The organism is Acinetobacter soli (assembly GCF_000760595.1).
In the GTDB taxonomy this organism is placed as follows: domain Bacteria; phylum Pseudomonadota; class Gammaproteobacteria; order Pseudomonadales; family Moraxellaceae; genus Acinetobacter; species Acinetobacter soli.
On the sequence record NZ_BBNM01000001.1, the window covers coordinates 345,621 to 403,291 of the forward strand.

General features: G+C 44.0%; 51 protein-coding genes (2 of these 51 cut by a window edge). 16 read left to right on the forward strand and 35 right to left on the reverse strand.

Annotated features, from left to right (window positions below; translation table 11 throughout):
- Together hda and cxpE are read right to left on the reverse strand one after the other, a co-directional pair.
- Positions 1-375: the 5' portion of a DnaA regulatory inactivator Hda gene (gene hda, locus Aso01_RS01670; RefSeq protein WP_004939397.1), read on the reverse strand. It extends 333 nt beyond the left edge of the window; 375 of the gene's 708 nt are visible here — the first part of the coding sequence; the start codon lies at positions 373-375; its stop codon lies off the left edge, out of view.
- 20 nt (positions 376-395) lie between these two features.
- The gene (gene cxpE, locus Aso01_RS01675; protein WP_004939400.1) at positions 396-1,586 is read right to left on the reverse strand and encodes a chloramphenicol efflux transporter CxpE; all 1,191 of its coding nucleotides are present in this window, start codon (positions 1,584-1,586) and stop codon (positions 396-398) included.
- A 134-nt stretch (positions 1,587-1,720) separates the two neighbouring features.
- Here cxpE and purM point away from each other — a divergent pair, with 134 nt between their 5' ends.
- Entirely contained in the window at positions 1,721-2,791 is a 1,071-nt protein-coding gene (purM, locus tag Aso01_RS01680) for a phosphoribosylformylglycinamidine cyclo-ligase (protein WP_004939407.1), read from the forward strand.
- Complete coding sequence (purN, locus tag Aso01_RS01685; RefSeq protein ID WP_004939410.1) at positions 2,788-3,420, forward strand: phosphoribosylglycinamide formyltransferase; 633 nt, start codon at positions 2,788-2,790, stop codon at positions 3,418-3,420. Before purM ends, purN begins: the two co-directional genes overlap by 4 nt.
- Before the next feature lie 59 nt (positions 3,421-3,479).
- Here purN and Aso01_RS01690 read toward each other — a convergent pair whose 3' ends face one another.
- The gene (locus Aso01_RS01690) at positions 3,480-4,283 is read right to left on the reverse strand and encodes an alpha/beta fold hydrolase (protein WP_004939412.1); all 804 of its coding nucleotides are present in this window, start codon (positions 4,281-4,283) and stop codon (positions 3,480-3,482) included.
- 14 nt (positions 4,284-4,297) lie between these two features.
- Complete coding sequence (sppA, locus tag Aso01_RS01695; RefSeq protein WP_004939415.1) at positions 4,298-5,314, reverse strand: signal peptide peptidase SppA; 1,017 nt, start codon at positions 5,312-5,314, stop codon at positions 4,298-4,300.
- A 133-nt stretch (positions 5,315-5,447) separates the two neighbouring features.
- On the opposite strand from sppA, the gene Aso01_RS01700 reads away from it, so the two are divergent.
- A complete protein-coding gene (locus Aso01_RS01700; protein ID WP_004939417.1) occupies positions 5,448-6,464 on the forward strand; it encodes a lysophospholipid acyltransferase family protein in 1,017 nt (338 codons plus the stop codon).
- On the opposite strand, the gene Aso01_RS01705 is transcribed toward Aso01_RS01700, so the two are convergent.
- The 5 genes from Aso01_RS01705 to Aso01_RS01725 all read right to left on the reverse strand — a co-directional run bounded on the left by Aso01_RS01705 (position 6,397) and on the right by Aso01_RS01725 (position 12,538).
- Entirely contained in the window at positions 6,397-8,823 is a 2,427-nt protein-coding gene (locus tag Aso01_RS01705) for a DNA internalization-related competence protein ComEC/Rec2 (RefSeq protein WP_051061523.1), read from the reverse strand. The two genes, Aso01_RS01700 and Aso01_RS01705, sit on opposite strands and share 68 nt — an antisense overlap.
- A 77-nt stretch (positions 8,824-8,900) precedes the next feature.
- The gene (gene lolD, locus Aso01_RS01710) at positions 8,901-9,587 is read right to left on the reverse strand and encodes a lipoprotein-releasing ABC transporter ATP-binding protein LolD (protein ID WP_004939423.1); all 687 of its coding nucleotides are present in this window, start codon (positions 9,585-9,587) and stop codon (positions 8,901-8,903) included.
- Positions 9,580-10,815 carry a lipoprotein-releasing ABC transporter permease subunit gene (locus Aso01_RS01715; RefSeq protein ID WP_004939428.1) on the reverse strand — a complete coding sequence of 412 codons (1,236 nt, stop codon included), beginning with the start codon at positions 10,813-10,815 and terminating at the stop codon, positions 9,580-9,582. The genes lolD and Aso01_RS01715 overlap by 8 nt, the downstream gene beginning before the upstream one ends.
- A 341-nt stretch (positions 10,816-11,156) precedes the next feature.
- Positions 11,157-12,062, reverse strand: coding sequence for a DMT family transporter (locus Aso01_RS01720; RefSeq protein ID WP_004939432.1), 906 nt, complete (start codon positions 12,060-12,062; stop codon positions 11,157-11,159).
- Between the two features lie 8 nt (positions 12,063-12,070).
- The gene (locus Aso01_RS01725) at positions 12,071-12,538 is read right to left on the reverse strand and encodes a YaiI/YqxD family protein (RefSeq protein WP_004939433.1); all 468 of its coding nucleotides are present in this window, start codon (positions 12,536-12,538) and stop codon (positions 12,071-12,073) included.
- A 221-nt stretch (positions 12,539-12,759) separates the two neighbouring features.
- On the opposite strand from Aso01_RS01725, the gene Aso01_RS01730 reads away from it, so the two are divergent.
- Entirely contained in the window at positions 12,760-13,698 is a 939-nt protein-coding gene (locus Aso01_RS01730) for a hypothetical protein (RefSeq protein WP_004939437.1), read from the forward strand.
- 38 nt (positions 13,699-13,736) lie between these two features.
- The gene (locus tag Aso01_RS15855) at positions 13,737-13,883 is read left to right on the forward strand and encodes a hypothetical protein (protein WP_004939440.1); all 147 of its coding nucleotides are present in this window, start codon (positions 13,737-13,739) and stop codon (positions 13,881-13,883) included.
- Between the two features lie 56 nt (positions 13,884-13,939).
- Here Aso01_RS15855 and serC read toward each other — a convergent pair whose 3' ends face one another.
- Positions 13,940-15,019: a 3-phosphoserine/phosphohydroxythreonine transaminase gene (gene serC, locus Aso01_RS01735; protein ID WP_004939443.1), complete on the reverse strand. Its 1,080-nt coding sequence runs from the start codon at positions 15,017-15,019 to the stop codon at positions 13,940-13,942.
- Positions 15,020-15,390: 371 nt separating this feature from the next.
- On the opposite strand from serC, the gene Aso01_RS01740 reads away from it, so the two are divergent.
- Genes Aso01_RS01740 through Aso01_RS01755 form a run of 4 tightly spaced genes read left to right on the forward strand, consistent with a single transcriptional unit; the run spans position 15,391 to position 20,152 of the window.
- Positions 15,391-16,815, forward strand: a complete 1,425-nt coding sequence (locus Aso01_RS01740; RefSeq protein WP_004939446.1) for a TolC family protein — start codon at positions 15,391-15,393, stop codon at positions 16,813-16,815.
- Positions 16,816-16,828: 13 nt separating this feature from the next.
- Positions 16,829-17,917, forward strand: coding sequence for an HlyD family secretion protein (locus Aso01_RS01745; RefSeq protein WP_004939448.1), 1,089 nt, complete (start codon positions 16,829-16,831; stop codon positions 17,915-17,917).
- Position 17,918: 1 nt separating this feature from the next.
- On the forward strand, positions 17,919-19,049 hold the full coding sequence (locus Aso01_RS01750; RefSeq protein WP_004939450.1) for an ABC transporter permease: 1,131 nt from the start codon (positions 17,919-17,921) through the stop codon (positions 19,047-19,049).
- Complete coding sequence (locus Aso01_RS01755; protein WP_004939454.1) at positions 19,046-20,152, forward strand: ABC transporter permease; 1,107 nt, start codon at positions 19,046-19,048, stop codon at positions 20,150-20,152. Before Aso01_RS01750 ends, Aso01_RS01755 begins: the two co-directional genes overlap by 4 nt.
- Positions 20,153-20,194: 42 nt before the next feature.
- On the opposite strand, the gene gyrA is transcribed toward Aso01_RS01755, so the two are convergent.
- The 4 genes from gyrA to Aso01_RS01775 form a co-directional block, all read right to left on the reverse strand.
- A complete protein-coding gene (gene gyrA / locus Aso01_RS01760; RefSeq protein ID WP_004939457.1) occupies positions 20,195-22,939 on the reverse strand; it encodes a DNA gyrase subunit A in 2,745 nt (914 codons plus the stop codon).
- 368 nt (positions 22,940-23,307) lie between these two features.
- Positions 23,308-24,243, reverse strand: coding sequence for an FAD-binding protein (locus Aso01_RS01765; RefSeq protein WP_004939462.1), 936 nt, complete (start codon positions 24,241-24,243; stop codon positions 23,308-23,310).
- Positions 24,244-24,260: 17 nt separating this feature from the next.
- A complete protein-coding gene (locus Aso01_RS01770; RefSeq protein WP_004939466.1) occupies positions 24,261-25,010 on the reverse strand; it encodes an electron transfer flavoprotein subunit beta/FixA family protein in 750 nt (249 codons plus the stop codon).
- Positions 25,011-25,425: 415 nt separating this feature from the next.
- On the reverse strand, positions 25,426-26,325 hold the full coding sequence (locus tag Aso01_RS01775) for a tyrosine recombinase XerC (RefSeq protein ID WP_042065105.1): 900 nt from the start codon (positions 26,323-26,325) through the stop codon (positions 25,426-25,428).
- A gap of 176 nt (positions 26,326-26,501) precedes the next feature.
- Here Aso01_RS01775 and Aso01_RS01780 point away from each other — a divergent pair, with 176 nt between their 5' ends.
- Positions 26,502-27,128 carry a LysE family translocator gene (locus Aso01_RS01780; RefSeq protein ID WP_039909998.1) on the forward strand — a complete coding sequence of 209 codons (627 nt, stop codon included), beginning with the start codon at positions 26,502-26,504 and terminating at the stop codon, positions 27,126-27,128.
- Here the strand turns inward: Aso01_RS01780 and Aso01_RS01785 are convergent.
- The 6 genes from Aso01_RS01785 to Aso01_RS01810 all read right to left on the reverse strand — a co-directional run bounded on the left by Aso01_RS01785 (position 27,125) and on the right by Aso01_RS01810 (position 33,502).
- Positions 27,125-27,733 carry an alpha/beta fold hydrolase gene (locus tag Aso01_RS01785; protein WP_004939477.1) on the reverse strand — a complete coding sequence of 203 codons (609 nt, stop codon included), beginning with the start codon at positions 27,731-27,733 and terminating at the stop codon, positions 27,125-27,127. The genes Aso01_RS01780 and Aso01_RS01785 overlap by 4 nt on opposite strands.
- A 99-nt stretch (positions 27,734-27,832) precedes the next feature.
- A complete protein-coding gene (gene dapF / locus Aso01_RS01790; protein ID WP_004939480.1) occupies positions 27,833-28,678 on the reverse strand; it encodes a diaminopimelate epimerase in 846 nt (281 codons plus the stop codon).
- 3 nt (positions 28,679-28,681) lie between these two features.
- Complete coding sequence (gene lysA / locus Aso01_RS01795) at positions 28,682-29,932, reverse strand: diaminopimelate decarboxylase (RefSeq protein WP_004939484.1); 1,251 nt, start codon at positions 29,930-29,932, stop codon at positions 28,682-28,684.
- Between the two features lie 23 nt (positions 29,933-29,955).
- Positions 29,956-30,174, reverse strand: coding sequence for an LPS translocon maturation chaperone LptM (gene lptM / locus Aso01_RS01800; protein ID WP_004939487.1), 219 nt, complete (start codon positions 30,172-30,174; stop codon positions 29,956-29,958).
- Between the two features lie 123 nt (positions 30,175-30,297).
- Positions 30,298-31,710 (reverse strand): amino acid permease, encoded by a 1,413-nt coding sequence (locus Aso01_RS01805; RefSeq protein WP_004939488.1) that lies wholly within the window; start codon positions 31,708-31,710, stop codon positions 30,298-30,300.
- 253 nt (positions 31,711-31,963) lie between these two features.
- A complete protein-coding gene (locus Aso01_RS01810) occupies positions 31,964-33,502 on the reverse strand; it encodes an alanine/glycine:cation symporter family protein (protein WP_004939491.1) in 1,539 nt (512 codons plus the stop codon).
- A 359-nt stretch (positions 33,503-33,861) separates the two neighbouring features.
- On the opposite strand from Aso01_RS01810, the gene radA reads away from it, so the two are divergent.
- On the forward strand, positions 33,862-35,241 hold the full coding sequence (radA, locus tag Aso01_RS01815) for a DNA repair protein RadA (RefSeq protein WP_004939495.1): 1,380 nt from the start codon (positions 33,862-33,864) through the stop codon (positions 35,239-35,241).
- Positions 35,242-35,384: 143 nt separating this feature from the next.
- Positions 35,385-36,383 (forward strand): Tim44 domain-containing protein, encoded by a 999-nt coding sequence (locus Aso01_RS01820; protein WP_004939497.1) that lies wholly within the window; start codon positions 35,385-35,387, stop codon positions 36,381-36,383.
- 41 nt (positions 36,384-36,424) lie between these two features.
- Here the strand turns inward: Aso01_RS01820 and epmA are convergent, their stop codons facing one another.
- From epmA to Aso01_RS01835, 3 genes are all read right to left on the reverse strand, one after another.
- Positions 36,425-37,414, reverse strand: coding sequence for an EF-P lysine aminoacylase EpmA (gene epmA, locus Aso01_RS01825; protein ID WP_004939499.1), 990 nt, complete (start codon positions 37,412-37,414; stop codon positions 36,425-36,427).
- Entirely contained in the window at positions 37,411-38,478 is a 1,068-nt protein-coding gene (locus tag Aso01_RS01830) for a 4-phosphoerythronate dehydrogenase (RefSeq protein WP_004939501.1), read from the reverse strand. The genes epmA and Aso01_RS01830 overlap by 4 nt, the downstream gene beginning before the upstream one ends.
- A gap of 108 nt (positions 38,479-38,586) precedes the next feature.
- Positions 38,587-38,919, reverse strand: a complete 333-nt coding sequence (locus Aso01_RS01835; protein ID WP_004939503.1) for a hypothetical protein — start codon at positions 38,917-38,919, stop codon at positions 38,587-38,589.
- Positions 38,920-39,199: 280 nt separating this feature from the next.
- Between Aso01_RS01835 and antA the strand changes: the two genes are divergently transcribed.
- The 4 genes from antA (at position 39,200) to Aso01_RS01855 (ending at position 43,669) form a co-directional block, all read left to right on the forward strand.
- The gene (gene antA / locus Aso01_RS01840) at positions 39,200-40,615 is read left to right on the forward strand and encodes an anthranilate 1,2-dioxygenase large subunit (protein ID WP_004939504.1); all 1,416 of its coding nucleotides are present in this window, start codon (positions 39,200-39,202) and stop codon (positions 40,613-40,615) included.
- Positions 40,616-40,617: 2 nt separating this feature from the next.
- Positions 40,618-41,109, forward strand: a complete 492-nt coding sequence (gene antB, locus Aso01_RS01845; protein ID WP_004939507.1) for an anthranilate 1,2-dioxygenase small subunit — start codon at positions 40,618-40,620, stop codon at positions 41,107-41,109.
- 10 nt (positions 41,110-41,119) lie between these two features.
- A complete protein-coding gene (gene antC, locus Aso01_RS01850) occupies positions 41,120-42,151 on the forward strand; it encodes an anthranilate 1,2-dioxygenase electron transfer component AntC (protein ID WP_004939508.1) in 1,032 nt (343 codons plus the stop codon).
- A 459-nt stretch (positions 42,152-42,610) separates the two neighbouring features.
- Positions 42,611-43,669: an AraC family transcriptional regulator gene (locus Aso01_RS01855; protein WP_004939511.1), complete on the forward strand. Its 1,059-nt coding sequence runs from the start codon at positions 42,611-42,613 to the stop codon at positions 43,667-43,669.
- An 87-nt stretch (positions 43,670-43,756) separates the two neighbouring features.
- On the opposite strand, the gene Aso01_RS01860 is transcribed toward Aso01_RS01855, so the two are convergent.
- The 12 genes from Aso01_RS01860 to Aso01_RS01915 all read right to left on the reverse strand — a co-directional run.
- Positions 43,757-44,704: a SphA family protein gene (locus tag Aso01_RS01860; protein ID WP_004939512.1), complete on the reverse strand. Its 948-nt coding sequence runs from the start codon at positions 44,702-44,704 to the stop codon at positions 43,757-43,759.
- 48 nt (positions 44,705-44,752) lie between these two features.
- Complete coding sequence (locus Aso01_RS01865) at positions 44,753-45,283, reverse strand: flavin reductase family protein (protein ID WP_004939516.1); 531 nt, start codon at positions 45,281-45,283, stop codon at positions 44,753-44,755.
- Positions 45,284-45,306: 23 nt separating this feature from the next.
- Positions 45,307-46,545 carry a styrene monooxygenase/indole monooxygenase family protein gene (locus tag Aso01_RS01870; RefSeq protein WP_004939518.1) on the reverse strand — a complete coding sequence of 413 codons (1,239 nt, stop codon included), beginning with the start codon at positions 46,543-46,545 and terminating at the stop codon, positions 45,307-45,309.
- Positions 46,546-46,593: 48 nt separating this feature from the next.
- Positions 46,594-47,385 (reverse strand): SDR family oxidoreductase, encoded by a 792-nt coding sequence (locus tag Aso01_RS01875; protein WP_004939520.1) that lies wholly within the window; start codon positions 47,383-47,385, stop codon positions 46,594-46,596.
- Positions 47,386-47,403: 18 nt separating this feature from the next.
- Entirely contained in the window at positions 47,404-48,651 is a 1,248-nt protein-coding gene (locus tag Aso01_RS01880; RefSeq protein WP_004939524.1) for a dienelactone hydrolase family protein, read from the reverse strand.
- A gap of 259 nt (positions 48,652-48,910) precedes the next feature.
- Positions 48,911-49,888, reverse strand: coding sequence for an AraC family transcriptional regulator (locus Aso01_RS01885; RefSeq protein WP_004939529.1), 978 nt, complete (start codon positions 49,886-49,888; stop codon positions 48,911-48,913).
- A 225-nt stretch (positions 49,889-50,113) separates the two neighbouring features.
- A complete protein-coding gene (locus tag Aso01_RS01890; protein ID WP_171063767.1) occupies positions 50,114-51,388 on the reverse strand; it encodes a Glu/Leu/Phe/Val family dehydrogenase in 1,275 nt (424 codons plus the stop codon).
- Between the two features lie 137 nt (positions 51,389-51,525).
- Entirely contained in the window at positions 51,526-51,792 is a 267-nt protein-coding gene (locus tag Aso01_RS01895; protein ID WP_004939535.1) for a PAAR domain-containing protein, read from the reverse strand.
- A gap of 23 nt (positions 51,793-51,815) precedes the next feature.
- Positions 51,816-52,580 carry an OmpA family protein gene (locus Aso01_RS01900; RefSeq protein WP_004939537.1) on the reverse strand — a complete coding sequence of 255 codons (765 nt, stop codon included), beginning with the start codon at positions 52,578-52,580 and terminating at the stop codon, positions 51,816-51,818.
- A gap of 2 nt (positions 52,581-52,582) precedes the next feature.
- On the reverse strand, positions 52,583-53,542 hold the full coding sequence (tagF, locus tag Aso01_RS01905) for a type VI secretion system-associated protein TagF (protein ID WP_004939539.1): 960 nt from the start codon (positions 53,540-53,542) through the stop codon (positions 52,583-52,585).
- Positions 53,543-53,576: 34 nt separating this feature from the next.
- Positions 53,577-57,398, reverse strand: a complete 3,822-nt coding sequence (gene tssM / locus Aso01_RS01910) for a type VI secretion system membrane subunit TssM (RefSeq protein ID WP_004939555.1) — start codon at positions 57,396-57,398, stop codon at positions 53,577-53,579.
- 40 nt (positions 57,399-57,438) lie between these two features.
- Positions 57,439-57,671: the final stretch of a hypothetical protein gene (locus Aso01_RS01915; protein WP_004939556.1), read on the reverse strand. It continues 1,171 nt past the right edge of the window; the window shows 233 of its 1,404 coding nt (coding positions 1,172-1,404); the start codon falls outside the window, past its right edge — the gene reads right to left on this strand; its stop codon occupies positions 57,439-57,441.

The window sequence follows — 57,671 nt, forward strand, 5'->3', positions numbered from 1 at the left end:
TCCGCCCACTTCGTTATTGTAATTAATTAAGTGAAACACAGCTTTTTGCCAATGCGGAACACCACTGATCGATTCGATATCATCTAATGCCACAAGATCGTATCGTTCAAGCGAGGTGATGGCTTCAATAGGCGCATCTAAAAGCTCTAACAAAGAGACTTTAATGGCCGACTTTCCAATTTCGAGGTAGGAATCACAGATAGCCGAGAGTAAATGGCTTTTACCGGAACCCGCCCCTCCATAAATATAAAAGCGGTTCATTAATCCGGCATGTAACTGGCGTACGGCGTCAACCACATGTCCCCATCCCGGCCCGGAAAAATCGCTAATGCGGGCATCGAGCTGAGGTTCTATATCCAACTGTAGTTGACGCATAAATCCAATAGACCTTCGTGTTACTTCCGATCAACATCAATCGATGTATCAGTATCTTGCGGCTTTTTGACCTCAATATCAAGATCAACCGATTCAGTTTCTACACTGATACGCTCGCTGTCTCCAGTAGAAACGACCACTGCTGATCCACCATATAAAGCAGTATGTTCATAGGCTTCGCGAATGTGCCTGAGCAGAACCACAATGACTGCTGCCACAGGCAAAGCAATCAACATGCCTAGAAAACCAGCTAACTGTGCACCAGCCAATACGGCAAACACCACTGCAACAGGTGATAGGCCAATTTTATCACCTAACAAGAACGGCTGAAGAATATAACCTTCGACAGCTTGCCCAATCATAAAGACCACACCCACAAGCGCCAGTTGCATCCAGTCGACGCCAAACTGAAAGAGGGTCGCAATCACGGCCGCAATAATTCCGACTGCAAAACCTAAATACGGAATGATACTCGCCAGTCCGGCCACCATTCCGATAATCAGACCGACCTCTAAACCGATAAGTTGTAAGCCAACAGCATAGACAATCCCCAAAAGTAGCATGACCAAAAACTGACCTTTGACAAAAGCACCTAAAACACTGTGACACTCACGCACAATTTTTAACGTGCTGTGTTCATATGGACGAGGAATTAATCGACGCAAACTATTCAGCATTCGTTCCCAATCGAGCAAGAAATAAAACGAAATGATCGGGATCAATACAATGGTGCCGCCCACCTGAATAAAACTCAAACCAGATTGTGCCAAACGTAGCGCCATGCTTTGAATACTGTCTGCGCTGTAGTTGGTCTGAATGTACTCCATAACCACAGTCGAAATCTGATCGGTATCAATTTCCATCCGCTCAACATTAAAGTTGTGCGAAAGCCACGGTAAGAAGGTGGCATTAATCCAATGAATTCCCGAAGGAATACTGTCTCGTGCATAAATGAGCTGACGCCAAACTAACGGCACCACATACCACATCGCCCAAGTAAGTAATACTCCAATGCCGACAAACACAATACTAATCGAGAGCCAACGAGGCAGATGCAGCTTGCAAAGTTTATCAACCAATGGACTAAACAAATAAGCGATTAAAAAAGCGCCAATAAAAGGCAATACGACAGGTTTAAGTAAGTACAGGAGCCACAATAAAAGTGCTATACCTGCCAAGATGAACACGCGTCTAAGCATACGATCTTGCATAAATTCTAGCCTTTTTTTAATGTATTCGTTATAGATGCAAAAATAATTCAGTAAAGATAGCATTTTCGATCATAAATACCATAAGAGTTTCGTATATTCAGGTTATAATCTGCCGCCAATGCGGAGACTTCACTATGAGCAACTCAACTTCTACCCCTAACACTGGTTTAAGCTATAAAGATGCGGGTGTCGACATCGAAGCGGGCGACGCATTAGTCGACCGAATCAAGTCGGTAGCTAAACGCACCACTCGTCCTGAAGTAATGGGCGGTCTTGGTGGCTTCGGCGCACTATGCAAAATTCCAAAAGGCTATGAAGAGCCAGTACTGGTTTCAGGTACAGATGGTGTAGGTACAAAGCTACGCTTGGCACTCAATCTTAATCGTCATGACACTATTGGCCAAGATTTGGTTGCCATGTGTGTAAACGACCTTTTGGTGTGTGGCGCTGAACCTCTATTTTTCCTTGATTACTATGCAACAGGTCATTTAAATGTAGACGTTGCAGCCGACGTTGTGACTGGAATTGGTAAAGGTTGTGAGCTTGCTGGTTGTGCACTCGTTGGTGGTGAAACAGCAGAAATGCCGGGTATGTATGAAGGTGAAGATTACGATCTTGCCGGATTTGCCGTGGGTGTGGTTGAACACAGTAAAATCATTGATGGCTCAAAAGTCAAAGCGGGTGACGTTTTAATCGGAGTAGCATCAAGTGGTGCACACTCTAACGGTTACTCCCTGCTCCGCAAAATTTTAGATGTTAAAAATGTTGATTTAAATCAACAAATCGATGGACGTTCACTTGCAGATGTTGCAATGGAACCTACGCGTATTTACGTTAAGCCTGTTCTTGAATTATGCAAGCAAGTCGATGTACATGCTATGGCGCATATTACTGGCGGCGGTTTACCGGGTAACTTACCGCGTGTTTTACCAAATGGTGCACAAGCTGTGATTGATGAAGCATCATGGGAATGGCCAGAATTGTTCAAACTTTTGCAGCGTGAAGGCGGTGTTGAGCAGTTTGAAATGTATCGTACCTTCAACTGTGGCGTAGGCATGGTGATTGCGGTTGATGCGGCGGACGCACAAAAGACCATCGATGTGTTAAACGCACAAGGTGAAAAAGCATGGAAAATTGGTCATATCCAAGATAATCCAGCATCCGTTGAAGGCGCAGACGAAAAAATTCGTGTGATCTTTGCATGATAAAAATTGCGGTACTCGTTTCAGGAAATGGCAGTAACTTACAAGCTCTGATTGATGCAAATCTTTCAGGTGAAATAGTCGGTGTCATTTCCAACAAAGCAGATGCATATGCACTAAAACGTGCGGCAGATGCCAATATTCAAACCAAAGTGATTGAACATAAAGCGTACCCTACTCGGGAACTCTTCGATGCAGCATTGCATCAACAGCTTACCGAGTGGGAGATCGATTTGGTGGTCTTGGCAGGCTTCATGCGGATCTTGAGCGAAAAATTTGTACGAAACTGGCACGGAAAGATGATCAATATTCATCCTTCCTTGTTGCCTTTGTACAAAGGGATGCATACCCATCAACGCGTATTAAATACCGGTGATGTGTATCATGGATGTACTGTCCATTATGTGACCCCAGAGCTGGACGCAGGGCCAGCGCTCTTACAGGGAGTGATACCCGTCGGTCATCATCAAACACCTGAAAGTTTGGCACATCGTGTGCATAGCATTGAGCATAAAATTTATCCACAAGCTGTGGAGTGGATTTGTAACGGTACACTCAAACATCTTGAAAATGGTCAGATTTTGTATAAAGGCATACCACTGAATAAACCTATTCAGTTTTGTGATTTATAAATCAAAAAACGCATCCACGGATGCGTTTTTTATGACTAGGTTTTATGTGTCTAGATTTCTTAGTTCTTGGAAATCAATGTTTTAATGTGAGCAACGGTCTCTTCAGGATGCTCCAGAGGGAACATATGACCACCACGCAATGTGGTAAACGGAATACCTAAACTTTTCTTGGCTTTGTGCGGCAAGCGTCGTTTAAAAAAGTTACTTTGCTCACCCACCACCAACTGAATCGGCACGGATGGTTTACGATTAAGCGTCAGCCACCACCATGAAGGATTAGTTCTGAAAATCGCCACTTCATCCGCTTTTGGAATACTTAAGGTCACGCCACCTCGAACAGGATCTTCTGTCAAGGCGTAATCCAGATAGGCTTGAAAGCAGTCTGGATCAAAATCTCGATAAAATCCTTTAGGACGCAAGCGTGAAGCAGCATCTTCTCGTGACGGCCAATGGTCACGTCGGTGGACAGACAACCCAGCGGGCGTCATCCGATCAACCGTTTTTGGGCTAAAGACTTTTGCCAAATGAAAGGCAAAAGAATAAGCACCCAAAATTAAAGGCGGGTCGAGCATGATCACTTGCGAAAAAAGCTCAGGACGCTTGTAACTGGCCATCATGGTTAAAACTGAACCTAAGGAATGTCCTAGACCAATCACTTTTCGTCCATTTGCCTGACGCACAATGCTGTCAATCACTTGATCGACCAGATGTGACCAGTGATTGGTGACAGGATAGCGCTTATCTGGACCAATCATCGGCACATAAATAATGTCGTAACGATCGCTCAATAGATCGAACAGTTTTTGGTATACCTTCGAAGGTATACCGTTAGCATGGGCAAAATGAATTAAAGGCTTGTTCAAGTGATCCTCGAGATTTATTGGAGTTTCGCCTGCTGTTCCGTTTGCAGGTGCTGGCTCAACGATGCAGCGACACCTTGACCAAATTCTGAACCCATTCGACCTAGAATTGTTTCAAATGGATTGCGCTCAATGGTGTAATCTACTTTATTGTCTACTTTTAACTCACGCATCAAGGTTTGTAAATTACCTGTCCGGTCAGCCACACCCAATTTGACCGCTTGCTCACCCGACCAGAACAAGCCCGAAAATACGGCTGGATCATTCGATTTTAAGCGATTGCCCCGCCCCTCTTTAACCGCATTGATAAAATGTGCATGAACGTTATCTAAAACCGATTGCACATGTGCACGTTGTGCAGGATTAACCGGTTTGGTCATGCTTAAAATATCTTTGTTATCGCCGGATGTGAGTGTACGGTCTTCAATACCCAATTTTTGCGCCAGACCGGTAATGCCATAGTTTGGCATAATCACACCAATTGACCCCACCAGACTCGAAGGGTTGACAATAATTTCATCTGCAGCAGAAGCAATATAGTAGGCGCCTGAAGCCCCCATATCACCAATTACGGCATAAACCTTTTTATCTGGGTGCTGTTTTTTCAAATAACGGATTTCTTGCCAGATTTCATCTGACTGAACTGGCGAACCACCCGGCGAATTGATATTGAGGACCACGGCCTTACTTGATTTAGCTTCAAACGCTCGGGTAAGTGCTTTGTTGGTATCTTCACTATTGACCGATTTACTGCTTGAATCGATGGTTCCAATAATATTGACCACAGCCAAATGTGGGCTACTACTTGACGTACCGCTCGCCCCATCACTGACAGAACAACCACGGCCCAGCAAAACCAGCACGAACAGTACATATAAAAAAGTAAGCGTTTTAAAGAAGATCCCCCAACGACGACTACGACGCTGCTCTTCGACAGAGGCCAAAACAGCTTTTTCTAAAATCTGCCATTCTTGACCAGTTTTATTGTTGCTATTTTGCACTTCATTTTGTGGTTTAGGCGGCCAATCAGACATAAAAAATAACCCAAAAAGTTGAAAATACTGCCATTATATACACTGAATCGGGAAAAACTGTTTAATCGTTATGATTTAACTTATAATATTTTTATCCGACAAGCCTCCGTTTTTGTTTTTAAGCACTTTTATAATGACGACTTCCGATTCACGTAGCTTAATGTATCGCTTACTTAATTTTATTAGCAGACAGCCTATCCAGCTTTCTCGTCTATTCGCACGGATGCTTGCTAGCCTTGTAAATGGTTTGAAACTTACAAAAACATCTAAGACCATACAACTCAACCTAAAAATTACCTTGCCGTATCTCAATGACGAGCAGCGTCATGACATCATTCGTAACGCAATTCGAAATGAACTGATGTCTTATATGGAATTCTTTAGTATTTGGGGATCTTCCAACGAAAAAAATATTTCTCGAATTCATAGCATTCAAGGTGCAGAATACTTTCACCAAGCGGTCGCCGAAAAAAAGGGACTGGTTTTGATCGTGCCACATTTTGGTACATGGGAAATTATGAACGCATGGTGCGCTCAATTTACCGACATGACCATTCTATATAAACCAGTCAAGAATGAAGATGCCGATCGCTTTGTACGCGAAGCACGTAGCCGCGAACAAGCCAATCTGGTTCCAACTGACGAAAGTGGTGTTCGTCAAATTTTTAAAGCCTTAAAACAAGGCGGAACTACCGTGATTTTGCCCGATCATACGCCTAACGTGGGCGGCGAGTTGGTTGAGTATTTTGGTATCCCTTTGGCATCGAGTAATTTAAGTGCCAAGCTTATCCAGAAAACCAAAGCCAAAGCCTTGTTTCTATACGCCATTCGTAATGAAAATCACGGGTTTGATATGTATATCGAACCTATGGATACAAAAATCTATGAAGGCACAGATCGCGATGGCACAGCGGTGATCCATCGAGCAATTGAATCTTTAATTCAAAAGTATCCAGATCATTACCATTGGAGTTATAAACGCTTTAAAGCCAACCCTGAACTCGACAATCTTTACACCTTAAGCGAAGAGGAAGCACTCGAAAAAGTGCAACAGGTACGTGACGCCAATCAGCGCGAAAAGGCTATTGTGTTAACCAGCGGTATTGATGGCGATAAAAACGTGGCTGCTCATTCGCTTGATCAAAACTAAAAGAAATACTGCCTGCTTTGGCTGTGCTGAGTAAAGGAATTTGTAACGCTGCCAGTCGTGCCTGAACTTCAACACTAGGATGTCCATAACGATTGGTTGCACCTGCCGATGCAATCGCATATTGAGGCCGATAATGCTGTAAAAAATCATAGGCTGAACTATGACGACTCCCGTGATGCCCCAAAACCAAAACATCTACGCGCAGATCCGGATAATGTTGAAGTAATTTAAACTCGGTTTCCCAACCTGCATCTCCCATAATTAAAAAATGTCGTATGGGTTGATTGTTTTTAAACTCGATATGCATAACACATGACGATTCATTTCGATTCGTATCAGCACGTCCGGTCTCCTGAAGCGCTGGTGATAAAACTTGTATAATGGTTTCAGGTGTCTCAAAACGCTGTCCGGCATAGCACAGCTCAAAAGTAGATTGAAGTTTAGGCATTGGTTCATTGGCTTGAATCTGCGTAACCGATATTGCATCCAGAATCGCGGGTAATGCCCCGCTATGATCTTGATCTAAATGTGACAGTATAATTCGGTCTAGCTGCTTTACGCCCTGTGCCTTCAAAAATGGCACCACCACCTGCCTACCTACACTAAACTTTTGCTCGTCGTGATTGCCGCCAGTATCGAGCAGTATTCGTTGTGTCTGATCTTGGATGAACACAGACTGTCCTTGACCGACATCTAACACCACTAATTGGGTAGGTGATTTTAATTGTGCAGGTAGAAAAACAGGCACACAGCATATGATTGACCAGCATTTAGGCACTGTGCCTTTAGGCAAAAATAAAATTAAAATGCCAAATGAAATGCTGATGATCATCCAAGGACGAAGTGCAAAATATTGTAACTCCGGTGCAAAGATATGATCCATCATATTAAACAGACCCAAAACAGCCTGTAATACCCCATCATTGAGTTGAAAAATCAAATGTCCAAATGCAGGAAGGATGAGCCAGAAGCATGCAGCGATAACATCTAAAGGCACCACGATGGCACCCAGAACTGGAATGGCAATGATATTGGCAAATGGAGTCATCCAAGAAAACTGTTTAAAGAGCAATAAGGTCAGGGGTAACAGTGCGAGAAAGATTTTCCATTGTGTCTTGATGAGAAGCTGCGCAGCATATCCGATTCGAATACGCCAAGATTGACCAGTCTTTTGCTCCTGTACAATTTCCTGATAAATACGAATCAGAATAAAACAGGCCCCATAAGATAGCCAGAATGCTGCCGAGAGTATGCTAAACGGATCGATAAATAATAGAACAGAAGCACTGAACAGCAACAAGAAACTGGCATGTACAGGACGTTTTAAAAGTATGAAAATACTCACTATGGTTACGGTCAGCAGCGTTCTTAGAGCAGGAATTTCAAACCCCACCAACGCGCAATACAGGAGTACGCATAATAAAAATGGAATCAGCATCAGTCGCTGGCGTGGAATCACCAAATAAATTGCGGCGTAGTATCGATTGATCAATTGGATAATACACCATGTCATCAGCGCTGCAAAAATAAGCACATGCGGCCCAGATATCGCCAGCAAATGTGAAATACCAAAGCGTTGAAACTGCTGCTCAAGCTCAGGATCAAGAAGACTTCGATCGCCCGTGAGTAAGGCCAGAAGTAAGCTTTGATGTTGTAAGGAAGAGGCAAGAAAATAGCCTCTAAATTTTAATCTTAAGTGCTCGGCAGCAAGCAAAAATTTTCGAGTCCAAGATTGTTGCTGTTTCACATGATCATAATATCCTTCACGTAGCGCCTGTTCACTTGAAAGCATTTCGAGTTGTACAACTTTGCCACGCCCTTGCCAGTTTTGTTGTACGAACCATTTTTCTACATCGAATGCACCTTGTATAGCGTAACCATGCACAGGTTGACGCTGAATCACGGCACGATAATACTGCCCAACAGCTAAACTATGCGCCATGGTATCAGCAGGGATAACTGTTTCATCTATGGAAAGTATCCAGTGAATGGAAGCATCATTTTCATTGAGAATCTGTGCAGGCTGTCTGATTCCGTTTTGAGACTGCTCCCCCATACGGTTGATGTAGATGATGTATGAGTCGACTGAAGAGGTCGTGACACGATGCTCAAGCCGCGTGGTGAGTGCCTGATCGGCGTAATAGACGCCACAGCTAAACGACAAACACACCGAAAAGATGCCCAATAAGCCGCCTAACAATTTCGAAGAGTTGAACTGTTGGGCCACACGTAGATAGATGAGTAAAAATAGGAAATATAGACCGATCGCGATACCGAGTGTGACAGGCGATATTGGATCAAATATATGCCCCATGGTTGCAATTCCTGCAACCCACCCCAGAAAAATAAGCTTTAGCATTGTTATTTAAAATCTATTTTATGTACTTGTATTATAAAAATTGAAAGCCCCCGAAAGGGCTATCAATACGCATAAAATCAGACTGGATCGACCCAAAGGCCATCTTGCATATGTAAAATTGAATCTGCAGATTGTGCCAACTGCTCATCGTGGGTCACGATCAGCATGGCCATATTGAATTCTTTTTTCAGCTCGGTGAGTAGCTCAAAAATACCCAGTGCCGTTTTGCGGTCTAGATTTCCTGTTGGCTCATCTGCCAGCATCACTGCAGGACGCCCAACCAGTGCACGTGCCAATGCAACACGCTGGCGCTCTCCGCCAGATAATTCACCAGGCTTATGCGTTAATCGATGTGACAACCCAACACGATCAAGTAAGTGTTCAGCCTGTTGTTTGACCTCTTTATAATTGGTCTCTGCACGAAGCATCAGCGGCATGGCCACATTTTCAAGTGCCGAAAACTCAGGTAGTAAATGGTGAAACTGATAGACGAAACCCAAATAATGATTTCGTTTATAGCCGCGCTGCGCTTCACCCAGATTATCAAAACGCTGACCATCCAGAAAAACCTGACCCTGACTCGGCGTATCGAGTCCGCCCAGTACATGCAGCAAAGTGCTTTTACCTGAACCACTTGCTCCAACAATCGAAACAAATTCCCCTGCTTTTACCTGAAGCGATAAGCCTTTAATCACATCAACTGTCGATTTTCCATCGGTAAAATGCTTATGAATATCTTTGGCTTCAAGGACAATCTTACTCATAGCGCAATGCCTCCGCAGGTTGAATTTTCGCTGCACGCAATGCCGGATAAATCGTGGCAAGAAAGCTCAATAACAGTGAAACCGACACAATCAAAGCCACATCTTGCCAGCGTAGATAAGACGGCAAGTAATTAATGAAATACGCATCGAATAAATGTAAACCAAGCGCGGTATTGAACCAGTCAATGATATTACTCACGCTTGAAGCAAAAACGACTCCTAAAATAGCACCCGCCACCGTACCGATCACACCAATGACTGTACCTTGAACCATAAAGATTTTGGTGATGGTGGCTGGTGATGCACCTAGTGTTCTTAAAATCGCGATGTCTGATTTTTTATCGGTCACTACCATGACCAGTGAAGACACAATATTGAATGCTGCAACCAAAACAATCAGGAACAATAGCAAGCTCACCATGGCTTTTTCCATTTGAATGGCGCTAAACAAGTTACCGTGAGTATAAGTCCAGTTAGACGCATAGAAATTGGATGGTAAGGTCTTCACAATATCGTCTGCCACTTGAGGTGCTGCAAAAATATTGTCCAGTTTAAGACGAATTCCTTGGGCGCCATCGGGTAAGCGCAACAGTGTAGATGCATCATTCAAGGCAATATAGCCCATCATCGAATCTACTTCGGCACCAATACTGAAGATGCCCACAATTTTAAATCGTTTAAATCGTGGCACCACCCCAGCAGGTGATGGCGTCGCTTCAGGCAAGACCAGCGTGACACTGTCGTTTAGACCAAGCCCCAGTGCGTCGGTCATTTGCTTGCCGAGTACAATGCCGTATTCGCCTTTTTTAAGGCTGTCGATACTACCTGCCACCATATGGTTTTGGATAATCGAAACCTTTTTTTCATAGCTTGGTTCGATCCCGCTGACCATAATACCGGCAACTTGGCCTTGTGCGGTGAGCATGCCTTGTAATTGTGTAAATGGTGCAACACCAGTGACATGAGGATGACCCTCAATTTTTTTAGCAAGTTGAGGCCAGTCGGTTAGAATCTGGTTCGATGAAATCGTGGCCTGCGGTACCATACCAAGTACACGATTTTTCAACTCGCGATCAAAGCCGTTCATCACGGACAAAACGGTAATCAGTACCGCAACGCCCAAGGTCAGACCAATCATCGAAACCAAGGCAATAAACGAAATAAAGTGATTACTACGCCGAGCGCGGGTATATCGCAACCCTATATACAGCGAGATTGGTTTAAACATACCACTTAGTCCAAGGTCATTTCATAAAAGAAAAAACAGTATTTATTTAGATACTGCGATTAACATCGATTACGCACAGATACACCAAAAGAATCTCGATAAAACTTCACCCAGCAGACTCTTATTATTGAATGACCCTTACGATTCAGATTATATAGCGGGCTTATTTTGTACCAGATACCGCAGTAGATCAATTTGATCGTACCGATTACTACGAAATCGAACAATTAAGGCATAAAGATCAACATTTTGATGTACTTTATGAAGCGTATGTTACCCAGTTTTAAGCCAAATTCAATCGTACTTGTCTGTGCATTATATTAGATAAGCTAAAGTGATCCTCAAGATTTGATGTGTTGTTTGTAGCGTCGATTGGCCTGAATATCACGATAAAAATATAAAAATAACCCACTCAAAATAATACAGGTACCTAAAATCATCATGAGTGAAATCTGCTCATGATTAAATAAAGCGCCAATGACCAAGGCCAGTAAAGGCGTCATCACATTGGTGAGTGATAATGTGGTCGGTTCAATGTTTTTGACCAGTTTAAAATAGCAAAACATTGCAATCAGTGATGCCATGATCGTGGTGTACAACAAGGCCAGTAATGACTTCATTTCCGGCAGATGCGTAGGTGCATGTGACCATACAAACGGCAGTACACACAAAGACACCAAGGTAGAAACCAGAATTGACCCAGTGGCTTGTGCCATCGGCACGACATCGGCATTGACCTTTTTTACCCAAAAAATTGAGCTACAGTAGATAAAGACACTCATGAGCATCAGACCGATGCCCAGCGGATGCACATGCTGTGATGACCCGCCAAAGCAGATCAATGCCAAACCGACAATTGCAATGGCCATACCCGTCCATTGCAGGCGATTGAGTTGCTGCGCAAAAGCAAAACGGCCAATCAAACCGGCAATGATAGGTGCAAGCCCAAACATTAGAGCAATCACCCCAGAGCTTAGATACTGCGTGGCAATATAGGTAAACACCTGCGCGCCAATTAAGCTAAACGAGCCTGCAATATAGCTATGAATGGCGTTTGGATTGAGTGGAAAACGAATTCTGAGTACCAGTAATATCACTACAGCAATTGGCAGCGCCAAAAAGAAGCGTAACATCATGGCCCAAAGTACATGCAGATCCGCCACGCTCCAGACAATCGCCAGTGGAGTCGATGCCCAGATCAAAACCAAAACAATATAGGTCAGTATGATATTGCTTTTTGAAGGCATAGCCGGTCTCAAAGCGTTTTACGCTTTTGCTTTAAAATGGTTTGATCAAGCGCACTTGAAAACTCGCGTTTATCGCGTTCGGAAATGGGCGGTGGTCCGCCAGTTTGTACGCCAGCACCCCGCAGGGTGTCCATAAAATCACGTAAATGCAAACGTGCTTTTACATTGGCATCGGTATAGATTTCACCTCGTGGATGAATCGCAATACCACCCTTTTCAATCACTTGTGCAGCTAAAGGAATATCCTGAGTAATCACAATATCATGTGCCTGCATGCGCTCGACAATTTCACGATCGGCCTGATCGGCACCACTCATAACCTGAATCGATTTGATCCGGACAGATGGCGTAATGCCCACGTTTTGATTTGCAACAAAAATGACTTCAAGCTGATAACGATCTGAAGCACGCAAAATGACTTCTCGCAGAATCTTTGGCAATGCATCGGCATCGACCCAAAGTTTAAATGGCAACACGCAATTTCAACCTTTTTAAAGAGGCCTTTATTTTAACAGACTTGAGATTTGATGGTGACCTGTAGGCTTGTAATTTTTACATAGATCTAATACGCCGACATCTCGATGAAATTCAAAAAGAAAATTAAAATATTTTTTACATAATTGCATATCAACACTTGAAAAAACTTAGATATGCTCGATTTATATATCTAAATCTTTTAAAAATTCTTCAGGGTTATATGAAAAATCAAAACAGTCCAGAAATCGTTACTATTCAAGATCAAGGTTTTGGCAACCATGGCGAGCATTGGGCGTTATTGAGTGATACACCTGAACAAGTCGTGCCTAGATGGCTCAGTATGGCACTCGACGCTCCTATGATGCCAATGGGTTTATGTGAAACTGAACAGGATATGGATACCGACGTATGGTTGATTCAAGGTCCGTCTGAATCTGGGATTAAAGTCAGCCAGATTATTACGGTTGAAAATAATAAACCGCGCGCGCTGAAAACTGCATTTCCAAGTTTTGAAAGCCCATATAAATATAATGCTGTGATTGATCGTATCATTGCCTGCGAATCAAATACTCAGGCTGTTTTAAGGTTGAGTTTAAATAAAAATACCACTATTTACGCTTACGATAATCTATATAGCGTCAATCACAATCAATATGAAAAAAATCAGGCCTATCAAGTTCAGTTAAATGCTTGGGCCTATGAACTTGAAGTCGTTGCCGACAACGAAACCATTGAAGTCGACGATCCGGCATCAATTAAACATCATCGTGCGTTAAATGATATTTTATCGGCCAATAACGGTGTTGCGCCTGAAAATCTGCAAGAATTAATCGATGCGTGGCAACCTAAAACACCTGAAGATCAGGAACCTGTAACGGTCGATTTTTCTAAAATGGTGGCTTATTTATTTGGCGAAACCATGGGCCAAGAAGACGAAGCTTGGTTTCAAGGCAATATCGTAGGTAAATCATCGACGACATTTATGGATGAAACCTATACCCTTTATGATGTGGTGTTGGTACTAGAAGATGAGCTACCTGCAATATTAATTCGTCTCGCCACTAAAAATAATGCCCACGAAAATTTTGAAATTGGTCAGTATATTCGAGGTAATATCTGGATTCAGGCGAATATTTATGCTAAAAGTAAAGTCGAATAATAGCGTTTCAACGAATAATTAATAAATTAGGCGTATTGATGAAAATTATACCTGAACAATCGACCAATCTGATTCAATTGAGCGGACAGCGTATTAAATTCGATACAGTTGCATTATGCTTTTTTGCACTCGGAATGTTTTTAGCAGCAGTGATGATCCATTATTTTGGTTTCTTATCGCTTTAAATGAATCATTAAAAAAGCCCCACATGATGTAGGGGCTTTTTTTATTGCCTATGCAATTAGCCGTTGGCTTTGACAAATGCGTCCATAAAGTTGACCAGTGCTTGCACGCCTTCAAGCGGCACAGCATTGTAAATGCTGGCACGCATTCCACCAACTGAACGATGTCCAGCAAGGTTCAATAGATTGTTTTGCTCTGCTTCTTTTAAGAAACGTTTTTCCAATGCTTCATCTGCCAAAGTGAATGGCACATTCATAATCGAGCGATTGGCCGGCGCAATCGGGTTGTTATAAAAATCACTCGAATCGATATAACCATAGAGTAATTTGGCTTTTTCAAGATTGGCTTGATGAATGGCCTCAACACCACCTTGCTCTTTTAACCACTCAAATACCAAACCAGCCAAATACCATGAATAAGTTGCCGGTGTATTCACCATAGAGTCATTTTTAGCTTGTGCAGAGTATTTTAACAGGCTCGGAATATCTGCACGTGATTGGTCAAGCAAATCGTCACGAACAATGACCAAAGTAAGACCTGCGGGGCCAATATTTTTTTGCGCACCAGCATAAATCAAACCAAACTTACTCACATCTAGCGGTGCAGACAAAATGCTAGACGATAAATCCGATACCAACGGCGCATTAACCTCAGGAATACCTGCAAATTGTAAGCCCCCGATGGTTTCGTTATCTGCATAATGCACATAAGCTGCATCTTCAGACAATGCCCATTCAGACTGAGGCTTAATACCAAGCTTGCCATCAATTTGAGTGCCTGCTTCGATTACATTGATATCGCCATAACGCTGAGCTTCTTTTAGCGCTTTTTCAGACCAGATTCCAGTATGGATATAATCTGCCTTGCTGTTTTTTCCAAGCAAATTTAATGGAATTGCTGAAAACTGTAACGATGCACCACCTTGCAAGAATAAGACTTTATAGTTTTCAGGAATGTTCATCAGCTGGCGCAGATCGGCTTCAGCCTTTTCTGCAACGGCAACATAATCAGCGCTACGGTGACTCATTTCCATGATGGAAAGCCCTTTACCCTGCCAGTCCAACAGTTCACGTTGAGCTTTTTCTAAAACAGCAGTCGGTAATGCAGCTGGGCCAGCACAGAAATTGTACGCGCGCATGATCGTTCCTTTATATAATTGAAACTAAACTAAAGTTCGCATTTAACCACATCTTGACAGCGCATGCAGCAGCATTGAGCATATATTTTTTATATAACTTGATGCCTTTTAGCCTGAATTTACGATTAATCAAATCAGATAAACAATAGAATATCCAGTCAGATTAATCCAAGCATATTGATTGCTTTTTAAACACCCCACGTGCTATACATTTGTATAATAAACAAGACTATAACTGATGCTTTTACAATAAAGATTATACTTTCAGGAACAACACGACGTGACTTGATATGACATTACAACAGCGAATGATAAAAATGAATTTCAGGTGCGCAAACTCACCTCCTCCAGTCAAGTTTTTGTTTGGCTGTATGGCCGCTTTGCTTTTATGTAGTGAGGTGGCACTTGCTGAGGGCATCAGTTATGTAGAGGCAGAGCAACAAGCGCTCACATCCTCTTACAGCACTCAGGCCAGTCAAGCCTTTGAACAGGCAGCACGTCTTGATGCACAAGCCACTAAAGGCCTAGGACGCCCACGTATTGACCTTAATGTACGGGCTTATAAATTCCATAGCGAAGTTGATCTCCCTTTAGACAGTTTTAAACAAAATCTTGAAAATACTTTGAGTCAACGCTTGAGCGAGCAATTGTCTCAGGTGGGTGGCGTGTTGCCGCCAGATGTACTCAATACGATTCAGACGGGCGCGAATACAGCCATTTCAGATGGAATTAACCAGTTTCCCAATTACGCAAATTTAAGTATTGAAGATGAAGTGATCAGACCCACCATTTCTCTAGTCATGCCCATTTACACAGGCGGCCTGATTAAAAGTGCCAAGCAAATTGCTACCATACAGGCTATGCGGGCACAACTCAGTACAGAACAACAGCAAGATATTCAACGATTTGAAATTATTCAGGCTTACTTTAATACTCAGCTACAAACGCAATTGGTGAAATCGAGCCAGTTCAATGCGGATGCCATGCAAAAACATGTCAATAACGCCTTCAAGCTCGAACAGCAAGGCTTTATCAGCAAAGGCCAGCGAATGCAGTTTGAAGTGGCACGTAACAACGCCCTGCGCTTATTACAAAATGCTCAAAGCAACTTAAACAGCAGTCAGTTTCAGTTAAATCATCTATTACATCAGCAAATGAACGGGAATCTCACCACACCGCTTTTTGTCAATACAAAACAAACATTGCCTTTGAATCAATTTTTGAGCTCGTATCCCAATCAGTCTAATCTCATTCGAAAAATGCAAATAGACACCCAACTGGCAGATGAAAATGTGAAAGCACAGCGCGCCGCCAAAAAGCCGACTGTATTTGCCTTTGCCGAATATAGCTTAGACAAAAACGAAAACTGGATTGTGGGTGTGGTGGCACGCTACAACCTGTTTGGTGGACTAGATAAAAATAAAAGTATCGAATCTGCCGAACTCAAGCGCTATGGCAGTCAGCTTTTAGTCGAGCGTACCAAACAGGAAATTGAAAATATTATTCAAAAATCTTATAGCGAAATGGGTTCTTCGCAGCAAACACAAACGCTGCTGAATGACAATAAACGCGCTGCACTTGAAAACTTACGCATCCAAGAGCTTTCATTTAGAGAAAACATGGGAACGGCCAATCAAGTGATTGATGCACAAAATGCCGTGCAAGTGATTGATACAGAAATGGCCATCAATGCTTATAAATACGTGCTCTCTCTGGCCACGCTGCTCCAAAGTCATGGCTCGATTAGTCAGTTTAAAACGTATTTAAATCAGCCTAATACAGTATATATTTATTAATTACGAGGACATCATGCCGACAGATCAATCGTCTTCTGACACTGAACATCCGGTGCCCTCTGCCTCTGAGTCGGCAACGACCACCGGACCCCAGCAAAAACAGACACCACATGGCCCTAAGCGCGCCGTAAAAATCATTGGTTTGATCATTTTATTACTCATCATTGGACTGATTATTTATGGTTTATGGAAAGCGTATCAGCCTCGTAGCGTAGCATTGCAAGGTCGCGTTGAGGCCGAAACGCTTTACGTCACCACCAAAGTGCCTAGTCGTATTGCTGAAATCTTTGTCGAAGAAGGTCAGAGTATTAAGAAAGGTCAGGCACTTGCTCGCTTGGTTAGTCCTGAGATAGAAGCCAAAAAGCAGCAAGCGCAAGCCGCTTTACAATCGGCTTTAGCACTTCAATCGACAGCAGAGCGCGGTTCTCAAGAAGAAAATATTGATACCTTATATGCCAACTGGCAAAGTGTAAAAGCTCAGGCGGAACTGGCTGAAACCACGTATCGCCGTGGTGAAACACTCTACAAAGAAGGCGTCATTTCACGTCAGCGTCGCGATGAAATGTTCGCAGCACAGCGCTCTGCCCGAGCTTTAAGCGAAGCCGCGTATCAACAGTATGCACGTGCCAAGCGTGGCAGTACGCCACAACAAAAATCGATGGCAGATGCACAGGTCGATATTGCACGTGCTGCGCTGGGTGAAGCTGAATCGTTAGAAACTGAAACCAAACTCTACTCCCCAATAAACGGCACTGTTTCCAAAATTTATGGGAAACCCTCGGAGTTGGTCGCTGCCGCAGTGCCTGTGGTCAGTTTGTTAGAGGATGACGAACGCTGGGTCAGTTTAAATGTCCGGGAAGATCAGTATCGAAGTGTCTATCAGCAAAAAACACTTCAGGGATATGTACCCGCACTTGATAAAAAGATCAATTTTAATATTCAACACATCGATGCCGAAGGTGAGTTTGCCACCATTAAAACCACGCGACAAACCGGCGGTTACGATATCCGTAGCTTTAAGCTTCATCTTAAACCCACAGAAGCACTAGCTGATTTAAAAGTGGGTATGAGTGTGATTTTTGATGTAGTTGAGGCCAATTGATATGTGGGCCTGTTTCTGGCGTGAGTGCATTTATCTGCTCAAAAACAAATGGGATTTGGCGATGGTTACACTCGCCCCCCTATGTGTTGTGGTGCTGTTTGCAAGTATGTTTTATCAGGGGAAACCCGATCATCTTCCCATTGCACTCATTGACCAAGATCATAGCCAGCTGAGTCGCATCATCGAACAGGATTTACGCCATAATCCCACACTAGATTTGAAATACGTTTTAACCAATACGTCTGAGGCTGAGGAACTCGTAAACAAAACCCAAATTTGGGGATATGTACATATTCCAGAAGGTGCAGAACAGCGTTTAGTGAATGCACAAGATGCACAGATTAGTGTGGCGTTTAATCAGTCATTTTTTAGTATTGGCAACACCATTTCAAGTGCCATGCTCATCAGCACACTCAATGCCATGGGCGAGTTTGGTGGTGAACACTATTTTTCAGCATTATTGCCTGCCATTGACCTGCCCACACCGCATGTCAAAGTCTCAACACTTTACAACCCTAGCTTAAGCTATGAGTTTTATCTAGAGCCTTTCATGGTACCCGCGATTTTGCATTTATTGCTGTGTTGCTGCGTTGCATTTGCAATCGGTCAGGAATTTAAGCGCGGCACACTGACGCAATGGAGCGCACCTGACAATGCCATGAAAATGCTACTTGCCAAAACTTTACTCTATGTCGTGATTTTTTGTGCTTGGACATGGCTATGGATGTTCTGGCTGATTGTGGTTCGTGGCTGGTTTGTTGCAGGCAGTTTGAGCCTGCTTTTAATGGCACAGTTTTTACTTTATTTCGCATATGCCATGATTAGCGCAACCGTTATGATTGCATCGCAAAATATGGGCCGAACCTTTGGATTTATTGCCGTTTATGGCGGATCATCCTTAAGTTTTGCAGGCGTTACTTTACCACTGAACAATGCACCGATTTTTACACAATTTTGGTCCATGATTATTCCATATACACCGTATGCAAAGCTTCAGACCGAGCAATGGGTGGTTGGAAGTGATGTTTCTATTTCATTATGGCCACTTCTGATCTTGCTGTTTTACTGTGTTTTTTATTTTTTGGTGTCGAGTCGCTTGCTTAAAAAGCGTGTGCAGGAGGCACTCTCATGAAAAAATTCTGGTTTTATTATCTGCACACGTTTAAAGAAATTGCAAAAAATTCCTCGATTTTGACGACTGTTGTGTTGTCAGTGTTTTTTTACAGCTTCTTCTACCCCACTGCGTATAAGGCAGAACACGCCGAATCACTCCCCATTGTGATTGTAGATGAAGAACAAAGTGCTTTAACCTCAACCATCATTAGTCAAGTCGCAAATAGCCCTAAAATCAAGATTGTTGCAACCACGACAAACTTTCTTGAAGCAGAGCAAATGGTTAAAAACCAAAAAGCAGATGGTATTTTGTATCTGCCTGATCAATTAAGCATGAGTGTTCGACGTGGTGAAATAGGCGGCGTTGGACTTTATATCAGTGCTGCATATTTTTTAAAAATCAAAGAAATTGGTTTAGGACTGGCGCTCTCTATCGAACAAGTGATTGCCGAATATGCCGAAAAATTTGGTCAGATTACGCATTTTAAACCGGCGCTTTCGATTCATCAGATTCCGCTTTTCAACACGCTTTCAGGCTATGGGAGCTATGTATTTCCCGCCGTCGCACCGCTGATTATTCATCAAACCATTGTATTGGGTTTAGGTATGTTACTTGGAGGATATAAAGAAGAACGGTATCAGCCCACATCGAGTCAGTTTTGGGGAATATTTGCCAGCTTTTTTACCATTGGATGCCTAGGCTGTCTGTATATGTTTGGCTTTGTGTTTTGGAAAAATGATTATCCGCATGGCGGAAATTTCTGGGGCATGCTGGTTGCGGTTCCAATCTTTGTGAGTTGTATTGTTAGCTTGGGTCTGCTTTTTGGTTCTTTACTCGATATGAGCGAACGTGCCGGACATTTTCTGGTTTTTACTTCTATTCCATTGTTTTTACTCACCGGAACCGCCTGGCCGATACAGGCCATGCCTCACTGGATGCAGATTTTTAGTGCGTTGCTGCCATCTACGCATGCAGTACAGCTATTTGTACAGCTCAATCAAATGGGGGTTCATTTAAGTGCTGTCGTGCCCAAACTTATGATATTGACGCTCATGACCGTAATCTTTTTAGCATTGGCTTACTATCGGTGGATTCATCGCACGCACAATCGACATTCATAAAAAAAGGAAGCCAAAGCTTCCTTTTTTTACATATCAAGATGGTTAAGCTTGATCATTGCTCTCTGAGTCATTTGCAACACTTTGATTTGCTGCATCAGACTCGATATCTGCTTGCTCTACTGCATCTGATGCTTGAGTCTCGAGATCTTCAATCAGATCATCTTCATCTTCCACAGCCTCAATGGATACCACACCTACCAAGGTTTCTGCATCGCTGAGACGGATCAAGCGAACACCTTGTGCATTACGGCCTGTCATTGCAACTTCGGCGGCACGGGTACGTACCAAGGTTCCGCCATCCGAAATCAACATCAGCTCTTTGGTTTCATCAATTGAAACAGCGCCTACCAATTCACCATTACGCTCGGAGGTCTTGATTGCAATCACGCCCTTGCCGCCACGTTTTTTGGTTGGGAAGTCATTTACTGGTGTACGCTTACCATAGCCGTTGGCACTGGCACACAGCACTTCACCAGTCTCTGGTACAACCACCAATGATACAATGCGACTCACCAGATTTGAATCGTTAGAATCATCTGAATCATCTGCTTCATCGGTATCGAGTTCTGCATCTTCACTATCTACAGCAGCAGCCAGCGTCACGCGCATACCGCGTACACCTTTTGCGGTACGTCCCATGGCACGCACATCGGTTTCTGCAAAACGAATGGCCTTACCTTCATTAGAAAACAGCATGATTTGCTGTTGACCATCGGTAATGGCTACACCAATCAAGGTATCTTCTTCATTGAGCTCGATGGCACGTAAGCCGTTTGAGCGGATATTGGCAAACTGCTCAAGTTCTACACGTTTTACCGTACCTGAAGCTGTTGCCATAAAGACATAATGGTCTTCTGGGAATTCAGTCAGCGGTAAAATTGCAGTGATGGTTTCATTGGCATCTAATGGCAGCAAATTGACCATAGGACGGCCTTTTGCACCACGCGATGCTTGCGGCACTTCAAACACTTTCAAACGGTACACTTTACCCACATTGGTAAAGCACAGCACGGTCGCATGATTCGACGCCACAATTAAATGCTGGATTATATCGTCATCTTTCATTGACGTTGCAGATTTACCACGTCCACCACGGCGCTGCGCCTGATAGTCTGACAATGGCTGTGTTTTGGCATAACCCGTTTGTGAAACGGTCAATACCACCTGCTCTTCTGGAATCAAATCTTCACGACAGAAATCAATACGTGATTCGACAATCTGAGTACGACGTTCATCACCATACTGTTGTAAAATCAGTGCAAGCTCTTCACGAATCACCGTCATCAACAGATTAAAATCGTTTAAAATTGCTGTCAGTTCGGCAATTTGAGCCAAAATTTCGCTGTATTCGGCGTGGAGTTTGTCTTGCTCTAAGCCTGTTAAACGATGCAAGCGAAGCTCAAGAATTGCACCCACTTGCGTTGGTGACAAGCGGTAGATCTGGTCAGATAAACCAAATGGGCGCGCTGGATCTTCACCCTCAATTTCATCTGGACGAACCGAAACCGAACCCGCTTTTTCGAGCAAGGCAATCACACCGCCACCGGCCCATTCGCCCGCCAAAAGGCGTTCACGTGCTTCAGCCGGATTCGCCGAGGTTTTAATGGTTTCGATGATGTTATCAATATTGGCTAAGGCAACCGTTAAGCCTTCCAAAATATGACCACGTTCGCGCGCTTTACGCAGTTCAAACATGGTACGGCGTGTTACCACTTCTTGACGATGACGGATAAATGCCGCAATGATGTCTTTCAGGTTCATCAACTTTGGTTGTCCGTTGTCTAGACACACCATATTGATACTGAATGAGTTTTCTAGCTGGGTATTCAAAAACAGGTTATTGACGATCACTTCCGCGTTTTCACCGCGTTTCAAGTCAATCGCAATACGCATGCCTTCTTTGTCGGATTCGTCGCGAAGCTCCGAAATGCCCTCAAGCTTTTTCTCTTTGACTAATTCGGCAATACGCTCAATCACACGTGCCTTATTGACCTGATACGGAATTTCCGTAAAGACAATGGTGGTACGTCCGGTTTTTTCATCTTCTTCAAAATGATATTTACCGCGAATATGCAAACGCCCCTTACCTGTTCGGTAAGCATCGACGATGCCTGATTTTCCATAGATGATACCACCTGTCGGAAAGTCTGGACCGGTGATATGTTCCATCAAGCCTTCAATGGAGATATTCGGGTTGTCTGCATAAGCTAGACAGGCATGAATCACTTCATTTAGATGGTGCGGTGCCATATTGGTCGCCATACCGACGGCAATCCCTGCTGCTCCATTGATGAGCAGGTTTGGAATGCGCGTTGGCAACACATCTGGAATACGCTCTGAACCGTCGTAGTTATCCACCCAGTCCACGGTGTCTTTTTCAAGATCTGCCAGAAGCTCATGTGTCAGCTTGGTCATACGCACTTCCGTATAACGCATCGCTGCTGCACTGTCGCCGTCCACAGAGCCAAAGTTACCCTGACCATCGACCAACAGATAACGTAGACTAAAATCTTGTGCCATACGCACGATTGTGTCGTATACAGCAGTATCACCGTGCGGGTGGTACTTACCGATCACATCACCCACAACACGTGCTGACTTTTTATAGGCTTTGTTATAGTCATTGCCGAGCTCGTGCATGGCATAAAGCACACGACGATGCACTGGCTTAAGGCCATCACGTACATCTGGCAATGCACGCGATACAATTACGCTCATCGCATAATCTAGATATGAATGCTTGAGTTCGTCCTCAATGGCAATCGGTCGGATTTCCGATACGCTCATGCATACTCCTTGTAGACAGCAAGCGCTAAACTTGCTGCAATATGTCTTGATCTTGCAATAAAATTCAGCTCAAAAAAGCTGAACTAAAAATAAAAAATACAGCGGCAAATGATAGCATAATTCTGCTTCTGAATGTACGATCTCGCCGTGATCTGGCTTTTATATTTATATAATTTACAGATTATTTACAGATTTAATTTTATACTGATTTAAAAATAGACAACCGTATTCTCAGTCTGGTTTTTTACATGACTTTTTTAGTAAATGGTCACGCTTTTCCTAAAACAACTCACGCTAAATTTGGCAGGATTGATCAAATAAAAAACCCCAGCAAATGCTGAGGTTTTCAGATCCAATCAAAGCGCTGATTAGAGCTTAGATACCAATTCTGGTACAACAGTGTTCAAGTCACCGACTAACCAGTAGTCAGCAACACTGTTGATTGGCGCTTCTTCATCCTTGTTGATTGCAACAATGACTTTAGAATCTTTCATACCCGCCAAATGCTGAATCGCACCTGAAAGACCAACAGCAAGATAAAGATCTGGTGCTACGATTTTACCCGTTTGACCTACTTGATAATCGTTTGGTACAAAACCGGCATCTACAGCCGCACGAGAAGCACCTTGCGCTGCACCTAGTTTATCTGCCAATGGATCGAGAACCTTGTGATAGTTCTCACCTGAACCCACACCACGGCCACCTGACACCACGATACGTGCTGCAGTCAACTCTGGACGATCCAGTTTCACAATTTCTTCGTTTACAAAAGTTGAAACGCCTGCATTGGCTGCCTCACCGACTGCTTCGATTGCAGCAGAGCCACCTTCGCTTGCCACTGCATCAAATGCAGTACCACGAACGGTCGCCACGATAATTGATTCTTCAGATTGAACTGTTGCAATCGCATTACCAGCGTAGATTGGACGCTTAAACGTATTTTCAGATTCAACTGCAATAATGTCGGAGATCATGCTGACATCAAGTAAAGCCGCTGCGCGTGGCAGAATGTTTTTACCTGAAGTCGTTGATGCTGCCAAAACATGCTTATAACCTGATTTCGCTACATCAGCCACAAGCTGAGCGACGTTTTCAGCCAATTGGTGTTCGTACACAGCGTTGTCTGCAAGAAGAACTTTGCTGACACCCGCAATTTTTGCTGCCGCGTCTGCAACAGCCTGAGCACCAGCGCCTGCAACCAATACAGCAATATCACCACCGATTTTTTGTGCTGCAGCCACAACATTCAAAGTTGCACCGTTAAGTGTCTTATTGTCGTGCTCAGCGATAACTAAAATACTCATGATTTTATCCTTCCGTATTAGATCACTTTCGCTTCATTTTTTAACTTTTCAACAAGCTCATCTACCGATTTCACTTGAACACCTGCTTTACGCTCTGCTGGTGCTTCAACTTTAACGGTTTTGAGTTTGGTAGTCGCTGTTACGCCATAATCTGCTGGAGATTTGGTTTCAAGCGGTTTTTTACGTGCTTTCATAATGTTTGGAAGCGCCGCATAACGTGGCTCATTCAAACGAAGGTCGGCAGTCACAATCGCAGGTAGCGTCAGTTCAACGGTTTGCAAACCACCGTCGATCTCGCGTGTAACTTGAACTTTACCCGCGTCTACTTTCACTTCTGATGCAAAGGTACCCTGACCTGCATTCAAAAGTGCACCGAGCATCTGACCCACTTGGTTTGAATCATCATCAATGGCTTGTTTGCCCAATAAGATCAGTTCTGGCTTTTCAGCGTCTACCACACCTTTAAGAATTTTAGCCACTTCAAGTGCGCCAATATCATCAGATGTTTCAACCAAGATACCACGGTCTGCACCCAAAGCCATTGAAGAACGGATTTGTTCTTGCGCTTCTTTCGGGCCAATTGAAACCACAATAATTTCAGATACAGTTCCCTTTTCTTTTAAACGAACCGCTTCTTCCACTGCGATTTCACAGAATGGGTTAATTGACATTTTTACGTTGGTTAGGTCAACCCCAGTATTGTCCGGCTTAACGCGAACTTTAACGTTGGCATCAACCACACGTTTTACAGCAACAAGAGCCTTCATGTAATCCTCGGCTGTTTCAGCAAGTAAATGTTCAGAAGCATTATAGTAACGCTTCAATATAAATTTTTTAGGTGCTTTATCTTGCTATGTGTTTGGCATTTCGGTCAAGTCACAATTACAGCCGCCAAGATAAATCTGCAATAAAACTGTGGAATCCACAGTTCATTTTTTCTAATCTAAATGTTTTGTTATTGAATTTACAGTATTTTTAATTATTTTTTACTTATTGATTTATATTATGTTTTTATTTGATTTGTTTCATCAGCGTGCCTGATAGTTTGGTTAATTTATGTAAAAAAGCTCACTTCTTCATCATTTTGAAATTGATTGACTGCCTAGATCAAAGATGTCATTCGAGTAAGCGAGTGTTAAAGCGACTCGGAAGTCATATTTTGTATTGTCATTTTTCTTCAAGTTATCGCGATTTATCTGGCTTCTGCGCCCGAGGATGCGCCTGGTCATACACCTGCGCCAAATGGTCAAAATCGACATGCGTATAAATTTGAGTGGTACTTAAGTTAGAATGGCCCAGCATTTCTTGAACCGAGCGCAAGTCCCGACTGGCCGAGAGCATATGACTGGCAAAGCAATGCCGAAGTAAATGGGGATGTAAATCGACATTGACGCCTGCACGAATGGCCTGAAACTTCACCCGATTTTCGATTTGTCGCGGTGAAAGCACGCCCCCTTTTTGCGACACAAAAAGTGGATCATGCGGCTCGAAATGCCCCTTCCAAAGCTGATATATCTTCAGCCATGCCATGATACTGTCCTTTGCCTTTTGACCAAACGGGACGACGCGTGTTTTATTGCCTTTACCGGTCACACGTAATAATTGACGTTGAAAATCGAGATCACGGAGCTCAAGTCCTTGCAACTCGGCCAGACGCAAGCCGCTTGAATAGAGCAATTCAAGCATGGCTTTATCTCTTAGCCATAGCTGCTGATCAACAGCATCACTTGGTGCAGGTTGATCTAAAATCTGCAGCACAGTTTCGATATCGACCAAGCCCGGCAACGGTCGCGATTTGCGTTTGAGTTTAAAATCATCGACAGGATTATGGCTTAAATGGTTCGACTGCTGCGCCCATTTCATAAACTGGCGAATCGAGGTGAGATGACGCTGTAAACTCGCTGAACTTAAATGATCGTGTTCAACACGATGTGCAAGATATTCTCTTAAATCCGCCGCTTCGATATTGCCAAGACTGAGTTTTTTCTCTGTGCAAAACGCTAAGAAATGAGTTAAATCACGATGGTAAGCACGCAGTGTATGCTCAGAATGGTTCTGAAGTTGTTTTTCCTTGAGCCACATGCCCAGTAACTGCTGTTCAAACGCCAAACGTGTCTTCCTTAATTTTAATCAATTTAACTTTGGTGATGACTGAAACTGCCGAATATAAAACCGCTTAAAAACGACCACTAACAGCTCATCGATCAATGCAACTTAGTATACAATTCATTGATCACTCTGAGAGAAACTTTGTTGCCATGACGACTCTGCTGGTTTCTTATTTAGTTGCCATTAGCATACTTACAATTACGCCGGGGTTGGATACGACATTGATTATTCGTACCGCAACACTAGAAGGAAAATCCAGCGCCTTTCATGCAGCGCTTGGGATTAGTACAGGCTGTATCGTGTGGGGGCTCGTAGTTGCATGTGGATTAGGCGCGTTATTCATGGCTTCGGCAATGGCTTTTAGTGTATTGAAATGGGTTGGTGCGGCTTATTTAGCTTGGCTTGGGCTAAATATGCTCTTCAAACCTCGCCATCATCTGGGGCAAGTGACTTCAAACATTCCCCCTAGTTTTGCACTACGCCAGAATGCATTTTTTAAAGGTTTTCTGGGCAACTTACTTAATCCCAAAATTGGGATTTTCTATCTTTCTTTTTTGCCTCAGTTTATTCCCGCAGAAGCCGCTGCATTTTCATGGATTATGGGGCTGGTGATGTTGCATGTTTTGATTGGTACCATCTGGTCAATGCTGTTGATTTGGGCAATGCAACCTATTTCTCGCTTTTTAAAACAACCCAAATTTGTGCGCGGTTTAGATCGTATTACGGGCAGTATCTTCCTGATATTTGCCCTCAAACTCGTTTTGAGTAAACGCTAATCCAACTGTTTGATAAATTGCAAAATCGGCGGAGCAATCTTACTCGCTTGCTGCTCGGCCAGTGCATGATCACCTTCTGGTACTACAAGTAGGTTCGCAGCGGGCAGCAAGTGCTGAAAATGTACCCCGACGGATACCGGACTGATACGATCTTGATCTCCCCAGATCAGAAGTACGGGTTGCTGAATGTCATGTAAACGATGCTCATGATTGACTCGTGTATGAACAAACCAGTCTGGATAATTTAAATAATGTTCTTGATAAGCACTTCGCCAGTCTTCAACATCAAAACCACTCAAATCCAGACCACCCGAAGTGGCAATCAACACCAAGCCTTTGACCATTTCCGCTTTTTCGAGTGCGGCCTGAACCGCAAAAATTCCTCCCATCGATTGAGCAATAATAATAGACGGCGTATCAATTTGCGCCAGCACATACTCAGTTAGCGTATCAAAATCGGTGATCGTGTCTTGAGCCGGTTCACAGCCAAATCCCGGATAAGCAATTCTTTTGCTTATATCGTTTGATCCTAAATAGTGAATTAAAGGCTGCCAAAATTGTGTACTGCCCGATGCACCGGGTAAAAAAATTAATTGTGTAGTCATTTTTTTTCAGTTATTCAATCGATTAAATTTAAAATATCCCATATTTCAGCATAAAAAAAGCACGCCCAGTCTAAGCGTGCTTTCTTGGTATTTTATAGATCAGGTTTGAAAGTAACGTAAATCAAGGCGTCCTTCATAGACTGTGGCTGTTGGCCCCGTCATCCAGACCACATCACCCTCTTGCCACTCGATTTGAAGTTTTCCACCTGCCAGCTCGACTTCTACCGAATTCGCCAGTAAACCACGACGCATACCACTTACGGCTGCCGCACATGCACCCGTACCGCAAGCAAGCGTTTCGCCCACACCGCGCTCAAACACACGCAAGCGCACATGCTTTTCATCCAAAATCTGCATAAAACCCGCATTGACACGCTGTGGAAATTGCACATGCGCTTCGACTTGTGGCCCCATGCCTGCAACATCAGCTGTCAAGATATCCGGCACAATGGTCACCGCATGTGGATTTCCCATATTGACGACATCAATTTTTAAGCTTTGCTCATTGGCTAATGGAAGCGTATACAAGGCATCCAGTTCTTCTGTCATAAATGGAATATCCTGTGGATGAAACTTAGGATAACCCATATTGACGCGTACCCAGCCATTAGGGCCAAGTTCTGGTTCAACAATTCCCGCTTTGGTTTGCACTCTGATTTTGGTTTTTTTGGTGAGTTGTCGCTCATGTACAAAGCGGGCAAAACAACGCACACCATTTCCGCACTGCTCCACTTCCGAACCATCTGCATTGAAAATGCGATATTTAAAATCGGTTTGCGGATCATCTGGTGGCTCGACAATCAATAATTGATCAAAGCCAATACCAAAATGACGATCTGCCATACGCTGGATGGTGGTGGTGTCTAAGTAAGCACGTTGGCTAATTAAATCGAGCACAACAAAGTCATTGCCCAGACCATGCATTTTGGTAAATTCAAGTAACATGTCTTAACCCTCTGGCAGCAAACGTTCTTTTTCCCACAACGACTCGATGGTTTCACGCTCACGAATCAAATGTGCGGCATTACCTGCCACCATCACTTCTGCGGCACGGCCACGGGTGTTGTAGTTTGAACTCATCACAAAGCCATAAGCACCTGCGCCCATCACCGCCAGCACGTCATTTTCTTTAAGTGCAAGGCTTCGGTCTTTACCCAGAAAATCACCTGTTTCGCAAATTGCCCCAACGATATCCCAAGTTTTTTCTTCAGCATCCGATGACGCTGAAACAGACTGAATATCCATCCATGCTTCATACAATGACGGACGAATCAAGTCATTCATGGCTGCATCAATAATGGCAAAGTTACGGTGATTGGTTGGCTTGAGCAAATCAACTTTGGTCAATAACACACCCGCATTGGCACTAATACTACGACCTGGTTCCATATATACTTTAAGCCCAAGTTTTTGTAGCGCAGGCTTGAGTGCAGCAGCGTACTCTGCAGCGGTTGGCGGTGTCTCGTCTTTGTAACAGACTCCCAAACCACCACCGATATCGATGTGCTTGATCTCAATTCCCAGCGTTTTAAGCTGTTCGATCATCACAATCACGCGATCTAAAGCATCTACAAACGGTTTGGTTTCGGTCAACTGTGAACCAATATGACAATCGATTCCAACTACATCTAAATGAGACAGCGAGGCTGCATATTGATACGTTTCAAATACGGTATCACTTGGAATACCAAATTTGTTTTCTTTTAAACCCGTTGAAATATAAGGATGTGTCTTGGCATCGACATCGGGATTAACGCGCAATGAAATGGGTGCACGTAAGTTGAGGCTCGCTGCAACCTTTTGAATACGGTCGAGCTCGGCATAAGACTCAACATTAAAACACGCAATGCCGACCTCAAGTGCTTTTTGAATATCGGCCTCAGATTTACCCAAACCAGAAAATACGATTTTGCTTGGATCACCGCCCGCAGCCAATACACGTGCGAGTTCGCCACCGGTTACAATATCAAAACCTGAACCCAGTTTTGCCAAAACATTCAGTACCGCCAAATTAGAGTTTGATTTCACCGCAAAACAGATTTGATGATCAATAAAATCAAAGGCACGATCCAGATCTTGATAATGTTTTTCAAAGGCTGTCTTTGAATAAACATAAAGTGGCGTACCAAATTGCTGCGCGAGCTGCTGAAGTGAACATTGCTCGGCATGCAATATCCCATTAATGCGGGAGAAACTCATGAATGCATCCTTATTTTTAAAGCTTAAGGTGAAGAAGAAACTGGCTGAGAAGACGCTGAATGATCAGGAGTCGAAGTTTTGTCTTTCGAGGTTTTGTCAGACTGAGGCTGTGAATACAGCAAATATTTTGCACGTTTGTCGTAATTTGGATCGGATGGCAAATGTAATGCACCCGTTTGACCACAGCCCAGCATAGCCAGACTCATGGTGAGTAAACTTGTGTAGCAAATGAAACGGCGCATCTGATCACCTACTCAAAAAATTTGAATAATTATACCGTGATCCAACACAGGACCAAAGTACAAAAGCAACAAGCTTAAAAGGAAGCGAAAAAAAACGCCAGTCATTGACTGGCGTTTTTTTAATTATTTCTTGGATTTCAATCGAGGCTTGTAAAAACCAAAGTAACCAATCACCAAAATAACCAGCCAGATTGGGCTGACCATCAAGGCTTTCATGGTGTCTGGCTCTAATGACAGCACATAAATCATTCCAATAAAGAAAATGATCACCACCCAGCAGGTAAACAAACCGCCAGGTAATTTGAAAATAGATTTGGCATGTAACTCTGGACGGGTTTTGTAATAGACCATGTAGCTCCAGATAATCATCAGCCATACACAAATAAACAAAATGGTCGATAGCGTAGTCGCCAGTGTAAAAGCTTCAACGGTATTGGGTACAAAATATTGCAGCGCTGCACCGAGCAACAAACACACCGTTGAAAAATACAATGCATTTGCAGGAACACGGCCTTTATTGAGCGTACCAAAAGGTTGAGGTGCTTGGCGTTCTTTAGACAAACCAAATAGCATGCGACTGGTAGAGAATACACCGCTGTTCATCGATGACATCACCGAAGACAAGACCACCAAGTTCATGATAATTGCCGCTGCTGCAATACCTGCCTGACTAAACAGATTTACAAACGGGCTGATGTTTGGATCAATCTTATTCCATGGTGTCACCGACATCACAATCAACAAGGCCAGTACATAGAAAATAATGATTCGAATCGGGATGGAATTGACTGCCTTAGGCAAATTACGTTCCGGATTTTTGGTTTCAGCCGCAGTGGTGCCCACGAGCTCTACCCCAACAAAGGCAAAGATCGCAATCTGGAAGCCTGCCAAGAAACCGTGCATACCCGTTGGGAAGAAGCCACCATTGGCCCACAAATGCGTAAATGATGCCACTTCACCACTGGTCGAGGTAAAGCCCGTGAAGATCATCCAGAGTCCGACCAAAATCAGGACCACAATCGCAGTAATTTTGATCATGGCAAACCAGAACTCAAGCTCACCAAACAGTTTTACGGTCATGAGGTTCAGCCCCATGATGAAAATAATCGCCGCAATACTGATCATGGCGCCTTCGGTTGGTGTAAAAGGAAGACCGTTATTAAAAAACTGCAAATAATAAATAATCGCAGATAAGTCAGCGATACCGATGGTAATCCAGCACAACCAGTAGGTCCAGCCTACAAAATATCCTGCCCAAGGGCCGATCAAATCAGTGGTAAAGTCGATAAAAGACTTATATTGAAGATTGGAGAGCAATAATTCGCCTAGCGCACGCATGACGAAAAAGACCATCACTCCAATGATCAGATAAATAAATAAGATCGATGGGCCGGCAAGACTAATGGTTTTACCAGAGCCCATAAATAAACCTGTTCCAATTGCACCGCCAATTGCAATCAGTTGCAAATGCCGATTAGAAAGGCTTCGTGATAACTCATGTTCTCCAGAAGATGAGTCGTGGTTATAATTCGACATTGCTACAAAACACTCCAGTATTTTTATAGAGCCAAAGCAGCGTCTGCTCAAAAACAATTCTGCACCATTTTATGGCATCTTATTCAACTGAATGATTTTGATAAACGTTCTGCTTGGCGATTGCGTAGTTGTATAACGCCACGCATGTGTGCGTACACTCGTTTTCGATCATACGCACAAGGTAGAAGCAATACAATTCACATTTTTCGACACTTGAGTCTTCAAAAAACGTGAATTTAAATTGAGTGGCATGTTAGATTGCGGTCTTTTTCGACGATACGTTTTGAGCTTGCGCCTCTAAAGCATTTTTGGTTTTTAAGCGTTCTTCCCAATAAGTGGCATTTTTAATACCGAGTTTAATTGGATCGAAGGTATATTCTTTTACACCTGCCTTTTGTTGCTCTTCATAGTCTCGTAGCGCCTTGATGGTCGGTTTCCAGACAAAATAAGTCACAATAATCCCGATAATGTTAATCCATGCCATAAGTCCGACACCGATATCACCAATTCCCCAAATGTAGCCTGTGGCACTCATGACGCCATAGGCAACCGAAAGAATGATAAAGCACTTGGTTAGAAACAGTAGCGAAGGTGTTTTGGTGATGTAACTTAAATAAGTGATGTTGGTTTCCGCGATGTAGTAATAGGCAACAATGGTTGTAAAGGCAAAAAAGAATACGGCAAGTGCAACAAAGATCTGCCCAAAGCCACCAAATACGGTACTAACGGCCATTTGAGTAAAGGCAGGTGAACCAATTTCTGCGGTTGAAGTGACGTTTTGTATAATGAACTGACCAGCTTCTAAAGTTCCTTGTACATTGTACATGCCCGTAATCAAAATCATAAAAGCGGTTGCAGAGCAGACAAACAAGGTATCTACATAAATCGAAAATGCTTGTACAAATCCCTGTTGTGCCGGATGCTGCACTTCTGCCGCAGCGGCGGCATGCGGACCGGTTCCCTGACCTGCTTCGTTGGAATAAACCCCACGCTTCACCCCCCAGCCAATTGCCGCACCTAATCCGGCCATCGGGCTGAATGCATCTGCAAAAATCATTTTGATCACACCCGGTAAGGCTTCAAGATTCATAAACACAATCACTAAAGCCATCAAGATATAACCAAGCGCCATAAACGGCACCACAAATTCGGCAAAACGAGCAATACGCTTAATCCCACCAAAAATAATCACGGCCAGTAAACTAACAATGACCACCAATGCCAGCAGTTTATAGGTTCCTACCTGTCCAAAAACAATCGCCCCTTCTCCTGTAATCTGAGTAAACGCATTTCCTACTGCATTGGCCTGAATTCCCGGTAAAAATAATCCGCAAGACACCAACGCGGCAATGGCAAATAAAACCCCCAGCCAGCGTTGGCCCAAACCACGATCGAAATAAAATGCCGGGCCGCCGCGATATTGTCCTTGATATTCAACTTTATAGATTTGTCCAAGTGTCGATTCAACATAGGCAGTACTCGCGCCTAGAAAAGCCACCACCCACATCCAAAACACCGCACCAGGGCCGCCGAAGCCAATTGCAGCGGCAACACCAGCAATATTACCTACACCCACGCGCCCTGAGAGCGACACAGAAAGCGCCTGAAATGATGAAATTCCCTGTGCCGATGATGAACCATTCACCAATAAACGGCCCATCTCTTTGATTTGTCGCACCTGTACAAATCGCGTCAAAATCGAAAAAAACAACCCTGCGCCCAAGCACAAATAAATCAGTGCCGGACTCCAAATAATACTATTAACCCAATCGACAATTTCAGCTGCACTCATATACATTAACCTTGCAAATTTATTTATTTTTTTGAAAAACAGATTAAATGCTCTGTTTTCATGTCTTTGAGCAAGAGCAATAACTATGCCAGAGTCTTATCAGGTTATGGCAAACGTCGATACAGTTGCTCAAAGTTCCTCCATGGAAGCGCAAACAGAATGATAACGATCGAGAAAAATCCAATTTCAACGATTGTGCAAAAATTCCTTATCATGTTATTTTCCTGATCACTTCCCTTTAATCAGTCAAATACAAAACTCGCTTGTTTATGTGGCCTTAAAAAAAATTGGGTGTACATGCGATATTTTGTACTTCCTTCTGTTTTAACTTCTTTATCGAAAATTTTCAATTTTTAAATATGGCAAAAATCAAAAGTGTCTATCGCTGTGAACAATGTGGTGCAGATCATTCTAAATGGGCAGGCCAATGCTCTGAATGCGGAGAATGGAACTGCTTGACTGAAGTCCGATTGGAAAGCGTAACACCACATCGGGCAAAACCTAAACTCGGTGGATATGCAGGAGAAATCTCCACTGTTACCACGCTCAATAAAATTTCGGTTTCGAATGTACCGCGTGTTGCCACCGGTATTAGTGAATTTGATCGGGTACTTGGTGGCGGTTTGGTTACGGGTTCGGTGGTTTTAATTGGCGGTGACCCGGGGATCGGAAAATCCACAATTTTGCTGCAAACGGCAACACACATGGCCAGCAAAAGCAGTACTGCACTTTATGTGACTGGCGAAGAATCGCTGTCGCAAGTGGCACTGCGGGCACAACGCTTAGATCTACCTACCGATCAGCTCAAAGTCATGGCAGAAACCTGTGTCGAGAGAATTTGTGAGATTTTGGCACAAGAGCGCCCAGTGGTGGCCATTTTAGATTCGATTCAAACCTTATATACCGAAACACTGCAATCGGCACCGGGCGGGGTTTCACAAATTCGCGAGTCGGCTGCTCTTCTCACTCGCTTTGCCAAAAACAGCGGAACCGCATTATTTATTGTGGGTCATGTCACTAAAGAAGGCGCACTGGCAGGCCCACGTGTGCTTGAGCATATGGTCGATTGTGTGCTGTATTTTGAAGGCCAATCCGATTCACGTTATCGCATGATTCGTGCGGTAAAAAATCGATTTGGCGCGGTAAATGAGCTTGGCGTTTTTGGGATGACCGATAAGGGCTTACGAGAAGTGGCCAATCCCTCTGCCATTTTTTTAAGCCGTTATAATGAAGCGATCCCCGGATCGATTGTGATGATTAGTCGCGAAGGCACGCGCCCCCTCTTGGTGGAAGTTCAGGCACTGGTCGATGATGCACAAGGTCAGCCGCGACGCGTGGCACTCGGCCTCGAGCAGAACCGCTTAAACATGCTGCTCGCAGTGATGCATCGGCATGGCGGTGTGCAAACCTCTGGACAAGATGTGTATGTGAATGTGGTCGGCGGATTAAAAATTACCGAAACAGGCTCGGATCTGGCTGTGTTGCTGGCCTGTGCATCTAGCTTAAGAGCCAAGGCGTTACCACAACAACTGGCCGTTTTTGGTGAGGTCGGGTTATCGGGTGAAATCCGCCCGGTTCCAAATGGTCAGGAACGTTTAAAGGAAGCCGTCAAACACGGATTTACTCATGTCATTTTGCCTAAAGGTAATGCTCCGCAAAAAGCAATTGAGGGCGTACAGGTGATTGCGGTATCACGTTTGCACGAGGCCTTGCAAACTGCGATGGAGCTATCCGAATAAGATAAAATTGGAGCATCTTTTGACGCGAATATGTTTCGACATAAAAAACATCTTTTTTGTGTTGAAATTCGCCTCAAAAGCCTGCATATATGTAGTCTTAGATTCTTTTTATTTTGTTTTTATTTTTTATACAGGAATTTTAAATGAAAGTAAGACAGCGTGGCCTGATTACAGGCATCATGATGGCTGCTTTAGTTGTTGCTCCTCTTGCAGAAGCAAAGCGTGCGGGCGGTGGTAAAAGCCACGGCATGTCTCGCTCTGCGGCACCGACTCAATCTTACCAACAGCCTCGTCAGGTTACGCCAGCGCCTCAAACTGCGCCAGCGGGAACACCTCAACGTTCTGGCCCAGGTGTGGGAACAGTGGTTGCTGCAGGTGTAGCGGGTGCTGCGGTGGGTGCGCTTGCCGCCAATGCAATGGCTGATGACAAACATACAACATCGCCAGAACAGCAAGCGACTCAGGCTCAGCAACAGCAGCAAGAAGAGAAAAAAGGCGGCCTACCGGGCTGGATCTGGATTGTGCTGATCGCTGCAATTGCTTTCTTTATTTTCCGTCGTTTCGGTGCTAAAAAAAAATTAGCAGGTAATAATAATCCTTACGCACCAAACAACAGCGGTTCTTCACCGTTTAACAACAGCTCTACGCCTGCTGCTCCACGCGCTGCAGCTGGCGGTGACAACACCAATATTTTTGGTCAGTCTGTTGGTGGTTCAGCTGCACCAAGTGCAGCGCCGTTTGGTGGTGCTTATACACAAAGCGGTAGTCAGTTACCGGATGGTACTGAACCAGCAGCGTTCTTGCGTATTGCACGTCAACGTTTTAACCATATTCAGTCTGTCAATTCTGCAAATAATGTTGAAGAAATTCGTCGTTACTTGACGCCTGAATTGTATGCATCGATGTACAACGACATTTTGGCCAATCAGGACCAAGACGTTGCTGAGTTTAGCAACCTAAATGCAATGGTCGTCGATTCTGCGACTGAAAACGGTCAATATGTGGTGAGTGTACGCTTCACAGGTACTGTGAGTGAAGATCTCAACAGTCTTCCACAACCGTTTACCGAGATCTGGCATTTTGTTAAGCCTGCGGGTTCAACAGAAGACTGGAAAGTCGCGGGTATTCAGCAAGAACAATAATATATAAATAAAAAAAAGCCGCGTAACGCGGCTTTTTTTATTTACGCTCTAGATGCAGGGAAAGCAATCACCTGTTCAATGTTGAGCTTCTGAGTGGCCACCATTAACAAACGGTCAATACCCAAAGCAATGCCTGAGCATTCTGGTATATGTGCTAAGGCTGCCAATAAGTTCTCATCAAGTGGCATCACCTGTAAGCCTAATTTGTCTCGCTCTTGGTTATCTGCTTCAAAACGTGCGCGGAGCACCGATGCATCAAGCAATTCATCGTAGGCATTAGCCAGTTCCAAACCCTCGATATACACTTCAAAGCGTGCGGCAACTTCTTCGCCGTCTTCATCTAGACGTACTTTGGCCAAAGAAGCCATTTCAGGTGGAAAATCGGTGAGGAAAATTGGTGTATCGAAGCCCAAACTTGGCTCGACAAAATGTGAAAATAATAAATCCATGTAGGCTAAACGATCATCGCCTAAATCTAGCGTCAATCCTACACGTTGTGCAGTCTGTTTTAATTGTGCCAGCGTTGCCTGTAAAGGATTAATATCTAAACGATCTTGAAATGCATGTTTGTAGCTCAAAACCAGTGGGCGAATTTCATCAAAACGATGCGCTAAACACACGTTTAATAGCGCCGCAGTTTCATGCATCAACTCGCGTAAATCTAGCCCGGGGCGATACCACTCCAGCATAGTAAACTCACTGTTGTGTTTGCGACCATGCTCGTCGTCTCGAAAAACCTTACAGATTTGATAAATCGGGCCACTACCCGCAGCCAGCAGGCGTTTCATGGCAAACTCAGGTGAGGTTTGTAAATACTGTTGCTGCATACGACCTTCGATATGGCGTTGCACCTGCACAGATGCCAAATGAACATCAGTAACTCCTGCCTGAGATACGATCGGCGTTTCAACTTCCATGACATTACGCTGGGCAAAAAACTCTCGAATAGTACGGTAGAGCTGTGCGCGTGCTTTAAGTGCCTCAATTGAACAAGTAGGCAAAGCCGTCTGACTTTCAAAGCGTTGACTCATGCCACAGGGCCTCCGTGTGCAGCCCATTCACGGCGTAGTGGATATTCTTTTCGAAGTCGGTCAAAGGCTTGCTGGTCTACCCGCCCCGCCTTTAGACACGCCCTTAAATTTTGATCATCACGCTGGATATCGTAGATCTGATGAAGATGGGCTTTTAATGCCTCAGTCAGCGTGTTTTCTGTGAAATAGGCATCGCCTTGAGGCAGTTGGGTTTCAAATCGCTTGGTCGCTTCAAAGCCAAATACCTTACAAAACGCCTCATAAACCATTTGTGTACCGCGGGCTTTGCCTTCTAGACTATAGCCTGCAATATGAGGCGTGACCAATGTCACCAAATCAAGCAGCTCTTCTGAGATTTCAGGCTCATGCTCAAACACATCGAGTACAACTTTGCGCTGTGTACGTTTAAGATCAGCAATTAATGCTGCTTCTTCAACAACCGGCCCCCGCGCACTATTGATCAATATGCTATCTGGTGGCATGTGAGCAAATACATCATGATTAAAAAGATGCTGTGTCGGATATGCTCCAGACGTGGTTAAAGGTACATGAATAGAGATAGCGTGACTATGCTGTATCAACTGCTCAAAACTGACGTTTTGAATGCCGTCGAGTTGCACAAAGGGATCATATCCCATCACTGTCCAGCCGATTTGCTGCGCCATCGATGCCAGTCGGCGCCCTACGTTTCCTAACCCCACGATTCCTAAATGGAAGCTTTTACCTTGATCGAGTACAGTGTTATCAAGCTGATAGAGCGCAGTAATAACATATTCAGCCACTGCTTGCGCATTACAGCCGGGTGCATTGCGCCATGTAACATTCTGACGATCGAGCGCTACGGTATCCAGATGATCCGTCCCAATGGTGGCGCTGCCAACAAACTGTAACTGACTGTCTTGAATAAGCGCGGCGTTGACTTTAGTGACGGAGCGAACAATCAATGCCTGTGCATCATGCACATCTTCGGCAGTGAGCAAGCGCCCTGCCCGATGCTGAATTTCTCCAAATGATGAAAAAAAATAATCTGTAAACGCAAGATTTTCATCTGCGACAATCTTCATAATATCGTCCCGTCATGTCAACGCTGCTATGATACCGCGTCACGTGTACGGTGACCACGTGAAAAAAGTCTGGTCTGCTCTTAAGAAGAATATTGAGTCGGCATCATCTTAGCTGGTGCGATTAAATTCCGATACATACGCTTTTTTGGTGGTTTTATTCCATAGGCAGAGTTCCTGACCAGTTTTATTTTTCATATGCGCCTGAGGAAAAGTTCCCTGCATCAGTACGGCCGAATATCCCGCACGATCATCAAACAGCATGATATTACTCACCAGTTTAACCTTTTTAAGCTGACTGGCCTTAACACAGGCTGTTTTCATGGCTTGATCGTGCTGTTTCCATGCTTCATTTGAACTGGCAAATGAAACACTACTCAATGCAAGTAGTATCATGCTTCCAAGTGCATATGCACCAGATCTGAATGAACGAATGTGAATCATTGGGGTTGCTCCTGCACGTTATATTCCACGCTGTATCCTCTATAGTGATCCAAGACGTACATGCTGACCAGTCTCAACAACATACTGTAACCAGTCGCTGCAAACAGACAACATCGTCGTCTATTTCATTTACCTCATCTTCATCTTGAAAAACGAACAGACCGATTAAGCCACAAATAAATTGCATAAAGTGGATAAAGATCCGGAAAATCTGGATAGAGTGCGGCAGTAAATCGCGGTTCAATCAATAAAACGCATTGATTGGATAGAGGATGAGCCCATGACTGCACGTAACCTCGCCGAATGGCAAAATTTTGTACAAGGTTGTATCGATTTTCGCCCAAATGATGGTGTCTATCGGATTGCTCGCGATATGTTTACCGAGCCGGAACTGTTTGAGTTAGAAATGGAACTCATTTTTGAAAAGGTCTGGATTTATGCCTGCCACGAAAGTGAAATTCCAAACAACAACGATTTCCTGACCGTTCAAATTGGACGCCAACCGATGATTATTAGCCGTGATGGCAAAGGCGAACTCCACGCCATGGTCAATGCTTGCGAGCATCGCGGTGCAACGCTTACACGCGTTGCCAAAGGTAATCAGTCGGTATTTACCTGCCCGTTCCATGCATGGTGTTACAAGTCGGACGGTCGTCTGGTTAAGGTGAAGGCACCGGGTGAATACTGCGATGACTTCGACAAGTCCAGTCGTGGTCTAAAGCAAGGACGTATCGCCAGTTATCGTGGATTTATCTTTGTCAGTTTAGATACTCAAGCCACCGATTCTTTAGAAGACTTTTTAGGCGATGCCAAAATTTTTCTCGATTTGATGGTTGATCAATCGCCTACAGGCGAACTTGAAGTATTGCAAGGTAAATCGGCTTATACCTTTGCCGGCAACTGGAAACTTCAAAATGAAAATGGCCTCGATGGCTATCATGTCAGTACCGTACATTACAACTATGTTTCGACCGTACAGCATCGTCAGCAAGTGAATGCTGCCAAAGGTGGAGAGCTCGATACACTCGACTACAGCAAACTCGGTGCAGGCGATGCAGAAACCGATGATGGCTGGTTTAGTTTCAAACACGGACACAGCGTATTGTTCAGTGATATGCCAAATCCTACTGTGCGTCCCGGCTACGACACCGTTATGCCTTATATGGTCGAAAAATTTGGTGCCAAACATGCCGAATGGGCGATGCACCGTTTGCGTAACCTCAACTTGTATCCAAGCCTGTTTTTTATGGATCAAATCAGTTCACAACTTCGAATTGTTCGTCCAGTCGCGTGGAATAAAACCGAGGTAATTAGTCAGTGTATCGGGGTGAAAGGCGAATCTGCTGAAGCACGCCGTAACCGTATTCGCCAGTTTGAAGATTTCTTTAATGTATCGGGCTTAGGTACACCCGATGATCTGGTTGAATTCCGTGAACAGCAAAAAGGTTTTCAGGGACGTATCGAACGCTGGAGTGATATCTCGCGTGGCTATCATAAATGGACCTATGGCCCAACACAAAATGCTCTAGACCTAGGCATCGAGCCTGTGATCACAGGCCGTGAATTTACGCACGAAGGACTCTATGTCAATCAACATGGTCACTGGCAGCGCTTGTTACTTGACGGACTTAACAATAAAGCACTCAAGATGCATGACCTAACCTATGACAATCAGTCTGTAACGGATGAGGTGTAATCATGTCTTTAGAACTTCACTATGCAGTTTCCCAGTTCCTCTACAAAAAAGCGGAACTCTGCGACAACTATGACTGGGATGCCTACCTTGAACTCTACGATGAAGACAGTGAATATCATATTCCGCAGTGGATTGATGACCACACTTATGTAGAAGATCCAAATCAGGGACTCTCTTATATTTACTACGCAGACCGCTCTGGTCTTGAAGACCGGGTATTTCGTATCCGTACAGGCAAGGCAGCTTCTGCTACCCCGTTGCCTCGTACTCAGCACAATATTCACAATGTGCAGGTGCAAACACGTGACGATGGCCTTGTCGAGGCGAAAGTAAGCTGGCGTACCCTGTATAACCGTCAAGGACTGGAAGGCTGTTTCTACGGCAGAGCAACTTACGTGCTTCGTCCAACCGAAGACAGTTTTCGCATTCGCCGTCAGCACAGCATTTTACTTAACGACAAAATAGATTCCGTACTGGATTTCTATCACGTTTAGGGAGGCCGATATGAGTCATTCTGTTGCACTCAACTTTGCCGACGGCAAAACCTTTTTTATTTCTGTTCAATCCGACGAATTGCTGCTTGATGCTGCTGTTCGTCAGGGAATTAATCTGCCGCTAGATTGTCGTGAAGGTGTATGTGGAACCTGTCAGGGAAAATGTGAAACAGGGATTTATGAACAAGAATATGTCGATGAAGACGCATTAAGTGAACGTGATCTGGCAGAGCGAAAAATGCTTGCCTGCCAGACACGCGTTAAATCTAATGCTGCGTTTTATTTTGATCATCACTCAAGCATTTGTAATGCAGGTGAAACCTTAAAAATTGCCACCACAGTCACTGGCGTTGAACTGGTTTCGGAAACGACGGCGATTCTACATCTTGATGCAAGTGGCCATACCAAGCAGCTCGATTTCTTGCCTGGTCAATATGCACGGCTTCACATTCCTCAAACCGAGGATTGGCGCTCTTACTCATTTGCCAACCGACCAAACGCACAGAATCAGCTACAGTTTCTGATTCGGCTTTTACCAGATGGCGTAATGAGTAACTATTTACGTGAGCGCTGTCAGGTTGGTCAAACTATAATGATGGAAGCGCCTCTGGGAAGTTTTTATTTGCGCGAGGTTGAGCGCCCACTGGTGTTTATTGCAGGTGGAACGGGCCTATCCGCATTTTTAGGCATGCTCGATAATATTGCCGATCAACCCAATCCGCCTCCTGTTCACCTCTATTACGGCGTCAATACCGAAGCTGACTTGTGCGAGCAGCAGCGTCTGATGGCCTACGGTGAACGTATTAAGGACTTCAGTTATCACCCGATTGTGACCAAAGCATCTGAAAGCTGGACTGGTAAATCAGGTTTCATACATGAACACTTGAATAAAGAACAGCTAGATGAGAGAAGTTTTGACATGTATCTGTGTGGCCCTCCTCCAATGATTGAAGCAGTTAAGTCTTGGCTTGATACGCATGCGATTGATCAGTGCCATGTTTATAGCGAAAAATTTCTGCAAAGCAATACGGCACGTACCTAAGCTGAGGCTGCTTATTTCAATCAGCTCAATCTTTTATTTATGCTAAAAAAACGACAAAGAATCTGCATGTTCAACCATGCAGATTCTTTATTTTTTATATAGGTGCTACCTGTCGCAATTCACGCAAATACATTGATACGACCAAATGAATTTGCTATAAAAGAATACAGATCTTAAGGATTAAGATCGAATAAAGCGTTTAGAAAAAGTAAACCCTTACAGGCCGTTTTCACTTAGTTTTTCAACAAAATTCTTACATGACTGACCTTTTGTATGTTCAGCTTCATCACATACAGATTGCTACGATCATGTAGATAAAATTCCTGATCTGGTCTACTTTTTGCTTGATTCTTTATTCAGATAAGCCACTTAAATATTTTAAGTCGTGTTGATTTCGCCGAGCTGCTGTTTTGTCGCCATGCTGCTCAATTCAATACGTTAGCCCAAAAGGAATATGTTATGAGTCAGGCCAATTCCCATATAGAACTGAATGGACGTCACTTGCAACAGTGCTCGATTTTTTCATCGCAAAACTTGATTTTTCAGCATCAGGATATTGGGGAAACCTGCAAAAGTGTTGGTCAGATTTTTAAACCGCATTTACTCAAAATTGTGCAACAAAAGAGCGAATTTCAGTCGTCGATGCACCATCTTAAAACTGGCCGTTTATCAATCAGCCGTCTTGAATACGGCACCGATGTTTATATTGAACCCGATCATCTTGAAAAATTCTATCTTATCCAGATTCCTACTCAAGGATATGCTGAAATTGAAGTAGACCAGCAAAAGTTTATTTCCTATCCACAAGTTGCTTCAGTCATATCACCAGATCAAGCCTTGAAAATGCGTTGGCATGCGCATTCTCCTCAGCTTATTTTAAAAATTGACAAAGATGATTTAGTACAACATTGCAGACAGCATTTGCCTGAAAGCACACGTCATATGCCTATTTTTGAAACCAAACTGGATTTCTCAACGCATAGTGGCGGATATTTTTTACAACTGATGACCACCTTAATGGAAGCACTGGCATGTGAAAATCATCCACTGCATCATCCTATGGTGTTTAAACAATTTGAATCCAATCTGCTCAATGCCCTTTTATACGGTCAATCAAATACCTTGCTTGAGCATTTGAATCAGGCCAAAGAGAAGGTCGTTTCTCCGTATTTTATTAAGCGAACCGAGGCTTATATGCGAGAAAACCTGCATATGGCACTGAGTATCGAACAGCTTGCCGAGCATGCTGGTGTAAGTGTGCGTACCTTATTTGCAGGCTTTAAAAGCTTTTTAAATACAACGCCTATGGCCTACCTAAAAGAATTACGTTTTGAGCAGGCACATCTTGAGCTGATGCAAAACGAACAAGCGTCAGTCACCGATGTGGCTTTTAAATGGGGCTTTAGCCATTTAGGACGTTTTTCTCAAGAATATAAACGTCGTTATGGAGAGTTACCATCTTCAACACGACGCGGTAGCCTTGAACATCCAGAAATGTATTTACGTAACTTTTCTTAAACTGTGTTCAGCCATAGTATTTGAATACTACAGTTTCAACCTATTTAACCGAAATTAAATAGGTCACAAGTACTGCGCTTAATGACTTTAAAAATGATGGATGTAACGGAACGAAACGCGTGTGCCTTCTGGACGGTTTTTCGCATCTTGTTCGAAATAAGCATTGGCAACCAAATGATCATTTTTGGAAAAACTATACATTGCCCCCGGGCCTATAGCCCAAACTTGTTCACGTCTACCTTTGACTTTCTCGCCATCGACTTCTGTGTCGGTCACTTGCTTCAACCAGTATCCATTGATCCCCAGACGTAGCTGCGGTGTTACCGCATAGTCGGTTGCAAAGTTGGCGTGTATGGCTTGCCCTGCTTGTATGTCATCTGCTGCATCAAACGCATAGCCTGGCTCATTATTTTTAAAATTATATAGGTAATGAATACGCGTCGATGCTGTCCACTTCGGATTTAGCCAGTAGGTGGCTGCCCAATACGGATCAAGCGATACCGCATTATTACCCGGATTAATATCTTTATTTCGATCATATTCACCCGTTGGCAAATTCACCTGAAACTCGATACGCTGTACAAATTTTGGCCCCGCAGCTCCCATCACTGGATCGAACTGTATAAACGGGCCAATCATTAAATCGCCAAATCCACCTTGGGCTTTAATGGCCGCATTATTTAAGCCATCATCCATGTCCATTTTACTGACAAATGGCAGTAAAAAATTTAAACCCAACCCGGCATGCTGTCCTACACGTATATTCGACATATAACTGACTTGCTCAATAATTGCCTGATAACTTAAGTCGGTTTTAGGTAAGCCAAGTGTATTGCCATTATTGTCGACGAGTTTGGAAGCATCATAGTTTTGTAGGTAAGTTTGAGAATACCAGCCCGGGCCTGCGGGTAATCCACCATCCATAAAGCTGGTTAAACCCAAGTTGACAGTCGGTAAGTCGTAGGCATAAGCCGAAACCGACGCTAGAACCACTGTCCCTGCTAGAAATCCCTTTTTAATCACATTGTTTTTCATTTTAAATCCCCAAAAAAAATCACGATCTGGATGATCGTGATTTGTTGTTTAAACACTAAGTTCAGGATGTGCTGCTGCAATCCGGTATTGTCCCGCATGAAAAACCAAAGGTTCACCCATGCGTTGCTGGTAATGCTCAATCTGACCAATAAAAATCAGATGATCGCCACCTTCGTATTGATTGACATTTTTGCAGACCAATGTTGCCAAAACATCATCAAGAAGCGGTACGCCATATTCGCATTCACGGTGTGCAATCCCGACAAATTTATCTTCTGCACTGCGGGCAAAATGTCCAGACAATACATGATGTTCTTGGGCCAGCATGTGAATGGCAAAATACTCTGCCTGTGTGAAATCTGGCAGGCTCGGCGCAGTTTTTGACAAACTCCATAAGATCAGAGGCGGATCAAGCGACAATGACGAAAACGAGTTTGCGGTCATTCCAATTTTTCGACCATCTTGTCCACGTGTGGTGATAACGGTCACACCTGTGGCAAACTGTCCCAGCAAATTACGTATTTCTCTTGGGTTTTCAGGGTCAATTGCTTTTAAGCCTTGTTGCATGGATGTATTCATATCGTTCACCAATTCCCTTTGTATTACGCCACTTTCTGACACTGTTTCGACTGAATAAAACGTTGCGCTGCACTTTGATCGAACCACCACGGTGCAAACTGGCGCGGATCGTCAAAATTGTTGGCAATGGTCGAAGCAATCGCTTGGTTTTGGCTCGCTGCCGCCAATACGTCAATCATTTGCGGCTCAGGCGGTACCAGTAAGCTATTGGTCCATGCCACCACGGTTTCGGCGTAGTTCCAGTAGCTTTCGAAAGTTTGCTGCATCCACTCCGAACTAAATTCTTGAGAATCACGGGCCAAAATTGCATCGAAGTAAATCTTGCTACATTTGGCGGCGTTATTCGATCCTTGACCCGTGATTGGATCATTGACCACCAGTGCATCGGCCATACCAAATACTTTTCGTCCAGATGGCAAGGTTAAAATTGGTTTACGTACCGAAGGTGCAAAACGTCCAGACAAGTACCCTCCCGCATCGGTCAGTTCAATCTCGCTACAGCGCTCGGCTTCCCAAGGTAAATAAGTGTTTAAGATGTCCTTACTCATTTGAAGATGTTGTTCAGGCGTTTTGGCATCTTGCCAGCAATCCATTGGCCCTTCAGGAATACCTTCAAACACCATGATTTCACATGGTCCATTCACAGTGAGCGCTGGAAAGCAAAAGTATTCTCCAACACCCGGAATCACGTTAAATGTCACACGTGAATAAGGTGAGATCGGTTTCATTCCCTTGACATAAGTGAGTGCCAAGGCACGCTGCGGCTTATCGAAGGTGCTACGCTGAGCGTCACGTTCAAACTGCTTGACCACTTCGCCCTTACCCGCTGCCAAAAGCACCAGCTCATACTCGGCCGTCAGTTGTTCGAGCTCATCAATTCCAACATCCTGAATGATGAGTTTGCCACCACGGCGCTCAAATTCTTCTATCCAGTACGGCATCTTGACACGCTGATCTACAGACTGAGCATAGCGCTCCAAACGTGCACTCCAGCTAAATGCAGCATCGCCAGTTTCAGGGTTAACCAGCGTAAAGCCAATCCCTTCTACTGCGGGGCACTGTTCTTCCCAAAAGTTCAGGCCAACATCACGTTCTGTTTGTAAGGCCGTATGAAACATACACTGACTGGACATGACCTTCCCCTGACGAATCTCATCTGCTGTCCGGTTGGTCACAATTGTGACGGTATATCCAGTTTCTAGTAAACTTAATCCGAGTTGCAAGCCAGATTGACCCGCACCAACAATTGCTACATTACGCATTATGGTTCTCCCATTTTCTATGTCTTTCGTAAATTAACGCGTGTGCGATTACGCTTCATCGGCTAAACGTGGAATAGCCGGTTGATTCCCTTCAGGTCCCATAACCGAATATCCGCCATCGACGGCATAATCGGCACCAGTGACAAAACGCGCCGCTGGAGAGAGTAAAAAAACAACAACATTTGCAACTTCTTCAGGTTCGCCCAAGCGACCCAAAACATGATAATCGGCAGCCACTGCATCGGCTTTTTTGCGGTCATTGCCACTGACTTCGGCAATGACTCTTGACCATGTCCAGCCCGGTGAAACCGAATTGACCCGAATGCCATCAGCAGCAAAATCCATGGCCATGGACTGGGTCAGTTGGCGCATTGCCGCTTTGCTGACTGGATACAGCCAGCGACCCGTTTGCGCAATCTTGGCCGAAATCGAGCTAAAATTTACAATCGCTCCGCGGTTGTGTTGCAGATCGGGATATAGCGTGCGAGTCAACTCGACCGCCGACACCAAGTTGATATCCAGTGCATGCAACCAATCACCACGAGTCGACTTAAAGCCATCATCTAGGTAGGTACAGGCCAGATTAACCAAAAAGTCGACACGTCCCAACTGACGATGAATCTGTTGAAGCGCACGTTGCAGCCCTGTATCACTGGTAATGTCGGTCTGAATAAAAACAGCCTGACCGTGCATGCTGTTGGCGATCTCTTGACCATTGGCATCGATATCGAGAATTGCAACTTTGGCACCAGCATCAACCAGTGCCTGCACCACGGCACGACCAATCAAGGTGGCTCCACCACTCACCACGGCAATTTTGTCTGTCATTTCAATTTTCATAGCATTCTCCTGTGCTGCCTAAACTGGCTTATGCTCGCTTGAGGCCCATGACGGCATCAGCGTATTGGATGGCAGTTCTTCGTCGAGCAGCTTCTGGGCCGTTTCAACGCCCGCAACAGGTAAACCCGTTGGATCAAGCAATCCGATCTGTACCAGTACAGATGCTTGATCCCAATAAATATGTTCATGACATAGCTTTGGACCACGGAACTGGATCACACCCAGCATTGGAATCTCGACATATTTTCCGGTTGGCGCGACACCAGGCAGTAACCAGTCAATTTCACTGTCGTGGGTAAAACTCATGATGAATTCATCGACCACCTGCGTCGATCCCACCGTGCGTGAGATTGAGGTGATTTTCATATCTTTTGGATTTTGGTGAACAAAATGATGCTGATAAAAGCGTGCAAGCTGGCGCTGACCGACACCACCAGTAAGTGTTGGAATATGATTGACATAAGGTTCTTTGACCATTGTCGCCATCGTGGCAGGAACATCCCGGGTATCAAACTCATGCCGAATATGCTCTTCCCATAAAGCCACCAGATCGTAAACCGGTCCAATGGTCTGATGCAGTGCAGTCACGCTACGCTCATGCGCAAAGCGTGCCGATGGTTTGTGATAATGCTCACTATTTGGGCGCGCAAAGGCATGATCCACGCCTTCATACACATAGGCTTGTGCACGTGGATGCTGAGCCGTGGCATTTAAGATAGCTTGACGTGCTTCAGGTGGAGTAAATTTATCAAGCTCGGCAATATGAAGCACCAATCGACCTGTTAAGTTATTCAGCTCGTCTAAGGCGTGATCAATACCGACGCCGTAATAGCCCACAGCACATGCCACCTCAGGTAATCGGCAAGCGGCTAAGTACGCGAGCTTTCCACCTAGGCAATAGCCAACGACCCCGAGCCCTGCTGAGGCATCACAACTCTCAAGTGTTGAAAGCGTTGCCAAGCTATCGCGGATGTCATCAATTCCCAAGTTTTCATCATAGGCTTGGTATAACTCAAAGGCTTTTGCAAAATCTTGTTCGGTATACGCCAGTTCAATTCGTGGTGCTGTACGCCAGAATAAATCTGGTACCAAAACGGTATATCCTTCTTCTGCCAAAAAGTCTGCTTTGGCACGCATGGCTGCATTCACGCCGAAAATTTCTTGGCAAAGTACAATGCCCGGGCCTTTACCACCCTCTGCAACGGCCAAGTAGGCCGTAAATGATTGTCCTGTTGCTGTTTTTACTTCAATGTATTGACCTGACATCGGATTCACTCCAGACCCTGTGATTGGAGTTATCATGTCGCTGAATACGGGTTGTCGTCTGTCCAAAAATTGCGAGTACTATCCATCCAGTGCGAGAGAATGCATTGGTCAATGAAAACCGAACAGATCATTAGAAATCGTCATAAAGATACGAATTACGCTTTTGAATTAAAAAATATAAAAAAATAAGACCATGACTTTATTTTCAATAAAAAACCCAGAAAATCTGGGCTTGTAAAATCAATTAAATGAATCTGTTTTAAAGTTTACTTCGCGTCTCGCTCGGGCTTTCACCGAATTCATCACGATATTCTTGTGAAAACCGTCCCAAATGATTGAATCCCCAATCATACGCCAGTTTTGAAATCGAGATTTTTTTATGCGCGGAAGCCGTGAGAATTTTTCGGACCTGTTGTAGGCGATATTTGCGCAAATACACCAGCGGACTCATACCATAATAATGTTGAAATTCTTCATAGAGTTTCGATTTTGATACGCCTGCTAAATGGTGTAATTCATCAGTTGAAATCGCTTCATGCGCATGTTCAACCAGATAGTGACGAACACGTCGAATATAATCGGGTTCTTGTAAATAGGATTGCTGCCGCAACCGCTCGCTATAATTGTTTTCTTGTGACAGTAACAACGATTTAATCAAAAAGTTTTCATAATCTTCAGACCAAAGTTGCAGGCCATAACCCGCGTACTGCGACTTAAGCTGTAAAAACGTTTCAATATTTTTCCACCACGCTGCAATATATGGGTTGTTTCCAAGATGCATATCGGGATTAAACAATACTGGCTTATCGATTTGCTGTTTGACCAGTTCGGACAGCACGGAATTTAGGCTTTGTTCTGGAATGACCACCTGAAATTTTTTACAATTTTTATCGATCATTAAATCTTGCAGTTCTGCATTAGACACAATTAAGCCGCTATCTCGATTTGAAAAATAGGTTTCGCCGCGCACATTTAACGTTTGCTTGCCTTCGAAAGGTAAACTGATGCTATAAGCACGCAGTTGTGAGGTATTGATTGCAACATTGGCCCCATAGCTAATTTTGCCAAGCGCCATTTTACGGTACGGCAAACGCATCCCTTCATAATGAAAATTCAGCGTATCTTTACACGTGGTGTCGAGACGATGTTCGCCACAAATAGTTGACATCAAATGATGGGCAAATTCCGCCTTGTGTGACGAATGATTAAGATCCATCTCTTGGCTGAGTGACAGCATATCCTTTTCACCTAGCTAACCTTTATTGTTTTACAGCAATTTATGTGCCATGGTTTCAGATGGCATACAGTTCCAGATTATCCATTATCTGGTTGCTTGCCCTAAACTGAGCAAGTTCAATTTGAGTATACTCCAAATCTGTGTACAAAAAACCCAAAAAATCGATATTTGGAACTTCACTCAAAACAGTGAAGGCAGTATAAATCACTGCCTTCACTGAACAGCTTAACCGGGGAAAATTCCTCGCTCTTTACGTGCTTTTAAAATGCGTTCACAGGCTAAGATATAAGCGGCGGTACGCATAGTACAGACCTTATCTTGCGCTTTTTGCCAGATATCTGCTACGGCTTGAATCATCAGCTTGTCGAGCCGCTCGTTAATTTCGGCTTCTGTCCAGAAGTAACTCGACATATCCTGCACCCACTCGAAATAACTGACCGTTACACCACCAGCGTTACAAAGTACATCCGGCACCACAATAATATTGCGCTGCACCAGTACATCATCTGCATCTGGATAAGTCGGTCCGTTCGCGCCTTCAAGTACCAGCTTGGCTTTTAAGGTCTGGGCACGCTCTGCGGTGATCTGCCCTTCTAATGCGGCTGGAACCAAAATATCCATATCGATGTGCCAAAAAGCGTCATCGTCGATTTTTTCTGAGCCAGGAAATCCAGCCACGCCTGAGGTTTTAAGCACATGCTCTTGTAGCTGTTTGATGTCGAGTCCGTTTTCGTTATAGATGGTACCCGTATGGTCTTGTACACATACCACCTGTGCATTGGATTTATGAAATAGATATGCTGCTTCGCTGCCTACATTACCAAAGCCTTGTACAGCGACCCGACTGTTTTCGATTGGTAGATTAATTTTCTTGGCGACCTCTAGTCCTGTCACAAATACGCCGCGGCCCGTAGCCCGTACGCGCCCAAGCGAGCCACCCAGATGAACTGGTTTGCCTGTAACAACACCTGTGACAGTATGTCCTTTGATGCTTGAATAGGTATCCATCATCCAGCCCATGATATCGGCATTTGTGCCTACATCGGGCGCAGGAATATCATTTTGAGGCCCAATAATTGGGCTGATTTCACTGGTAAAACGTCGGGTTAGGCGTTCCAGCTCTCGGCTAGACAGTTTTTTAGGATCAACCCGAATCCCGCCTTTGGCGCCACCATACGGTAAATTCAATACTGCGGTTTTGATAGTCATCCAAGCGGCCAAAGCCATGACTTCATTGAGCTCAACATCCGGATGATAACGGATACCGCCTTTGCCTGGCCCTCGCGATAAATTGTGTTGTACACGATAACCCTCAAAATGCTGAATGGAACCATCATCCATGACAATCGGCACATCGACAATCAGAGCGCGTTTAGGGCGCTTCAATGTATGAATATAAGGCACCAAAGCGTCTTCAAGATATGGCGTCACACGGTCTACTTGAGCCAGATAGGTTTGCCATGCACCGTTATTTTCATTTTCATAAGAAAGCGACATAATTTCATTATCCTTTATTTTGTATTTTTTAATCGGTAACCCAATACTTCGATGCTATTTTTAAGTTCACAAAAAATAGCACCATTCATTGTTAATATGATTCTTCTAATTTAAAAAGCAAGGGCTGGAAAATTTAATTTTTAGTTATTCCCCACGGTTAAGGATTGATTGGCAATGCATTTACATCCACAAGACAGCGCTGAATTATGTTGGGCAATCGCTTTACCCATCATCAGCATATGATTGTCTCCAGCCACAATGGTCGCAACTGTTTTATGTTTAGGGCAAGTGGCTTTATCACCGACACATGCAACCGCCTTTCCCTCAATTAAAAAACCTGCGTTGGCGGTGATCACTTTACCGCCGCCTGTTGTTGGTGAGCCAATGGTAATATATGGAAGTGCCATAAATCCTCCTGTATGTGCTGTTCTTATTGCACCTCAAACTCGATGCGTCGGTTTTTGCGTCGTCCTTCGGCTGTCGTATTATCTGCCACCGGTTTGCTTGAACCTAAACCTTCAGTGCTTAAATTATCACTCGATAAGCCTTTCGTAAGTAGGTAGTTTTTTACTGCGCCCGCTCGTTCTTGACTTAAAACCAGATTTTTACCGGCATCGCCTGAGCTATCGGTGTGCCCGATAATCTTGACTTTTTTACCACCCACTTTTTTCAGTGCTGCTGCCATTTCGTCTAAGATTTGCTGACCAGAAGCCGTTAAAATTGCACTTCCTGATTCAAATTCGATAATCCGATTTTTTAACGCATCATCGACAATTTTTTGTTCAGCCTGATTTACCGTTAATTGTGAGTTGAATCGATACGGTGGCTGGACCAAATTTTGATACTGCTGAATAGTGGGTTGGATGTCATTTGGATTGGTCATTTTACCCGTCAATTCAACTTGAGTGCCGCGCACAGTGAGTTTGCCCTGCTTGACTTTTTTCAGATCGGGACTGATCACTTGAGTGACTGAATCGCTCCAGCCATTTGGTGCATTGACCGGACGAACCTGAATTTTATCGATCACCTGATCAGCTCCATAAACAGCCTGCATTTTTTGCAAAATGGCTTGTTTTGAGGCGGCGTTAGGCACAACGCCTTCAACCACAATCGGCTCTGCAAAGACAGTTGAAGCTGCGACAAGCGTACTGAGCAATAATCCAAATTTCAGGCTGCGTAAGTTATTTTTTTTCATGATTATTCATCTAAAAATGTTTGTCTAAAGAGCTTCAAGCCTTGTGACAGGCTTAACTGCCGCTGACACAGCGATTGCTCCAAGGTGGCCAGTCCCGCATTTTGTTCAAGGTAGCGGTCAATCCACTGAGCTTCAACCAGCGAAACCCAATGTGAACTTTGCATGTTTTGCACAAACAGATCACTCAGTGCCAGTATGTCTGCACCTTGAAACCCAAATAAAAGTACCGGCTGCTCACGATGCAACAATCCAATTAACACTTCGGTGTTGTCTTGCTTTAAAAAACGCCCAATTAAACTGACCCAAAAAGCGGCAATTTCATAGCAATACATCGGATTATTGAGCGGCAGAACCAACACCTTATTGAGCTGCTTGGTTCCATTTTTTAAAATCGGTTGCAGCAACAAACCCAAACCAATCATGCTTTGTGCCAGCTGATATACATTCATTTTCATCAGTTGTGCAAATGAATGCATGGTGTGGTTTTCATAAAATCCTGCATATTCCTCAGCAGTAAAAACCTGTGCCTGTGCTGGCAGTTGATTGAGTTTGTCCAGCAAAATGCCCGGCTCACGTATGGTTTTGATCACCTTGTTTTTTTGATACAAATCGACCAGCAGCATTTTGTAGCGATACGGCGCAAACAAGATATTCTGATAAGGCTGCTCCACATCCATCAATTGACCCAGCACCATTGGAAAAGCACGTCCAGAACTGTCCTGACTGGTAATCAGATTGGCAGCCAGAAACATCTTTTCCTGTGGGTTGGCAATAAAAAAGTCCAGCGCTGGAAAATCGGCATAGCGAGCTTTGAATTCAGGCGATTGCATTGCATTTTCCAGTGCCTCCGTGATCCATTGATCAATCAATTGGAGCAGTGAGGGCTGCCCTTTACTTTTTAGAAAGTCGCCACGTGCTGGACTTTTACCAAAATACAAGGGAGTGGTATTTACGTGCTGCATACATTCCTCCCTATGTCAGACTGGTTGTTTCTCATTATGGGCGTGCTCCCGTCGCTGGTGCCTGTGCCCCAGCAGCTGGTGTATTGTTGGTTGAAGGTACAGTGGGTGCTTGCTGAGCAGCCACTACACGAACCGCCTTGGTGGTGGTGACTTTATCGACCAGTTGTAAGCCCGTATAACCACGGCTTGAGCCAATATTGCCAGAGTGATTACCGCTGATGAGTCTGAAATTCACTTTGACCATCAGATTTGGATCGGTTTTACTTTTCCATGTCATCTCAAAACTACCATTTTGCTCTTTGCGCTGTGCACGGTCGATCAGTCGATTAATGCCATACTCACCCGGCTCATCAAAAATGGTATGGGTTTTTCCTTGTAAATCGACTGCTGTAATACGAGCACCCGGTATTGCACCTTGATTTGGCCAAACAAAATTGACCCACTGTTGAATACCGTTCTCGTAGGTCATACGCTGGCCATCGATATCAATCGTATACGAGCTGAACTGGCTATTCGGTAATGGATAAAATTGGAAGTTAGACTGAGCTGCCCCTGGTGCAGCAGCAGGCGTTTGATTTAATTCGCCTGTTGCCATGCCATTAATCGGCGCAACATAACGCTGGAAATTCATCACAAACTGAGGATTTAAGCTAATGCCCAAGTCTTTCCATGTTTTTGAGGTCAGTGTATAGCCACGTCGAATCACTAGCGGATCCAGATTTTCTTTAACAAAGCGCGCAATGCTGCCACTTTCACCAAAAATTTGCCCGATTTCAGCATTGGTGGCCTGCAATGTAGCCGATGAATTAAACGGATATTTCTGACTTAAATTGGTACTAAATGGCTGATAGGCCTGCATGGTCCATAATTTATTAATTTCGTCTTGTGCAGGTACAATCAGACTGTCAAAAGACTGCGTCAGCGGCGTCACTAAAAAGCGTTGCAACATCTGCTGATCCAGCTCATTTGCGCCGACCGAGATTTTTTCATCAATCAATTTCTGTGTGACATTAAACACCGAAGTTTGATCGTTGATGGTTTGTTTCACCAAAGTGATTGCACTTGGGCCAATCTCACCCGCATTTTTCAGCTCGTTGAATTTACTACGCACTTGCGCGAGATTTTCAAGGTATTCATCTAACAGTGATTTGTTTTGCTGATCATCGCGTTTGCGCACCAGTTGATAAAACATCTGATACTGCTGTGAGATCTGCCCTTGGGCTTTGCTCATGGCTTGTTGCTTAAGCTTATCATCATCTCGATTAAGCACTTTGCGTTTAAACCATGCAATAAAACCTTTTTGCGGTGCAGCCAGTTCGGCCTGAACCACCGGGTTATCCCAGTTGGTTTCTATTGCAACCCGATCAAGAAAGGTACGAATCGGTGAATTTTGCGGTTCACCCAAAACATCAATATTTTTCACTTGCTGGCTAAATTGAGTGGCTTTGGCATAATGCACACCATTTAAAAACTTACGCCACTCTGCGATATAGTCTTGTTTATATAACGCCACCAATTGTTTGCGAATCTGCTCTGGGCTTCCCGAAAAGGTCAGGTCATCCGATTGGCGACTATTGAGCACCCAGTCTTTGGTGTCTGTAGGTTTATTGGCGACTTCATCAATAGCGGTTTCGATATAGTCAGTCCATGCCTTATGAGTGAACATTCCCGGGAGCGCATAACTGCCTAGGATAATTCCTTTACTGTTTTCACCCACAATCTGCGATACAGTTAATGCAGGATAACGCACAGCAGCACGCATTTTAATTTCGTTATACACACGATCACGCGCAGGCATTCCCCGAATTACGGCCAATAAGACCTGACGTGTTTGATCGACCAGTTGGCTATCGGCTTGTAACACCGGGAAATTTGAATCGGTGGTCAGTGTCAGTGCATAAGATAAAATTTGTTCAGCTTTTTGGATCATATCACCGCGCGGCATCTGACCTTTATTGGCATCTAGCCAAGAGCGCCAGAAACGCGTCACCTGATCATTTAAATGGCTCGATTCGCGGTATTGCGGATTACTCATCATCAGATACGCTTTGAGTGCATTATAGGCATCTTGCGGATTGCTGTCTGATGGCTCGAGATACTGCTGTGTTTTTACGACTTGTTTGATCTCGACATTGGAATGATTGGCTTTAAGCGACTCTTCATTGCCTTTTACACGTTGCAAATACTGCGCAATATTTTGCTGCGTAGGTATCAATACAATTTGACGAACACCATTGAGATACTCGGCACGCAGTTGCTCACGCAAGCGATTACCTTGATACAAACCAAAACTAAATTTGAGCGGGCGATGCTGATCAAACTCATCAAGCTGTTGCAACCGTTCCTGTAAAATCAACAGTGCATCCAGTTGGGTTGAAAGTTGCTGACCGGAAGTTTTTTCTAATTGCACCACTTTGTTTAGATCGGCTTGCACATCTTGAATCAGTTGCTGATTATTGCGATATGACCAGACCCATACCCCCAAAATCAAAGCAACCCCCACTAACGAACCAATAAAGGCAACGTGGCGCTGACGTTTTTTGGCTGGATTGATGTGCTGTTTGACCAGTTCTTTATCACGCAAAATCACATCGGAAAATAATCCTTTTAAGAAATAACCGTGATTTTGAATCTGCGATTGAGTTGCGTGTGGATGTTCGGGATGTTCAATGGCCGATAAGCGAAACTCCTGAGCAATCTGCTCGGTCATCGGGCTTTCGACCACACCCTCTTGTAAGGCACTGGTAAAATAAAAGCCGCGAAATACAGGTTGGAACTGGTACGGATTATCTTCAAATAGGGTTGAAACAAAGCTTCTTAATGCGGGTTTAAGTGTTTTAAACTCGAGTGGGAAGGTCATGACGCTCGGTGAAATATTTTGCGCATGACGCCGGCTTAGATGTGTCGTACTAACCCCTTTTAGCCCTTCATACAAAACATTGTAATGATGATCAAAAAGATCCACAGCATTTTGCGATGAGTTTTGCTCATACGGCAGTGTAGCGCCCCAAGCCTGGTTGTATTCTTGCGCCTCGTAGCAATCGAAAAATTCGGTAAACCCTGCAATTAAATCCATCTTTGAAAAGACCAGATAAACCGGAACAATTACTTCAAGCTTTTCGGTCAGATCTTGTATACGCGCACGTAAGTTTTTCGCAAGCTTGAGCGAACTTTCAGGACTTTGACTAATGAGCTCTGCAATACTCACAATCACAATCAGTCCATTCACAGGTGCCTTCGGGCGATTTTTTTTCAATAGGCTTAAAAAGCCCAACCACTCAGAGTGATCTTCTGAGTACACCGAGTAGCGCCCCGCGGTATCCAGTAAAATACCGTCAGTCGAAAAAAACCAGTCGCAGTTTCTCGTTCCACTGAGTCCCGCAGAGACCATTTTCTGATGGTTCTCTTCAAAAGGAAACTTTAAGCCAGAATTATAAATTGCAGAACTTTTTCCCGCAGCAGGATTCCCGATCACCATGTACCACGGTAGCTCATACAATGCCGCGTTGCCCTTCTTATCTCCAAGGCGAGACTTACGAATCAGTTGAACCGACTCTTTCATTTGTTGCTGCATCAAATGCAGTTCGTCTTTATTGTTATATGAATGCGTTTCTGTTTCGATTTCTTTTTCAATTGCCTGTGCCAGTTCTTCTCCTTGTTTGGCATGTCGGCGACGCTGAATTAACCAGTAGATGCCATATGCAAGCAACATCAGCACGTACAGAGCCAGCAAAATCCAGAAAATGGTCTGGGGAATATATGAATACGATGAAATTAGCGCCACCAGCAACGACAGTGCGATGATCGCTTTTGGATTAGTGATGTACTGCCACAAGTAGCCTAAAATTGTATACATCGTGTTCTCATTTCAAATTTAAAATTAAAAAAAGTTAAGGTCATGCAGCAGCCTCATCCTTGGTTTCAACCTCAGCCACTGGATTTTGAATGACCGTTAATGTGTGATCTGTTGTACTCACCACCACATTAAGCGGCGGGAGAGTTGCTTGCATCGCCAGCATCGTGGCATAGATTTTTGCCACCTGCTGAGTGTCGGCATTGAGCGCGCACGGATAGAGATAGTGATGCGCCTCAATTGAAGTTTGTTGAAAAAAATGATCGAGTTTTTTGC

Coding starts and splice junctions, on each gene's coding strand:
- cxpE (WP_004939400.1), bottom strand. CDS start 1,586: ATGCAAGATCGTATGCTTAGACGCGTGTTCATCTTGGCAGGTATAGCA.
- purM (WP_004939407.1), top strand. CDS start 1,721: ATGAGCAACTCAACTTCTACCCCTAACACTGGTTTAAGCTATAAAGAT.
- purN (WP_004939410.1), top strand. CDS start 2,788: ATGATAAAAATTGCGGTACTCGTTTCAGGAAATGGCAGTAACTTACAA.
- sppA (WP_004939415.1), bottom strand. CDS start 5,314: ATGTCTGATTGGCCGCCTAAACCACAAAATGAAGTGCAAAATAGCAAC.
- Aso01_RS01700 (WP_004939417.1), top strand. CDS start 5,448: ATGACGACTTCCGATTCACGTAGCTTAATGTATCGCTTACTTAATTTT.
- Aso01_RS01705 (WP_051061523.1), bottom strand. CDS start 8,823: ATGCTAAAGCTTATTTTTCTGGGGTGGGTTGCAGGAATTGCAACCATG.
- lolD (WP_004939423.1), bottom strand. CDS start 9,587: ATGAGTAAGATTGTCCTTGAAGCCAAAGATATTCATAAGCATTTTACC.
- Aso01_RS01715 (WP_004939428.1), bottom strand. CDS start 10,815: ATGTTTAAACCAATCTCGCTGTATATAGGGTTGCGATATACCCGCGCT.
- Aso01_RS01720 (WP_004939432.1), bottom strand. CDS start 12,062: ATGCCTTCAAAAAGCAATATCATACTGACCTATATTGTTTTGGTTTTG.
- Aso01_RS01730 (WP_004939437.1), top strand. CDS start 12,760: ATGAAAAATCAAAACAGTCCAGAAATCGTTACTATTCAAGATCAAGGT.
- Aso01_RS15855 (WP_004939440.1), top strand. CDS start 13,737: ATGAAAATTATACCTGAACAATCGACCAATCTGATTCAATTGAGCGGA.
- serC (WP_004939443.1), bottom strand. CDS start 15,019: ATGCGCGCGTACAATTTCTGTGCTGGCCCAGCTGCATTACCGACTGCT.
- Aso01_RS01740 (WP_004939446.1), top strand. CDS start 15,391: ATGGCCGCTTTGCTTTTATGTAGTGAGGTGGCACTTGCTGAGGGCATC.
- Aso01_RS01745 (WP_004939448.1), top strand. CDS start 16,829: ATGCCGACAGATCAATCGTCTTCTGACACTGAACATCCGGTGCCCTCT.
- Aso01_RS01750 (WP_004939450.1), top strand. CDS start 17,919: ATGTGGGCCTGTTTCTGGCGTGAGTGCATTTATCTGCTCAAAAACAAA.
- Aso01_RS01755 (WP_004939454.1), top strand. CDS start 19,046: ATGAAAAAATTCTGGTTTTATTATCTGCACACGTTTAAAGAAATTGCA.
- gyrA (WP_004939457.1), bottom strand. CDS start 22,939: ATGAGCGTATCGGAAATCCGACCGATTGCCATTGAGGACGAACTCAAG.
- Aso01_RS01765 (WP_004939462.1), bottom strand. CDS start 24,243: ATGAGTATTTTAGTTATCGCTGAGCACGACAATAAGACACTTAACGGT.
- Aso01_RS01770 (WP_004939466.1), bottom strand. CDS start 25,010: ATGAAGGCTCTTGTTGCTGTAAAACGTGTGGTTGATGCCAACGTTAAA.
- Aso01_RS01775 (WP_042065105.1), bottom strand. CDS start 26,325: ATGTGGCTCAAGGAAAAACAACTTCAGAACCATTCTGAGCATACACTG.
- Aso01_RS01780 (WP_039909998.1), top strand. CDS start 26,502: ATGACGACTCTGCTGGTTTCTTATTTAGTTGCCATTAGCATACTTACA.
- Aso01_RS01785 (WP_004939477.1), bottom strand. CDS start 27,733: ATGACTACACAATTAATTTTTTTACCCGGTGCATCGGGCAGTACACAA.
- dapF (WP_004939480.1), bottom strand. CDS start 28,678: ATGTTACTTGAATTTACCAAAATGCATGGTCTGGGCAATGACTTTGTT.
- lysA (WP_004939484.1), bottom strand. CDS start 29,932: ATGAGTTTCTCCCGCATTAATGGGATATTGCATGCCGAGCAATGTTCA.
- lptM (WP_004939487.1), bottom strand. CDS start 30,174: ATGCGCCGTTTCATTTGCTACACAAGTTTACTCACCATGAGTCTGGCT.
- Aso01_RS01805 (WP_004939488.1), bottom strand. CDS start 31,710: ATGTCGAATTATAACCACGACTCATCTTCTGGAGAACATGAGTTATCA.
- Aso01_RS01810 (WP_004939491.1), bottom strand. CDS start 33,502: ATGAGTGCAGCTGAAATTGTCGATTGGGTTAATAGTATTATTTGGAGT.
- radA (WP_004939495.1), top strand. CDS start 33,862: ATGGCAAAAATCAAAAGTGTCTATCGCTGTGAACAATGTGGTGCAGAT.
- Aso01_RS01820 (WP_004939497.1), top strand. CDS start 35,385: ATGAAAGTAAGACAGCGTGGCCTGATTACAGGCATCATGATGGCTGCT.
- epmA (WP_004939499.1), bottom strand. CDS start 37,414: ATGAGTCAACGCTTTGAAAGTCAGACGGCTTTGCCTACTTGTTCAATT.
- Aso01_RS01830 (WP_004939501.1), bottom strand. CDS start 38,478: ATGAAGATTGTCGCAGATGAAAATCTTGCGTTTACAGATTATTTTTTT.
- Aso01_RS01835 (WP_004939503.1), bottom strand. CDS start 38,919: ATGATTCACATTCGTTCATTCAGATCTGGTGCATATGCACTTGGAAGC.
- antA (WP_004939504.1), top strand. CDS start 39,200: ATGACTGCACGTAACCTCGCCGAATGGCAAAATTTTGTACAAGGTTGT.
- antB (WP_004939507.1), top strand. CDS start 40,618: ATGTCTTTAGAACTTCACTATGCAGTTTCCCAGTTCCTCTACAAAAAA.
- antC (WP_004939508.1), top strand. CDS start 41,120: ATGAGTCATTCTGTTGCACTCAACTTTGCCGACGGCAAAACCTTTTTT.
- Aso01_RS01855 (WP_004939511.1), top strand. CDS start 42,611: ATGAGTCAGGCCAATTCCCATATAGAACTGAATGGACGTCACTTGCAA.
- Aso01_RS01860 (WP_004939512.1), bottom strand. CDS start 44,704: ATGAAAAACAATGTGATTAAAAAGGGATTTCTAGCAGGGACAGTGGTT.
- Aso01_RS01865 (WP_004939516.1), bottom strand. CDS start 45,283: ATGAATACATCCATGCAACAAGGCTTAAAAGCAATTGACCCTGAAAAC.
- Aso01_RS01870 (WP_004939518.1), bottom strand. CDS start 46,545: ATGCGTAATGTAGCAATTGTTGGTGCGGGTCAATCTGGCTTGCAACTC.
- Aso01_RS01875 (WP_004939520.1), bottom strand. CDS start 47,385: ATGAAAATTGAAATGACAGACAAAATTGCCGTGGTGAGTGGTGGAGCC.
- Aso01_RS01880 (WP_004939524.1), bottom strand. CDS start 48,651: ATGTCAGGTCAATACATTGAAGTAAAAACAGCAACAGGACAATCATTT.
- Aso01_RS01885 (WP_004939529.1), bottom strand. CDS start 49,888: ATGCTGTCACTCAGCCAAGAGATGGATCTTAATCATTCGTCACACAAG.
- Aso01_RS01895 (WP_004939535.1), bottom strand. CDS start 51,792: ATGGCACTTCCATATATTACCATTGGCTCACCAACAACAGGCGGCGGT.
- Aso01_RS01900 (WP_004939537.1), bottom strand. CDS start 52,580: ATGAAAAAAAATAACTTACGCAGCCTGAAATTTGGATTATTGCTCAGT.
- tagF (WP_004939539.1), bottom strand. CDS start 53,542: ATGCAGCACGTAAATACCACTCCCTTGTATTTTGGTAAAAGTCCAGCA.
- tssM (WP_004939555.1), bottom strand. CDS start 57,398: ATGTATACAATTTTAGGCTACTTGTGGCAGTACATCACTAATCCAAAA.